This is a genomic window from Hyphococcus sp., from assembly GCF_965228385.1.
Lineage (GTDB): Bacteria > Pseudomonadota > Alphaproteobacteria > Caulobacterales > Parvularculaceae > Hyphococcus.
In genome coordinates, this window is sequence record NZ_OZ245810.1 from 1,823,896 (window position 1) to 1,880,000 (window position 56,105).

At 51.9% G+C, this 56,105-nt stretch carries 49 protein-coding genes and 2 rRNA genes (2 of these 51 only partly in view); 11 read left to right on the plus strand and 40 right to left on the minus strand.

What is annotated here, in order from left to right; genetic code table 11:
- The 3 genes in view from ACQK2Q_RS08545 to ACQK2Q_RS08555 are tightly spaced (at most 37 nt apart) and all read right to left on the minus strand, a layout consistent with a single transcriptional unit that may run on beyond the window.
- Positions 1-2,236, minus strand: partial view of a TonB-dependent receptor gene (locus ACQK2Q_RS08545; protein WP_425409324.1) — the 5' portion only. 23 nt of this gene lie to the left of the window's left edge; only the first 2,236 of its 2,259 coding nucleotides appear in the window; its start codon is at positions 2,234-2,236; its stop codon lies off the left edge, out of view.
- 37 nt (positions 2,237-2,273) lie between these two features.
- Positions 2,274-2,912 carry a 3-oxoacid CoA-transferase subunit B gene (locus ACQK2Q_RS08550; RefSeq protein ID WP_425409325.1) on the minus strand — a complete coding sequence of 213 codons (639 nt, stop codon included), beginning with the start codon at positions 2,910-2,912 and terminating at the stop codon, positions 2,274-2,276.
- On the minus strand, positions 2,912-3,616 hold the full coding sequence (locus ACQK2Q_RS08555) for a CoA transferase subunit A (RefSeq protein WP_425409326.1): 705 nt from the start codon (positions 3,614-3,616) through the stop codon (positions 2,912-2,914). The genes ACQK2Q_RS08550 and ACQK2Q_RS08555 overlap by 1 nt, the downstream gene beginning before the upstream one ends.
- Before the next feature lie 222 nt (positions 3,617-3,838).
- Between ACQK2Q_RS08555 and ACQK2Q_RS08560 the strand changes: the two genes are divergently transcribed.
- Positions 3,839-4,618, plus strand: coding sequence for an enoyl-CoA hydratase-related protein (locus ACQK2Q_RS08560; RefSeq protein WP_425409327.1), 780 nt, complete (start codon positions 3,839-3,841; stop codon positions 4,616-4,618).
- Between the two features lie 69 nt (positions 4,619-4,687).
- Here ACQK2Q_RS08560 and ACQK2Q_RS08565 read toward each other — a convergent pair whose 3' ends face one another.
- The 10 genes from ACQK2Q_RS08565 to ACQK2Q_RS08610 form a co-directional block, all read right to left on the minus strand.
- Positions 4,688-5,629, minus strand: coding sequence for a 3-keto-5-aminohexanoate cleavage protein (locus tag ACQK2Q_RS08565; RefSeq protein ID WP_425409328.1), 942 nt, complete (start codon positions 5,627-5,629; stop codon positions 4,688-4,690).
- A gap of 280 nt (positions 5,630-5,909) precedes the next feature.
- A complete protein-coding gene (gene surE / locus ACQK2Q_RS08570) occupies positions 5,910-6,677 on the minus strand; it encodes a 5'/3'-nucleotidase SurE (protein WP_425409329.1) in 768 nt (255 codons plus the stop codon).
- Positions 6,678-6,734: 57 nt separating this feature from the next.
- Complete coding sequence (locus ACQK2Q_RS08575) at positions 6,735-8,285, minus strand: pyruvate carboxylase (protein ID WP_425409330.1); 1,551 nt, start codon at positions 8,283-8,285, stop codon at positions 6,735-6,737.
- Positions 8,203-9,570 (minus strand): acetyl-CoA carboxylase biotin carboxylase subunit, encoded by a 1,368-nt coding sequence (locus ACQK2Q_RS08580; RefSeq protein ID WP_425409331.1) that lies wholly within the window; start codon positions 9,568-9,570, stop codon positions 8,203-8,205. Before ACQK2Q_RS08580 ends, ACQK2Q_RS08575 begins: the two co-directional genes overlap by 83 nt.
- 2 nt (positions 9,571-9,572) lie before the next feature.
- The gene (locus ACQK2Q_RS08585) at positions 9,573-10,082 is read right to left on the minus strand and encodes a biotin/lipoyl-containing protein (protein ID WP_425409332.1); all 510 of its coding nucleotides are present in this window, start codon (positions 10,080-10,082) and stop codon (positions 9,573-9,575) included.
- A gap of 48 nt (positions 10,083-10,130) precedes the next feature.
- Positions 10,131-11,879 carry a pyruvate, phosphate dikinase gene (locus ACQK2Q_RS08590; RefSeq protein ID WP_425409333.1) on the minus strand — a complete coding sequence of 583 codons (1,749 nt, stop codon included), beginning with the start codon at positions 11,877-11,879 and terminating at the stop codon, positions 10,131-10,133.
- 24 nt (positions 11,880-11,903) lie between these two features.
- Complete coding sequence (locus tag ACQK2Q_RS08595) at positions 11,904-12,509, minus strand: hypothetical protein (RefSeq protein WP_425409334.1); 606 nt, start codon at positions 12,507-12,509, stop codon at positions 11,904-11,906.
- Between the two features lie 19 nt (positions 12,510-12,528).
- Complete coding sequence (locus tag ACQK2Q_RS08600; RefSeq protein WP_425409335.1) at positions 12,529-14,175, minus strand: hypothetical protein; 1,647 nt, start codon at positions 14,173-14,175, stop codon at positions 12,529-12,531.
- The gene (locus tag ACQK2Q_RS08605) at positions 14,157-14,897 is read right to left on the minus strand and encodes a PEP-utilizing enzyme (RefSeq protein ID WP_425409336.1); all 741 of its coding nucleotides are present in this window, start codon (positions 14,895-14,897) and stop codon (positions 14,157-14,159) included. The genes ACQK2Q_RS08600 and ACQK2Q_RS08605 overlap by 19 nt, the downstream gene beginning before the upstream one ends.
- 687 nt (positions 14,898-15,584) lie before the next feature.
- Positions 15,585-16,598, minus strand: coding sequence for a helix-turn-helix domain-containing protein (locus tag ACQK2Q_RS08610; RefSeq protein WP_425409337.1), 1,014 nt, complete (start codon positions 16,596-16,598; stop codon positions 15,585-15,587).
- Between the two features lie 291 nt (positions 16,599-16,889).
- Here ACQK2Q_RS08610 and ACQK2Q_RS08615 point away from each other — a divergent pair, with 291 nt between their 5' ends.
- Positions 16,890-17,015 (plus strand): hypothetical protein, encoded by a 126-nt coding sequence (locus tag ACQK2Q_RS08615; RefSeq protein WP_425409338.1) that lies wholly within the window; start codon positions 16,890-16,892, stop codon positions 17,013-17,015.
- Between the two features lie 67 nt (positions 17,016-17,082).
- On the opposite strand, the gene ACQK2Q_RS08620 is transcribed toward ACQK2Q_RS08615, so the two are convergent.
- The 8 genes from ACQK2Q_RS08620 to ACQK2Q_RS08655 form a co-directional block, all read right to left on the minus strand.
- On the minus strand, positions 17,083-17,520 hold the full coding sequence (locus ACQK2Q_RS08620; RefSeq protein ID WP_425411136.1) for a hypothetical protein: 438 nt from the start codon (positions 17,518-17,520) through the stop codon (positions 17,083-17,085).
- A gap of 233 nt (positions 17,521-17,753) precedes the next feature.
- Positions 17,754-17,981 (minus strand): hypothetical protein, encoded by a 228-nt coding sequence (locus ACQK2Q_RS08625; RefSeq protein ID WP_425409339.1) that lies wholly within the window; start codon positions 17,979-17,981, stop codon positions 17,754-17,756.
- A gap of 498 nt (positions 17,982-18,479) precedes the next feature.
- Complete coding sequence (locus ACQK2Q_RS08630) at positions 18,480-18,818, minus strand: PhzF family phenazine biosynthesis protein (RefSeq protein ID WP_425409340.1); 339 nt, start codon at positions 18,816-18,818, stop codon at positions 18,480-18,482.
- A gap of 155 nt (positions 18,819-18,973) precedes the next feature.
- A complete protein-coding gene (locus ACQK2Q_RS08635) occupies positions 18,974-19,297 on the minus strand; it encodes a PhzF family phenazine biosynthesis protein (RefSeq protein ID WP_425409341.1) in 324 nt (107 codons plus the stop codon).
- A 456-nt stretch (positions 19,298-19,753) separates the two neighbouring features.
- On the minus strand, positions 19,754-21,427 hold the full coding sequence (locus ACQK2Q_RS08640) for an AMP-binding protein (RefSeq protein ID WP_425409342.1): 1,674 nt from the start codon (positions 21,425-21,427) through the stop codon (positions 19,754-19,756).
- A 176-nt stretch (positions 21,428-21,603) separates the two neighbouring features.
- A complete protein-coding gene (locus tag ACQK2Q_RS08645) occupies positions 21,604-22,062 on the minus strand; it encodes a cupin domain-containing protein (protein ID WP_425409343.1) in 459 nt (152 codons plus the stop codon).
- Positions 22,063-22,089: 27 nt separating this feature from the next.
- A complete protein-coding gene (gloA, locus tag ACQK2Q_RS08650) occupies positions 22,090-22,611 on the minus strand; it encodes a lactoylglutathione lyase (RefSeq protein WP_425409344.1) in 522 nt (173 codons plus the stop codon).
- Between the two features lie 24 nt (positions 22,612-22,635).
- Positions 22,636-24,915, minus strand: a complete 2,280-nt coding sequence (locus ACQK2Q_RS08655; RefSeq protein ID WP_425409345.1) for a TonB-dependent receptor — start codon at positions 24,913-24,915, stop codon at positions 22,636-22,638.
- 294 nt (positions 24,916-25,209) lie between these two features.
- Between ACQK2Q_RS08655 and ACQK2Q_RS08660 the strand changes: the two genes are divergently transcribed.
- The 3 genes from ACQK2Q_RS08660 (at position 25,210) to dld (ending at position 28,896) form a co-directional block, all read left to right on the plus strand.
- Positions 25,210-26,166: a helix-turn-helix domain-containing protein gene (locus tag ACQK2Q_RS08660; protein WP_425409346.1), complete on the plus strand. Its 957-nt coding sequence runs from the start codon at positions 25,210-25,212 to the stop codon at positions 26,164-26,166.
- A 66-nt stretch (positions 26,167-26,232) separates the two neighbouring features.
- The gene (locus ACQK2Q_RS08665) at positions 26,233-26,973 is read left to right on the plus strand and encodes a cupin domain-containing protein (RefSeq protein WP_425409347.1); all 741 of its coding nucleotides are present in this window, start codon (positions 26,233-26,235) and stop codon (positions 26,971-26,973) included.
- A 222-nt stretch (positions 26,974-27,195) separates the two neighbouring features.
- The gene (gene dld, locus ACQK2Q_RS08670) at positions 27,196-28,896 is read left to right on the plus strand and encodes a D-lactate dehydrogenase (RefSeq protein WP_425409348.1); all 1,701 of its coding nucleotides are present in this window, start codon (positions 27,196-27,198) and stop codon (positions 28,894-28,896) included.
- 36 nt (positions 28,897-28,932) lie between these two features.
- Here the strand turns inward: dld and ACQK2Q_RS08675 are convergent, their stop codons facing one another.
- From ACQK2Q_RS08675 to ACQK2Q_RS08690, 4 genes are all read right to left on the minus strand, one after another.
- Positions 28,933-29,439: a 2,4'-dihydroxyacetophenone dioxygenase family protein gene (locus ACQK2Q_RS08675; RefSeq protein WP_425409349.1), complete on the minus strand. Its 507-nt coding sequence runs from the start codon at positions 29,437-29,439 to the stop codon at positions 28,933-28,935.
- 109 nt (positions 29,440-29,548) lie between these two features.
- A complete protein-coding gene (locus tag ACQK2Q_RS08680) occupies positions 29,549-30,319 on the minus strand; it encodes an SDR family NAD(P)-dependent oxidoreductase (RefSeq protein ID WP_425409350.1) in 771 nt (256 codons plus the stop codon).
- A gap of 65 nt (positions 30,320-30,384) precedes the next feature.
- Positions 30,385-30,681 (minus strand): hypothetical protein, encoded by a 297-nt coding sequence (locus ACQK2Q_RS08685; RefSeq protein ID WP_425409351.1) that lies wholly within the window; start codon positions 30,679-30,681, stop codon positions 30,385-30,387.
- A 77-nt stretch (positions 30,682-30,758) separates the two neighbouring features.
- Positions 30,759-33,164 carry a TonB-dependent receptor gene (locus ACQK2Q_RS08690; protein WP_425409352.1) on the minus strand — a complete coding sequence of 802 codons (2,406 nt, stop codon included), beginning with the start codon at positions 33,162-33,164 and terminating at the stop codon, positions 30,759-30,761.
- 444 nt (positions 33,165-33,608) lie between these two features.
- On the opposite strand from ACQK2Q_RS08690, the gene ACQK2Q_RS08695 reads away from it, so the two are divergent.
- Genes ACQK2Q_RS08695 through ACQK2Q_RS08720 form a run of 6 tightly spaced genes read left to right on the plus strand, consistent with a single transcriptional unit; the run spans position 33,609 to position 39,704 of the window.
- A complete protein-coding gene (locus tag ACQK2Q_RS08695; RefSeq protein WP_425409353.1) occupies positions 33,609-35,213 on the plus strand; it encodes a carboxyl transferase domain-containing protein in 1,605 nt (534 codons plus the stop codon).
- Between the two features lie 12 nt (positions 35,214-35,225).
- The gene (locus tag ACQK2Q_RS08700) at positions 35,226-35,447 is read left to right on the plus strand and encodes a hypothetical protein (protein ID WP_425409354.1); all 222 of its coding nucleotides are present in this window, start codon (positions 35,226-35,228) and stop codon (positions 35,445-35,447) included.
- Positions 35,448-35,455: 8 nt separating this feature from the next.
- A complete protein-coding gene (locus ACQK2Q_RS08705) occupies positions 35,456-36,250 on the plus strand; it encodes an enoyl-CoA hydratase/isomerase family protein (protein WP_425409355.1) in 795 nt (264 codons plus the stop codon).
- Positions 36,247-36,780: a GNAT family N-acetyltransferase gene (locus ACQK2Q_RS08710; RefSeq protein ID WP_425409356.1), complete on the plus strand. Its 534-nt coding sequence runs from the start codon at positions 36,247-36,249 to the stop codon at positions 36,778-36,780. Before ACQK2Q_RS08705 ends, ACQK2Q_RS08710 begins: the two co-directional genes overlap by 4 nt.
- Before the next feature lie 6 nt (positions 36,781-36,786).
- Positions 36,787-38,805 (plus strand): acetyl/propionyl/methylcrotonyl-CoA carboxylase subunit alpha, encoded by a 2,019-nt coding sequence (locus ACQK2Q_RS08715; protein WP_425409357.1) that lies wholly within the window; start codon positions 36,787-36,789, stop codon positions 38,803-38,805.
- Positions 38,802-39,704, plus strand: a complete 903-nt coding sequence (locus ACQK2Q_RS08720; protein ID WP_425409358.1) for a hydroxymethylglutaryl-CoA lyase — start codon at positions 38,802-38,804, stop codon at positions 39,702-39,704. The genes ACQK2Q_RS08715 and ACQK2Q_RS08720 overlap by 4 nt, the downstream gene beginning before the upstream one ends.
- A gap of 238 nt (positions 39,705-39,942) precedes the next feature.
- Here the strand turns inward: ACQK2Q_RS08720 and ACQK2Q_RS08725 are convergent, their stop codons facing one another.
- From ACQK2Q_RS08725 to ACQK2Q_RS08795, 15 genes are all read right to left on the minus strand, one after another.
- Positions 39,943-40,935, minus strand: a complete 993-nt coding sequence (locus tag ACQK2Q_RS08725; RefSeq protein WP_425409359.1) for a zinc-dependent alcohol dehydrogenase family protein — start codon at positions 40,933-40,935, stop codon at positions 39,943-39,945.
- A 254-nt stretch (positions 40,936-41,189) separates the two neighbouring features.
- Complete coding sequence (locus ACQK2Q_RS08730; protein ID WP_425409360.1) at positions 41,190-42,377, minus strand: tyrosine-type recombinase/integrase; 1,188 nt, start codon at positions 42,375-42,377, stop codon at positions 41,190-41,192.
- Between the two features lie 395 nt (positions 42,378-42,772).
- Positions 42,773-43,210: a hypothetical protein gene (locus tag ACQK2Q_RS08735; RefSeq protein ID WP_425409361.1), complete on the minus strand. Its 438-nt coding sequence runs from the start codon at positions 43,208-43,210 to the stop codon at positions 42,773-42,775.
- Positions 43,211-43,466: 256 nt separating this feature from the next.
- Positions 43,467-43,793: a hypothetical protein gene (locus ACQK2Q_RS08740; RefSeq protein WP_425409362.1), complete on the minus strand. Its 327-nt coding sequence runs from the start codon at positions 43,791-43,793 to the stop codon at positions 43,467-43,469.
- Positions 43,794-44,025: 232 nt separating this feature from the next.
- A complete protein-coding gene (locus ACQK2Q_RS08745) occupies positions 44,026-44,340 on the minus strand; it encodes a hypothetical protein (RefSeq protein ID WP_425409363.1) in 315 nt (104 codons plus the stop codon).
- A 142-nt stretch (positions 44,341-44,482) separates the two neighbouring features.
- Positions 44,483-45,928 (minus strand): serine hydrolase domain-containing protein, encoded by a 1,446-nt coding sequence (locus ACQK2Q_RS08750; protein WP_425409364.1) that lies wholly within the window; start codon positions 45,926-45,928, stop codon positions 44,483-44,485.
- Between the two features lie 173 nt (positions 45,929-46,101).
- On the minus strand, positions 46,102-47,526 hold the full coding sequence (locus ACQK2Q_RS08755; RefSeq protein WP_425409365.1) for a DUF3526 domain-containing protein: 1,425 nt from the start codon (positions 47,524-47,526) through the stop codon (positions 46,102-46,104).
- Positions 47,523-48,941: a DUF3526 domain-containing protein gene (locus tag ACQK2Q_RS08760; protein ID WP_425409366.1), complete on the minus strand. Its 1,419-nt coding sequence runs from the start codon at positions 48,939-48,941 to the stop codon at positions 47,523-47,525. The genes ACQK2Q_RS08755 and ACQK2Q_RS08760 overlap by 4 nt, the downstream gene beginning before the upstream one ends.
- Positions 48,938-49,675 (minus strand): ABC transporter ATP-binding protein, encoded by a 738-nt coding sequence (locus tag ACQK2Q_RS08765; RefSeq protein WP_425409367.1) that lies wholly within the window; start codon positions 49,673-49,675, stop codon positions 48,938-48,940. Before ACQK2Q_RS08765 ends, ACQK2Q_RS08760 begins: the two co-directional genes overlap by 4 nt.
- A gap of 24 nt (positions 49,676-49,699) precedes the next feature.
- Positions 49,700-50,959, minus strand: coding sequence for an aminotransferase class V-fold PLP-dependent enzyme (locus ACQK2Q_RS08770; protein ID WP_425409368.1), 1,260 nt, complete (start codon positions 50,957-50,959; stop codon positions 49,700-49,702).
- Positions 50,960-51,101: 142 nt separating this feature from the next.
- Complete coding sequence (locus tag ACQK2Q_RS08775) at positions 51,102-53,297, minus strand: TonB-dependent receptor (protein WP_425409369.1); 2,196 nt, start codon at positions 53,295-53,297, stop codon at positions 51,102-51,104.
- A gap of 97 nt (positions 53,298-53,394) precedes the next feature.
- Positions 53,395-53,631, minus strand: a complete 237-nt coding sequence (locus ACQK2Q_RS08780; protein ID WP_425409370.1) for a hypothetical protein — start codon at positions 53,629-53,631, stop codon at positions 53,395-53,397.
- A gap of 353 nt (positions 53,632-53,984) precedes the next feature.
- Positions 53,985-54,698 (minus strand): class I SAM-dependent methyltransferase, encoded by a 714-nt coding sequence (locus tag ACQK2Q_RS08785; protein WP_425409371.1) that lies wholly within the window; start codon positions 54,696-54,698, stop codon positions 53,985-53,987.
- A gap of 166 nt (positions 54,699-54,864) precedes the next feature.
- Positions 54,865-54,979: ribosomal RNA gene (rrf, locus tag ACQK2Q_RS08790) — 5S ribosomal RNA — on the minus strand.
- A 125-nt stretch (positions 54,980-55,104) separates the two neighbouring features.
- Positions 55,105-56,105: ribosomal RNA gene (locus ACQK2Q_RS08795) — 23S ribosomal RNA — on the minus strand (it continues 1,801 nt past the right edge of the window).

Below are 56,105 nucleotides of genomic sequence, written 5' to 3' on the forward strand. Positions count from 1 at the left end.
TTTCCCAGCTGCGCGGCGGACCCACAAAGACATTATAGCCGATAAAGCCATAGCCCGAGACGGCGTAATCCTTGTTAAGGAGATTGCGGCCCCGAAGCGCAAGCTCCAGACCATTGTCAAAGACCAGCGCAGCCCCGGCGTCTGCGATCGTATAGGCACCCTGGCGGCGCTCCGCGAGGCCTTCGGCGTCGAGATAAAAAGCGCTTTGATATTTAGCGTTGGCTTGCAGGGCGAGGCTGGCGCCGCCGCCAAGTTCTCGAACATAGCGCGCAAAACCTGTCGCCGACACATCGGACGCGAAGGGCAAGGGATTGCCGTCAAACAACGCCGCATTGCCGCCTATATCCGTCGTCTGGCTGATTTCGGTTTCAAGCAATGTCACCGACCCGCCAAGAGTGAACGCCTCTGACGCCGCCCAGTCAAAACCGCCTTCAACGCCATAGGCCTTCGCCTTGTCGAGATTGGAGAGCGAATTGGACGTGATCGACCCGCCGCCCGGCAGGGCGAAATTGACAAAGAGGCGCGCCTGAGGCGCATCATAGTCCTGATAGAAGGCGGCGGCGCGCAAGGAGAGGCCTGGCGCCGGCTCGCCCTTATAGCCAAGCTCATAGGCGTTGACGGTCTCGGCGCGGAAAAGGCCTTCATCGCGAAAATGCGCGGCGTTGTTTTGCACCTCGCCATTGAAGCCGCCGCTTTTATATCCGTTGGAAAAGGATGCGTAGATCATCGCCGCATCGGAGAACCGATAGGAAAGCGCAGCATTGCCGCTCAAGCGATTTTCCTTGATGCGGTTTTCACCAATCGCCGGACCGAGCCCATCGCGATTGTTGAACGCGATGACGCCGTCATCGAAAATATGAACGCCCTGCCCTTCGCCCTTGATATTTTCATAGGTATAGCGGGCGCCAAGCGTCAGCGTCAGCGCATCAGTGAGAATGATATCGTTATAGGTGAAGATCGCAGCGATCTTGCGCGTCTGTTCGATATCGTTGACCAGCGTCGTCGCGACACCCGGCGAAGCGGGGGTTGGGCCAACCCGGCCCGGCGCGCCGACGTAACGACATGTTCCGAGACGCGTCGCAGGGTCAAGCTCACCGCACCAGATGAGATATTCCTGTTCGAAATCCTCGCCGGCCGCGGCGACGCCAATCAGGCTGTGACCAAGCGACCAGTCGCCCTGAAGGCGGATCTCTTCGCTCCACTGCAAGAACTCGCGGTCGTAATGAAGATTGGCGTTCAGGGCCGGATCACCGAAGGGCGCCGACGCGCCGTCGAAATCGAAGCCGTAATCCTGGCGGTAGCCCTCGAGCGCCGTCAGGGAGAACAATTCCCATTCACCGGCCGGAACAACCGCCTCCAGAGAAACGCCGTAAAACTCGTTGTCCGTGTCCTGCACGCCATCGGGCCCGACGGAGATTTCATGTTTGCCGACATCGAGATTGAGATTGCGCGGCGCCGGGTTGACGCCATTGTCTTCTTCGTAATGCGCGCGCAACAGAAAACGCGCGCCCTCCCCTTGCCATTGCAGGGAACCGCGCAACCCGAACTCATCGCGCTCGCCGCCGGCGCGCTTCGGCGCCGTCACATTCGGATCGGTTTGAACGTTATTGAGCGCGGCGTCCTGTTTCAGATAGCGCCCGGCGATGCGCCCGGAAAATCCTCCGCCAAGCGAGCCGCCAAGGGCGCCCGACGCGTCGAGGCGGTCGAACCGGCCATAGGACCAGCCGAGATAACCGGAGGTTTCTTCTGACGGCGCCGCGGAGATGAAATTGACGGCGCCGGATGACGCGTTGCGCCCATAAAGCGAGCCTTGCGGGCCTTTCAAGACTTCGATGCGGTCGAGATCGTAAACAAGCGGCCCTGTCTGCACATTCGTCGCCAGAAAGACGCCGTCCATGTAAACGGCCGCGGCGGTCGGCGTCAGCGCCTGATGGTCGACGGCGCCGATGCCGCGGATCTGAAACGCGATCTGATTGCCGTTCGCGACCGCCGCCTGCACGCCCGACAAAAGCTGCGTGATTTCTTCCGCGCTATTGAACCCGTTCGCCTTGTCGATCTGGGCGCCGCTGATGACGTCGACGCTCACCGCAATATCGTTAAGGTTTTGAACGCGCTTCGATGCCGTTACTGTAATAGTATCCGATTCTGCACTCATCGCAGACGATAAAATGAAAGTTACACCAGATACAAAAAAAGCACCGCCTCGAAATGCTTGCCGCATGAACTTGCTATACATTTTATTATTAATCCGTAAACGTTAGACTAGGACAGAGCTAAAGCCCGAGAGCGTAATTCGCTTCTGTATGAGATTTGACGTCATCAAGAGTCACCTCTTCGGCAAGCTCAACAAGTGTCAGCCCCTCGCCTCGCTCCACTGTAAACACGCCAAGATTGGTGATAATCATATCAACGACTTGCTTACCGGTGAGCGGCAGGCTGCATTCGTGCAGGAGTTTCGGCGCACCGCCCTTCGAGGCGTGGTCCATCACAACGACAACCCGCTTAACGCCAGCAACGAGGTCCATAGCGCCACCCATGCCTTTCACCATCTTGCCGGGGATCATCCAGTTGGCGAGATCACCCTTTTCAGAAACCTCCATCGCGCCGAGAATAGAAAGGTCAATATGCCCGCCGCGTATCATTGCAAAGGAATCGGCGGAAGAAAAATAGGAGGTACGCCGCAATTCTGTAATAGTCTGCTTGCCGGCGTTAACCAGATCCGCATCGACCTCATCGTCATACGGAAAAGGCCCCATGCCAAGCATACCGTTTTCAGACTGGAGAGTAACGTCAACGCCATCTGGAATATGATTGGCGACCAACGTCGGAATGCCAATACCAAGATTAACGTAAAAGCCGTCTTTCAACTCCTTCGCTGCGCGCCGCGCCATCTGATTACGATCCCAAGGCATTAGGCGCTTTCCTTTTTCCGCACAGTTCGTTGCTCAATGCGTTTTTCGTGCTTGCCTTGAATTAACCGCTGCACATAAATGCCTGGTGTATGAATATAGTCAGGATCGAGCCCGCCAACTTGCACAATTTCTTCGACTTCCGCGACCGTAACCTGCCCGGCGGTCGCCATCATGGGATTGAAATTTCGCGCCGTCTTGCGGAACACAAGATTGCCCTCTGCATCGCCTTTCCAAGCCTTGACGATCGAAAGGTCCGCGACGAGCGCCGTTTCCATAATATAGGTCTCACAGTTGAATACTTTTTGCTCTTTGCCTTCGGCGATTAACGTGCCGACCCCAGTCTTTGTATAAAAGCCCGGAATACCGGCTCCACCAGCCCGAATGCGCTCAGCCAGCGTGCCCTGAGGATTAAATTCGAGTTCTAGCTCACCTGACAAGTATTGGCGTTCAAATTCCTTGTTTTCGCCCACATAGGACGAGATCATTTTTTTTATCTGATGCGTATGCAACAGAAGGCCCAGACCAAAATCATCGACACCGGCGTTGTTGGATATTACCGTCAGCTCTTTTACGCCAGTATCACGCAACGCAATGATAAGGTTTTCCGGTATGCCGCAGAGACCGAAACCACCTGCCATGACCGTCATCCCGTCAAAAACAATCCCTTCAAGGGCGACATGAGCGTCATGACACTGCTTATTCATAGTCGTTTCCCAACGTGGCGAATTTTATAGTTTACTCGTGTGCGATGGTTAATACTTGTATGCGGACGACTCTCATATGGAATTCCGCGCCTCAGCCTGGTGGCGCCGTGTCCACCTCAGTGCTGTAATTCAGCAAAAATTTAGCCTATATTGTTCGTGATATTTCGTACCGAAATTCAACAGAGTACATTGGATGGTAGTTCGAAAAAGAAGGAAGAAATTGTGTCGGAATCAAAGATCGTTCTAAAAAGAATCAATGAGCACATCATGTTGGTGATGATTAATCGGCCAACAGTTTATAACGCTATCGATGTTGAAACGACACTCCAGCTAGAAAGCGCCGTCCAGCAGTTGGAAGATGATGAAAGCATATGGGTTTGCATTCTTACTGGCGCGGGTGACAAAGTCTTTTCATCAGGAGCTGATTTAAAAGAGGTTTCCAACGGCAAGCTCGAAAAACTTTTTACGAAGAAGGGAGCATTTGCCGGGTTTACCGGGTTCAAGCGAGCCAAACCATGGATCGCCGCGGTAAAAGGAAAAGCGTTAGCCGGTGGATTTGAGATAGCCCTGGCGTGCGATTTAATCGTTGCCGACGAAGACGGCGCCTTTGGTTTACCCGAAGTTCAACGAGGGTTAGTTGCGGGCGCTGGGGGACTGTACCGCTTAGTACGGTCTATCCCCAAAGCAATTGCTGCTGAAATGATTCTTACCGGCGCACCAATCAATTGCCGCCTTCTCCATCAGTACGGCCTAATCAACCACCTTTCGCCAAATAGGGATGTAATTGACCGCTCCATCACCTTGGCAAAGGCACTTTGCACTGGGGCGCCGCTCGCAGTACAGGCGTCTTTATCCATACTCCGTTTAGCGTTCGACCATGACGAAGTAACCTTGCATGAGCTAAGCGTCGAAGCTTTGAAACACCTGTCCGCAACAGATGACTACCTTGAAGGCCCTAAGGCCTTCATAGAAAAGCGTTCTCCGATATGGAAAGGCCGCTAAAAAAAAAGCCGCAAGTATCGCTTGCGGCAAGTTAGGGAGGAATCAATCTTTTTGCGGCAAAATTACGTGTCAAAATTTCACATGATCGGATCCCTTTAGCCTCAACATGACCCTTGCTTCGTCGGCAGTCGCAGCAGCCATTCCCAAACTTTCGATCACTGATTTGATAAGCGATACTTGATCCGCGTTGGACTCAGCCATTTGGCCTGGACCTTTCCAAAGGCTGTCCTCCAAACCAACGCGTACATTGCCGCCCATATTGATAGCTTGGCAAGCAATCGGCATTTGATTGCGGCCCGCACCTAAGACTGACCAAACATATTGGTCGCCAAATAGGCGGTCGGCCGTTCTTTTCAAGTGAATCACATCTTCTGGGTGCGAACCAATTCCGCCTAACAATCCAAATACGGTTTGAATAAATAATGGTGGCTCAATTAGACCCTGATCCAAAAAATATGCTAAGTTGTATAAATGAGAGGTGTCATAACATTCGCACTCGAACTTAGTTCCGTTCCCTCTGCAAGTCTCCAAAATATAAGCAATGTCTTTAAAGGTGTTGCGAAACACAATGTCCGAACTACTTTCTAAATATGGCCTTTCCCAATCATATTTGAATGTATGAAAGCGAGACAAAAGTGGAAACAAACCAAGATTCATCGATCCCATATTGAGAGAAGCAACTTCCGGGGCAAATTTGGCGGCCGGTTTAAGCCGTTCTTCTAGGGTCAATGTGACTGCGCCACCACTCGTCAAATTCAGAATTGCCGGTGTTGCCTGCTTAATTCGCGGTAAAAATTCTGCATAAACCGCAGGATCCTGTGTTGGCCGACCGTCGTGAGGGTTGCGCGCGTGCATGTGAAGAATCGAGGCGCCCGCCTCTGCCGCCGCCACGGCTTCTTTAGCGATATCGTCGGGCGTAATAGGCAAGTACGGAGACATCGACGGAGTATGAATACTGCCCGTAATGGCGCATGTAATTATGACTTTACGACGATATGGCGTTTTGCTCATCGGATTTTCACTGCTGTTCTTTTCTTTAGCCTATAAATCTCGCACAAGGAAAACTGGTTACGCTCTATGCTTGAGAAGGAAGCGATTCACTGGATAAGCGGTGCCGAAATGCATCAGCACCCAACACGTCATTGCTAGAAATAATCTACTCTAAGCACTTGGAATGTTACTTGCCTGCCAAGGACTCGGCGTTTGTCGAAGACGGACAGCGAAGATTCTTACGGTGCACTCTCGCCCTTTACGCTTACTGCCGCCCTTAGCTACAAAAGCATGGTCAACATCATGTTTCAAAGTGGTTCTTAAGTGTATCGCAATAAGCCGAGTGCGTCATATCAATATTAAGCGGCGTTATCGAAATCGCTTGTTCTTTAATCGCATGCAGATCCGTTCCGACCTCTGGCTCTCCTAGCTCGTAGGCCACTTTTATCCAATGATAAGGCACATTGCGACCATCCGCTCCAGATCTAGGGGTGAACGTTCCCGGTTTCCGGCGACCGAGGCGCGTAGAACGAAAGCCTGAAACATTGCCGCCATCAACGTCTGGAAAATTTACATTCGCGATAAGGCCTGGTTTCCAATCTAACTTCATGAGTTTAGTCAGAATATCCAAAGTGTGAATTCTGGCAGTATCTAAACGCGGCGTCTTTCCAAGGACTCTCACCTGACTTAGCGCGATTGACGGTAGGCCAAGAGCAGCGCTTTCAATTGCTGCGCCAGTCGTTCCGGAATAAAGGACATCTTCGCCAAGATTCTCGCCGTGATTGATTCCTGATAAGACAATCGTCGGCGGGCTATCCTTCATTAATTCCCAATAAGCAAGTATTACGCAATCAGCCGGCGTTCCTTTGACTGCGAATTTTTTCTCACCTAGTTGACGAGCTCGCAAGGGCACCGACAGAGAAATTGAGTGGGCTGCGCCTGATTTTTCCTCATCAGGCGCTACAATCCAAACATCATCGAAAATTTCCCGGACTATAGTCTCTAGCACCGCGATACCCTCAGAATGAATCCCATCGTCATTTACAAGCAGGACGCGATGATGAGCCATGAAACCTACCTCGAATTTTTGGAAAATCTGGCGACGGCTGCAGGTCCGCAAACCTTATCACAAACCTTGACGATAAAGCTCAACCTGCATCTTCCCTAGCTTCACCTGAACAGCTGGCGATTTAGTCATCTTCATGAGTTGCTGCACCTGATCGAGTTCTGGTGAAGACAATAATGGGTAACTGCGTTGAACTGGACCAGATGCACGCATCTTTTCTAGGTCCGCCTCAGGGACAAGCGCTCTCAAGATCAATTCGTCATCATCGTCAGTGCCATGCCGCTTTCGCAATTCTTCAATTGATGGATTCTCAGGCGGGTTTGCAACGACTTCTTTGGCGCGTTTCGAAGCCATAATTTTGTCGAGAACGTTAGGATCAATGGGTGCTACCATCTCTCCGTAGAACCCTGCTGCATAAGCAATAACTTCATCAGTGACCACGCTGTATCGTTCGCCGGAAACAATATTGAGAACCGCTTGTATGCCGACAATTTGACTGAACGGGGTTGCCATTCCCGGGTAACCTAACTCGCGTCGAACAATGGCCGTTTCTCTTAGGACGTCTTCAAGCCTCTCTTCCATTCCGTGTTGGGCAAGGTTTGCCTTAAACGTGCCGACCATTCCTCCAGGCACCTGGTGTTGAACGGCCAAAACATCATATTCGTTATTTTGATTAACTAAATACCCAGCCGCCCTTCCAACTTTTTCAAAATGCTTGGCGACTGGGTCTAGTAGCGAAACGTCAATATCGTGCGTATGTCCAAGCATTTCTAAATTGTGCACAAACATTTGAGTTGACGGCACAGCAGGCCCGTTTGCAAGCGGCCGCGTGGAAGTATGCAATACTGTGACACCTAGTTCTACGGCATCTAAATATGCTTTTCCGGATTGACCCAAGATGTTGTTCGCGTGCATCTCAATTGGCTTGCCACGCGCCACAGCTTTTAAAGCAGGTATCAGCGTGCTCAATCTTTCTTTTTCTAATACGCCAGCGGTGTCGTAAATTAAAATTGAATCGATATCTGGAGAAGCGGCAAGCTTTTCTACCTTATCAGCATAGTATTCGTCTGTATGAACAGGTGAAAGAGTAAACATTAACGCGCCAGCGCAGGTAGAATTGCAGTCTTTTGCAAGCTTGGCCAGTCTTAACATCTTATCCATGTTGAACAGGACATCATAGACCCAAAAGCTTCTGCATCCATGGACAGCCAACTGTCGCATCCAGGCGTCCATCAACGCATCTGGGGTAATGCCAAAGCTCACTGCGGCATTAGATCTCATTCCGGCTCGTTTAGGTGTCCTGGGCATCGCTTCCACAAGAAGGTCCATACCTTCCCATGGATTTTCCTGACAGTGGCGCACGAGAACTTCAAAAAGAGAGGAGGCGGTAAGATCGATAACACTATAGCCTGTCCTGTCGATAATAGGCGCAACAGGCAATGCCATTCCAGCTTTCATACGCATACCCCATAAGGCTTGTTGCCCATCCCTTATGGTCGTATCCAAGATGTCAACATGTGCCATCAGTTCATACTCCTTTTGATAAGTAAGCCGGGAGAAAGACTCGTTCGGCCCATCGGGTGTCAATTTTATTGTTTTGAAAGTCTTCATGTGCGATCATGGATCGCAGCAACGCAATGTTGGTATGGATCCCGCCTACGTGGAAGTTCTCCAATGATTGTGAGAGTAGGCTTACAGCTTCTTGTCTAGCACATCCATACACGATAAGTTTTGCGATCATACTGTCATAGTAAGGCGTCACAAGAACACCCTCTGAAACAGCAGTGTCCACCCTTACATTCTCACCGACTGGTGCCTCCCACTCCGTTATTCGCCCAGGCGAAGGCATGAAATTATTAAGGGGGTTCTCTGCGATTATCCGGACTTCGATAGCATGACCGGTAGGCCGAATTTCGTCTTGCTTTATTTTGTTTGTCTGACCGGAAGCCAGGTCCAGCTGAGCGCGCACCAGATTTACATTGCAGATTTTTTCCGATACAGGATGTTCTACCTGAATTCGCGCGTTTACTTCTATAAAGTAAAACTGTTCAGTATCTTCATCATAAAGGAATTCTACTGTCCCTGCGTTTCGGTAGTTGATTGGAGAGAGCAATTCTACGGCTGCACTATGCAACTTCTTTCGGTTTTCGGTCGATAGAACTGTCGCCGGCGCTTCTTCGACCATCTTCTGATAGCGCCTTTGAAGAGAACAATCCCGTTCCCCAAAGCAAATTATGTTTCCCTCTCCGTCACCAAGAACTTGCACTTCCACATGGCGAGCCTTCTTAATATATTTCTCCAGATACAGCGTCCCATCTCCAAACGCTTCTCTTGCCTCATGGGAAGCTTTATCAAATGACTCTTCTAGTTCCTTTTGGTTATTGGCGACGACCATTCCTCGCCCGCCGCCGCCCGCTGACGCTTTCGTAATGACCGGGTACCCGATTTCATTCGCCACCTGTATGGCTTCATCGGTAGAGTTAATCTTCTTACTGCCAGGAACCATTGGAACGCCCGAAGAGTTTGCCAGTTCCCGAGCGCCAAGTTTGTCTCCCACCAATCGAATTGTATCCGCCTTAGGGCCGATAAAAGTAATGCCATTATTTTCGCAAAGTTCAGCAAAGGACGCACGTTCAGATAAAAAGCCGTAACCAGGATGCAATCCGTCGCATCCGGACGAGAGCGCGAGGTGAACAATCAGCTTTTCGTTCAAATATGATGAACGTGCTGGTGCGGGGCCAATTACTACTGTCCGGTCTGCCTCTTTGGCAGCTTGACTCTCACTGTCTGCACTTGAAACGGCGAGAACGGTTTCGAGTCCTATCTCTCGCGCCGCACGAATGACTCGAAGCGCGATCTCACCTCGATTGGCCACTAGTATACGTTTCAAACTCATAGTTATTCTTGGACTTCAACAAGGAAGAGAATTTGATCATGTTCAATGAGTTCGGCGTCGGAAGCACAAACTTCCTTAATTACACCTTTCACACCGGCGGTTACCGGCGTGAAAAGCTTCATGACTTCAATCAAACACACTTCAGTCGTTTCTTCGACAGCCTGACCGACTTCGACATAGGGAGCAGCGCCGGGTTTTGGCGAACGATAAAAGGTTCCAAGATTCGGTGCGCGAACCGCTACACATCCATCAGGAATACTGGCATCACCTACGTTCGGCGCATCAACTTGTGTCTTTCGCGCTGACTGTTCATCCCCAGTTGAAAGCGGTATCGCTTCACCGCCAGTCGGGATAACTCTTTCGGCTCCTCCACTCGTATGACGTTGAAGTTTTGAAGGATCCTTCGCGATATGAAATTCAAAGTCCTCAAGTTGTAGATGAAGTTCGTCCCAATCGCTGTCGTCGAATACCTGAAGGATGGACTTTAGGTCGTCAAGATTTACATCAACCATTGTTCTTTCTTCCCAAATTCAATTGATTTGCGGTCTACAAAAGTCGTTTCACCGAGAGTTCAGTTGTATTTTTGCGGCGAGGAGCAAGGTCGGCAAAACAGGTTTTGCGCCGATGCATTTAATGCCAGCTTCAAGCACAGCTCTGATGCCTTGGGGTGATGTTACCGCACCGCCTTTAACGGCTTTTACCGACCCCAGCATTTCTATCATCGCGCCAATTTTCTCAGGGTCTTCTGCGCCGTCATATTTTGATAGATCGGTGACCTCATCCGCTGAAAGGTGATCGAGTGACACTACGTCAATTGGAGAGATTTTCGCGGCCCATTGCTTCAGAAGAGCGAGATTCTTATTTGATCCTTCATCGTTTTCGCACAGGCGCAGCAAACCATCGTAAATTTTGCCAGAGCTGCCATCGACCGTTACCTCCCGCCCGACAAGCGCCTTCAAAGTTTCAGAACCGCAACCGACTACACAGGGAATTCCAAGCGCTCGACATACGACCGCAGCATGCGAAGTGCTCCCCCCCTGTTCGGTAATGACGGCTTGTGCGGCAATCATACCATGAAGGTCGTGCGGGCTGGTTGTAGGCCGCGCCAAAATCACGGGCGTACCTGCTTTTGCGCTTTCTTCGGCCGCATCAGAGTCCATCACCACTAATCCGCCACCTGCGCCTGGGCAGGCCCCTTCACCGGCCAGTAGCTGTTTCGCCGTCAGCAACGCATCGTCGGTCGGCTTGGGCGCCATTATCAATTCAATTTGAGACGGCTCCAGCCGCGAAATCGCATCGGCCTCGCTAATGACTTTGTCAGTTACAAATTCGACCGCTGTTCTTACAGCTGCGAGAGGCGCCAGCTTTGCGTTCCGAGCCTGCAAGAGGAAAAGTTTGCCGTCTTCTACTGTGAATTCGATGTCTTGAACGTCCTTCTCGGCCTCTTCTAGAATTCCAGCAGCAGAAATTAATTGCTCATAAGCATCGGGAACATAGTCGCACATTTTAAACAGGGGCTCTGGCGTGTGTGATCCCGAGACAACATCCTCGCCCTGCGCATTAAGTAAAAACTCTCCAAACGGGGTGCGCTCGCCTGTAGAAGGATTGCGGCTGAACAAAACGCCTGTACCTGAGTTCTGCGATAGATTGCCAAACACCATGGCTTGAACGGTAACAGCGGTTCCTAGATGGTCAGAAATGTTTTGGTGAGCTCGGTATCGCTTCGCTCGCCGCGAATTCCATGAATCAAAAACAGCAGTTACAGCGCTTGAGAGTTGTTCGTATGGGCACTCTGGGACCTCTGCGCCCGTCTGCTTGCCAATATGTCTTCGCAATTCGTCCGGACTCACGTCTTTAGCGACTTCATTTACTGACGCTTTCATTACAATTGCGCCGTAGAGTTCCAAAAATCGCTTATGCGTGTCGGCCGCAAAAACTCGGTCACCGATTTCTTCAGCAAGAGCAACTTCTGCTTTTTCATTCATGCCCAGATTAAGAACTGTGTCCATCATGCCCGGCATCGAGATCGCAGCGCCAGAACGAACCGACACCAATAAGGGTTTCTTATCGGAACCAAAGTGACGTTCAGTTTGTTCTTCCAACCACTCTATTGACGCCTGAAGCTCGTCCTCTAACCCGGCCGGAAAGTTTCCGGTCCGCTCATATTCCTTGTGCGCGTCCGTTGTAACGACGAATGCGGATGGAATAGGCAGACCGAATGAGCTTATTCGCGCAATCGACCAGGCTTTGCCACCGACCAATTCTCGCGGCGGCAATTCTTCGCCATTAATTCTGATAATCCAGCTCATATCTTCCAAAAAACTGATTTCCGATTATTCCGTGCGCGTGCGCCCAAGAATACAAAGAAGGTCCTCGTGCAACTCAAACCAAACCGTGTGGTAACTATCTATTTTAACCTCGCTGATCCATTCAATTGCACCATCCTCAGCGCGCTCAAGCGCTGCCAGGAGAGCCTCTCGATAATATTTGAATCGTGGGATGAACGATTCAAAGCCGCCTAGTAATTTTTCTGCGTGCTCGTGCAGTTCTCCGATTTTGTCGATGATTTTGTTGTCATACTCTTTGTCGGAATGGTCATTAGGAATCTGCGTTCCTGCACGACTGATGACTTGCCAATCCGTGATGAGCGACTTGAGCGTTTCATTGATCGCTTCAAAATCATCGTAGAGTTTGACGAACCTTCGATTCTCTCGAAAGTCGTGAAAATAACGTCCGCTATTCGATGAATAGGAAACCCGCCCAAGAGGGGTCAACGAATAGTTACCTTCAAACTCAATGACCATGCCACCGGATTTAGCAGATATGAGTTCTTCTTCGACATGGCTTGAATCAAGCTTCAAAAGAGATGCAATGGTATCTGGTTTTGCGTGCTTCTTAATTCCAACGCCGTGCAAAACTAGATGCTGTTCTTGATCCATGATAATTTTCACCCAATCGTCAATTTAGCTCTGACAGATCGTCAATATCTTTGCGTGACAGGCCAGCCCCCCGTCCGGCAATCTTTCTCGAATACTGCTGCTCGATCCTGTAGAGTTCGTGAGCCAACGGTGTGCAGTAGTGATGCTTCACCCAAAAATCATCCAAATACCGGAATTTTTCCGTGCATAGCTGAGGCGTGAAGTCACGCACCTTCTGGTTGAATTCATCATTCGTGAAGACTCCCTTTGAGGTCCTGTAACGATCAACCTTGTCGGGCAGGTACGTAACCCCTTTCCCGAGATCATCCCCGACACTCAATGCAAAGTTTTCATCGGCAAGTACGTTAAGCGGGATCGGACTGTAACTTTGCTTGGCCAAGTCCGAATGCCGCATCATTGAGTATTCCTGCCTCTGGTGACACGGCAGAGACAGCGGCACGAACAAAGCCCCTAGGATTTCATTTCCATATTCGTCGTTCAAGATCGGACGAAAACGGTCCGCACGCACATCAATCTTCATCCAATCATCAACTTCGTAGCATCCCGCGACATGCGCGAAGTCCTTAATGATGCTATAATACGTTAATGCACCCGCATCTAGTAATTGATCACGCGAATATTCCGCGAGTCTATTCCATAGCTTAACAGTCGTTTCTTTGAAAATTTCTGTGTATCTATTGAATGTATCAACTAGCTCGTCTCGACTTCCCATTCCGATCGGTGTTTGTGTTTCGGTCAGCTCATCTGACGTATACAAACCGACCCCGCAAATGTTCTCAGCTTTATATTCAGGCTTTGATTCAAAACTTCCCCAGTCATCAACGATATAGAAGTTCGTATTCTTGACAGCTGTAGTCACCGTCAGGCGACCAAAAGGCACCTCGGAAGCTACTCCATCTAGCCAAGGAAGGTCCCCCTCTGCGAGATCAAAGAAATCCCTGACAAGCAATTCACGCCCGCGTCCCAAGTTATACGGCCCGTGATTCGTCATGCACACGCGGCTTTCACAGGCCACCAGCACTGCGTATTGAGAAACAGCCGACAAAAAGCGGTCAACTGCGACTTGCAAATCGTCGCCTTCATCGCAAGCGTAAAGATCCGAATGGTAGACTTGGATCCGTCTTTCAGGGAGCACTTGCGCGCGATGCCCCCCTTCCTTGTTCGTAATATGACCGCTCTCACGCCTCCACGCCAATTGATACCGTTTCCAAAAATCGATCACATAGGCCACGTCCTCAGCCGCGTCGCCTGGAGTTATCGCGCCCATACTTATGAGCATTTCTCTTCCCAGAAGATAAAAATTGATCATGCACCAATTCGTACCCATGGACTGAATTTTTGAATTAGCGTTCCTAATTCTGTCTGCGATTTCTTCAGGTGACTTGTGTCTTTCAATTTTCCGAAGAAGCGCCGGGTAGCGGTAAAATGCATTGAGGTAACCGAGCATGATATACGGAGAGACAGGAAAAAACTTTGACTCCTGTACCGTTCTTGTCACGCCAAGGAAGTAGGTTTCTTCGCCAGCGTTCTTGATTTGATTATTTGCCTCAAGAATGTCGGAGTAAGAGAGTTCGCCTGAATTCATATTCCACCCAAGTGCGTTAGCAGTTTGCGTCCGGTTATTCGGATTTGATTTTGGCAACAAACCTATTTCGTCAGTTTCCATATCGGCACCGACATTTCGATGCCGGAGGCATAGGCTTCGGCCGTTTTTGCCTCCCCGGAAACGCCAACTTCTACTTTGTCCCCGTTGTAAATACCGTCAATCTTCGCGGCCATTACACACGGCACACTGTATTCCCTTGTCAAAATTCCGAGATGCGATCGAACAGTCCCGCCTGCGCAGATGACCGCCTTGAACTTTTCCAGAATTGGCGCTGTCAAAGTTCCTCCGCTGTCATCGATGATCGCAATAGTTTCATCAGGTACGCCGTTACTTAACGCATTCATTACATCTTCAACGGACCTGTAGTATCGAGCATAACCAATTGCATTTTGCGAGTGCTTGACAACATTGTCGCCCTGCCCACAGCGTTGGCGCCCATCTTGGTCAGCCTCATCCAAAACGGCTTCTGGGTGGGAAAATGTGAACTCGTCCGATGTCTCCGCTATTCCCGCCATGCCTTGGTATGCATCTGGTCTTTCTTTTACTGATATTGTCGCCGATCCCCGGTACCTATACCCACTGTCTATCAGCATACGGTCAATGGCTTTAATGTCATTCTCGGTGACAGCTTTGTAGCTCTCGCCAAACACAAATTCTCTCCACGACACGCCGCTTTCCGAGAATCGCCTGCGAAATAAATCTTTAATTGCAGCATGCGTTGCCTCAAGAATAGGCGCAGGCTCTGCAAAAGCCTCATACTTGTCACTATCGCCGTAAAGCATGTTACCTACCGCTCCTCTTTGCGATCGCCGATGCGGGACTAGCTAAGGCGTCGACCTGCGTTTGCCTGTGCAGACAAACTTGCCGGCCAGATTTTTAATCCCATGACTATGTGGCGATTGTAGACGGCGCCTTTAGCGCAGACTTGGCTGGACGGGACCGCCAACTTGGCCACCAGCGTCAAATCGTTGATAAATTGCTGCAAATGGGAGTTTGCGTCATTTTGGGAACCATTGCCGCCGTTCCGAAGCAGGCTAATTTTGCCTCAGAAAAAGCAGTCAATTGATCAGCAAAGTCACTTCAAACCCTGAAGGATAAGCTGGAGGACAATGAGTTCAGCAAACGCCCCACGCAATATCGAGGAATGGTACTATACCTGTGACAAGTGCGCCATCTCGCTTGTGGCTCTCCGTGGTCCGGAACATTGCACCCTACTAAAACGACGGTCCCACGGGACGATTTCCTTTGAGGGTATTTCTGCGCCAATTTTTTTGCGCTCGAAGTGGTTACCTATCTCGAATTGGTTGCCGACAGCTATGATGTAAAGCGCCAGAGCTAAGTCAACCCTTATTCAATCTCAGGCATTTCCGTTCTGCAAACGCGAATCACGACGCCATCGCAATCAGCAATATTACATACCGACTGTTATCAGCGACAAGTCCGGCAAAGCTGACCTAAGAGGGCGCAGCTCACCGCACAACCGGATCTGGGGCGCCGGTTGAAGTTTTTCGATATTCACGTGGGGACACGCCGTAAACTCGCCTGAATGTTTTGCTAAAGGTGCTTGAATCGTTAAATCCCCACTTCAAAGCTATTTCAGTAATAGTCGTACTTTTGTGGGACGGGGACTCTAGTTCTTGTTTGCAACGCATAAGACGTTGCATTAGTATATATTTCGCTACAGTCATCTCAGATTTATGAAACAGCCTGTGCAAATGCCTGACCGAAACGGAGAAATGGTCAGCGATTGCGCTTATTGACAAGTCTAAATCATCCAGATTGCCGTCTATATAAAGACATATAGAGCTAAATAATTGGATTGAACTTTGGTCAGTTTCAAAATCACCGGCATTGTTCTCTAGCGCCGAAGACAACAAACGCAAAGTTGAATCGAGCACATATCGCGCTTGTTGTGATGTGAGCTTCCCGAATTCCGCATCTAACGATTGTAAATGGTCAGCAAACAGCCGATTGACGCCGGATTGCGTGCTAAATGGGACGCCGATGAACTCATTGATAGCTGGAAACACATGCTGAAGTCGCTCATGCGTTACTGCGAGGGTAATTTGGTGTAATGACTTGCCGGTAATGAACGTCATTGGACGTGTGTTGTCCCATACTACGATATCACCCGCATTGAGAAACACTTCGTCTCCGCCAATTATCAGACACTCAGACCCTTTCTCGATGAACAAAATATTGTATAGTGCTTCGTCATCAATTGCGATTTCGCGACTTCCTCGCACACCTTTAATATTACCTTGAGCGGAGGTTAGATTGACAAGCCGGAATTGCTCGAACCTACCTTCTCTAATAAACGCTGGAAATTGGTCAAAATCTTGCCGCTGTATGTCCCAGCGTGAGTGGGCTCGGTTGACAAAATCACACCAATGATCAAACTGCCTTTGAGGCCTCACGCTACCCGTGGACCACAGCCTTGTATCGCCCCAATTTTCTTCGATCGGAAGTTGGTTACTGTACATAGGCGACGCACTTCCCTCCCATAACTTATGCCCGGATTTTTTTTAGGGCTTATACGAACATATCAACTTTTCACAATCTTGTCACTTCGATGTCGAGGCCACAAACGCCGTTGCTGCACTGCAGCATGGTTAGTGCCTGCGTGGGCCATTATGGCTGAAGAATGCAGGGTCTGGGTTAGTATTCTAGTAGCTTACGGCAGCGGCAAGGCGGAAAGCCGATATAGAAATCCGCCTTGCGAGAATGAACCGACCGCAGATCATTGGAGGTGAGTGAACAAGAAGACTTTGCCCATGATCGTGCGTCTGCTCGGTCATGCCAATATGCAGACGACCGCGCGCTATGCTCACCTCGATGACGGTCATTTGCTCGAAGCGGTGCAGCAGCTCCGCGATAGGCTAGTGCGGTTGCTTCATTGACGGCTACTATTGAGTGGACAGCGGAAGGTCCTCAGGGGCGATCTCGTTGCGACAAAGCCAATGCTGCCTAAAACAGGTCGTTAAGGAACTCGCCAGTTCGATCGGACAATCCCACGATCTTGTTCGTAGCTTGCCGATAGAGCTTGAAATCTAACTCCCCTTCCGGCTCATCGCTGGCCATGCCCCGAATGCGACGAAGCTCGGCGCGTCCGAGCGCGCGCGTTGCCGTCCCGTTGCGTTCGATTGTGACGGACATTCGCGGGGTTTGTCGAATCGCTGCCGTTCGCGCAACGGGGCTCAATTGCGTCACGATACCACGACCGAACAATCCGACGCCGCCCTCGTTCTCGCTTGCGAATATGAATACGGGATCGCCTGCAGCAATACGCTTGCCGCCATACATCGTCTTCTGTCCAACAAAGGTATAACTCGTCGCTGCCAGATCGCGAACCTCTGCCTTGATCGCAAACCACTTAAGCCTTCCAAGCCATGGCTTTTCCTGAATCCGTTGTGCACAGCCGCAATTGGGTGGGTTGTTGACTGGCGGGTTTCGGGAATTGTGCGTCCCTGCAAGCCCTTTGCCTTTCGCGAGCTGACTGCAAGCTTCTTGGCCAACGTGCGGCTTATTGGTTTCTTCTCCGAAAACGTTACTCCGGTTTTGGTCGATTTGAGCTCCTCCGACTCAATCTCATCTAAATGGTCGGATATTGCGACTGGATCGACATACAGTCCACATTGCTAGCTGAAGGCAGCGTAGCCAGCGACGATATTGTTATCGATTTGAAAGCCAGGCATATCGTATTTAATGACTTCTTCGGCCTCCAGCAGCGCCTGCGATAGACTTGCTCTTAGCTCGGCTAGCATAGGCCGAAACTGCTTGGGTGCGGCAGCCATGTATGCGTTATGGCTTTCTTTCGTCATCTGGGCATCATGGCTTAAGGTGAATTCTGGCTCAAGGGAGAGCATTCAGAGCTTCCCAATGGCAGCATCGGGAAGCTGCCATTGGCGGTTGGAGCCGTCCGCTTGGAGGCTAAAAAGAATGCTCGGATTGTCCGCAACCGGGCCGGAAGCAGACCTTATCGGCTGTGCTTTAGAGTGACCTTCGGGAACATAGAGTGAAATTTAGGGGCGAATGGTGACAAGAACTTTCGGCGGAATTCGGCGCTCGGTTGTCGCGCTACGCCGCTTATCCCACTTGAAAAATAACAATTTTCTGCGGGGTTCTTGTAGGCAAATTTCCCGGTCACTGACGCGCAATTGAGAATGGGCTTGACCCAGCACTCCGTATCCCTTGCTGAACGCATTAAGGCCAATGGTTTCAAACCTATTGCTTACATTGCGTATCCTCACACGCTTTCGGCGCTCGCGGTCGACCGGCGATCTCTTTGAGGCGCCATTGCAGTGCAGATTAAAATCTGTTTCCTCGCGAATTTGAATTTCTATACTATAATAGCCGGGCAAGCGTCAAAAAACGATTATGCCTTCCAAATACTTTCTTGCACGTCCCGATAACATTACACGCCCATCCCGCATCTTGAGTTCAAGCGCACCAGATCGTGGTCCAATTTGACGAGCTTGTATTCGTGGTTTGCTGAGCCGCTCGATCCAGAATGGCGCTAAGACGCAATGAGCAGACCCAGTTACTGGGTCCTCGTCCACCCCAACAGCTGGAGCGAAAAAACGGGACACAATATCGCTTTCGTCTCCAATTGCGGTCGCAACTATGTTTACTCCCACTCTTTTCAGGGCGGGGAAATCCGGATTTGGCGACGCAATGTCTGCCTCGTACCCAAACACAATCATGAGAAAGCGCGGCCCATGCACTCGTTCGACATCAAAAAACTCTGCTGCGCCTGCAGAATGGCCAAGCGCGGATTAAATGCCTTCGTAATAGTCGATCTTTTCATACGCTAGCCGGGGAAATGACATCGCCAGCAAGCCATCTTTCGTAGAAACTTTTAGACATCCTCTCTTTGTAACAAAAAAACTGTTCCAGCGCTTACTGCTTCGCGATCGAAAAGCGTTGCCGCCGCTGCCAATGTTGCATGCCCACAAAGATCAACTTCAACTGCGGGTGTAAACCAACGCAGGCTCCAAAGATCTTTGACTGTTGGGTCTTTGACTAGAAATGCCGTTTCCGCATGCTTATTTGAACTCGCGATCCCCTGCATAACCGCGTCTTCCAGGAAATCTTCCGGCATGCAAACACCTGCTGGATTCCCCGTATAAGCGACATCACCATCCGGAAAACTCTGATGCTCAAAATAAGGGCACTCATTCATGTTCTTTTCTTTAATCCCATTTTTTGGTTGCAGCTTCTCAATTACATTCCATACGGACCTTAGCATCAAACGTCACACGAAGAAGAATCAAGGGACAGTAAGATGAACGTCGACAAATTGGCTTTACCGAAAAAATGTCAGCAAGAAGCGGGGTTTGTTCGCAGCGGTCCGGTTTTGGCGCAATATTTGCGGAGACACTTGATCATTCGATCTGCGAGCGGACGGCACTACACTCATACCCTAGTCACTTAACACGACGATCAGTTGGGTCGGCAGCAATCGCTGGGGTGGCGCATGTCATCACAATTGGCAACCTGCAATACCACAGCAGCAATGCATAAGCAGTATAGATGAATGAGGCGCGATCTACGTCACCTCCATCAGCTTGAGTACCGCATTGCTTTTTCGTTTCTGCTACACTGAAAGGCATCAAACCACGTCAGGCCGCGACAAAACTCATGCCGTTATGGCTTCGGAGAGTCCCAATTCAGTAATCATGATATTTCGCATTTCGAATTTCTGTACTTTCCCCGTAACGGTCATCGGAAATTCTTCGACAAATCGAATATAGCGTGGAATTTTGTGATGCATGATGCTGCCTTTGCAAAAGGCGCGTATCTGATCTTCTGTAACCGATTCATTTTGCTTTAGTGCAATCCATGCGCAGAGTTCCTCGCCATACTTCTCGTCCGGCACGCCAATAACGTACACATCCCTTATTGACGGATGCTGGTACAGGAACTCCTCTATTTCACGTGGATATAGGTTTTCACCACCACGGATCACCATATCCTTCTTCCGGCCGACAATATTGCAGAAGCCATCATCATCAATCGAAGCCAGGTCGCCGGTGCGCATCCAGCCGTCTGCGGTCAACACTTCTGCGGTGCGATCCTCGTCCGCCCAATACCCTTTCATAACGGAATATCCTCTGACACAAATTTCACCCGGAGAGCCTCTCGGAACTATTCGATCATTCTCATCCACAATTTTCACTTCCAGATGAGGGTGTATGCGTCCAACCGTCATGGCCCGGCGTTCCGCCTCATCCAATCTGTCCGACTGGAAACTTACGGGGGATGTTTCCGTCATGCCATATGCAATGGTTACTTCCGGCATGTGCATGTCGGACATTACCTTGCGCATGACCTCGATAGGGCATGGCGATCCCGCCATGATCCCTCCCCTCAAGGAAGACAATTCAGCATTGCTAAATTCGGGCAGAGAGAGCATGGCGATGAACATGGTCGGCACGCCATATAGATGCGTACATGCTTCATTCGAAACTGCACTTAAAGTCTCAGCAGGATCAAAAATCGCGGCGGGAAAAACCATTGCCGCACTATGCGTAATACACGCTAGACTGCCCATGACCATGCCGAAGCAATGATACAAGGGTACAGGAATGCACAACCGATCGCCGCGTGTCAGGCCAATTCCCTGTCCTGTAAAATAGGCGTTATTGATAATGTTGTGATGACTGAGCGTCGCACCCTTCGGAAAACCCGTTGTCCCGCTTGTAAATTGAATATTGATTGGGTCGTCAAAATCCAGCCCTGACGCAATCTGCTGCAATCGTTCCTGGTCGCAATTGTGTTGCTCCAGCTCGCGAAAGGGCACGCCCCCTTCGCTCTCATCGCCAATCGTAACGACAAGGCGAAGATCGGGGAATTCTTTGGAATCGAGCTTTCCTTTTGGCGAGGAAGAGAGTTCAGGCGCCAAATCGCGGACCATATCCAGATATTCGCTCGTTTTGAATCTGGCGGCTGCAATCAGTGCGGAACATTGCACTTTTTTCAATACATAGCGCAGTTCTTCCCGCCGATAGGCGGGATTTATGTTGACCTGAATAAGCCCGGCTTTGGCCGTGGCGAATTGGACTATTACCCATTCTACGCAATTCGGAGACCAAAGAGCGACGCGGTCACCTGGCACTAATCCAAAGCTGAGAAGCGCCGTTGCAACGGCATCGACTCGTTGACGCAGTTCACGAAAAGTGAGGCGAAGTTCCTGATGCCTTGCGACGACCGCCAATGCATCAGGTTGCGCATCACAAACGCGATCAAAGAGTTCTCCAATCGTTTCCCCGATCAGGGGCTGGCTGTTGGCTCCAAATACGTAAGATTTCACTGGCGCGCCTTCCTGCCTTCTCAAAACATCAGCAACCGTGGAAAATAAATTCTTTGACCCAAATTTCAGCCCTTCAATTACGTTTTTACGTGTGGAACGGCTCTCTGAACGAAGGCAAAAACACTCCAATTGCACCCACGCCGTACGTCCGGGGACCTCTGAACCGTAAATCCCTACTAAAGACTAGCTTCCCATGCCTCCTGCGCAACCTTCCAGGTAACGATCTTCAAAGTCTCGCCTCCTTCGCCCTTAACAAAGTGGAGAGGACCCAGAAAAGTCATGTAAAACTCACTATCTACTGGGAAATAGGTTTTCCCGTGAAACGCTTCGCACGCTTCATAGCCATAAGCTGGCGCCGTAACGGTTTCCCCGCCGCTCTCAACGCCGCCACGCAATTCCATCCTTCCCTTGGTCAAGTAATACTCTCCTGGCCCAATGTGGATGTGACTGTTAAATGACGAACCTTCAGGACAGTTGAAAATTGCCGCCCATGAGCCGACTTCCGGAGCGACGTTCAACAATTTCCAAGTAATGCCTCCCTTGCTCAGAAAATCAGGAAACGGAACCCAGGGTAAATTATTGAGTTCCACAGCGCGACCGGCGACAGGATCAAAATGGAGAGGAGATTTCGGCATATGTGACATCCTTTGTAAAACCATTGCCTAATTGTTGAATTGAGCGGCGATGGCTTCTGTCCCTTCGGCGGATAAGACTTCGATCCAATAACCGTCCGGGTCCTTGATAAAGGCGATTCCTTTCATCGATCCGTCATTGGGTCGCTTGACAAACTCCACTCCAAGGCGTTCGAATCGTTTGCACGCGGCATCGACCGACGGCACAGATATCCCGATATGACCGAAACCGCGAGGGTCATCGTTGCCATTGTGGTATTCAAAGGATTTGTCCTTCTCCGTACCCCAATTATGCGTTAGTTCAAGCAATCCTTTTTGTTTGAACGTGTAAATCGTTCGCGCTTTTGAATCTTCAGGTGGCTGCTCGTCGTTCTCTCTCACATAGCCTAGGAAATAGAGCGAAAACGACATGCTCTTAAAATCCAGCCTTTTCAGGAGCGTCATTCCCATAACATCCTGATAAAACGCCAGACTCCGCTGCGGATCCTTAACTCGCAACATTGTCTGGTTCAATATATAGCCCCGCGTACCGTTGGCGGCGTCTTCGACCATGCCTAATTTCTCGTTATTTGCTGATTAAAATTCAACAGAAACCGTTCCGATCACACGCCGTGGCTGTTCGAGCGTGCCAATAATGATTTGTCCGGGAGCGCCAGGGAGGGCGGCGCCTGCGAAATTCGGAAACTCCTGCACATCGATGTAATACCTCTCATCGGTCACATTTTCCACATTGAGGTCAACAGTTACGCGTCCGATGCGCACTCCGGCCGAGAGATCCAGAACGGTGAAGCTTGGGTTGGTGAATGCAGGAAATTCATCTCCAGGCGCATCGAAGAATTGCGAATTGGTGGACGATTCGCCTTTGTAACGCATCTGGGCGCGCCCAAAGATTTCAGCTCTGGAAGAAATCGGTCGACTATAATCGATGGCGGCAGTCGCACTCCATTTCGCCGTATTTGGCGGTTGTTGGCCGGATATATCTAGTGTGGTGACAGGTGAAATTGTACCGTCTTTCCACTCAGCATCGACGAAACCAACGCCGCCAGTGAACGTGAAATCGTCGGCGAAACGCCAAGTTATATCCGTTTCGAAGCCGACGTGACGCGAAGAACCGACATTCAGGATACCTTCTATCGGATTGCCGGACGGGTCGGTCGTCTGGAGTTCGAATTGCCGATCTTTATAGTCAATGTAGAATGCAGAAAATGTAAGGAGCAATGTATCTTCAAGTAGCCGCCCCTTATAGCCGGCTTCATACTGGTTGGCCTTTTCCCTATCATAGCCGAACAGTTCGTTTGCACCGGTGAAATTAGTCAGACTGTAGTCCGCCGGCTCAAAACCCTGTGAAAAGGTGCCGTAAAACAGGCTGCGCCCGTCTGCGGTTTGATAGGACAGCGAAGCACGACCAAGGACGAGCGTATCGTCATTGCGACCGGACAATCCTGTATCGAGATTAGCGCGCTCCGTCACGGTATTATCGACGCGCAGGCCGCCACTGATTTCAAAATTGCCGAAAGAATATTCGACATTCGCAAAAACGGCTTTTTGCTCCCGTTTTCGTCTTGATACCTCGAAGGGCACGACCGCCAAGATGTCTGCATCATCCAGGCCCGGCGGAGGAGCGCAAACGCCGGGATCAAGAAAACAATAACCGCCTCGAATATTAAGCACCGAATCAAGGTCCCGTGAGAGATCGAGAAGATAACCGCCAATCTGCCATTGGAATGGCGACGACGAAGACGAGCTTAACCGCAATTCCTGCGTAATCGCCTCGAATTGTTCTGGACGAAATAGGTCGAGAACGAATTCCGGGTGAATGTCTAAGTCGCTTTCACGAAGTGAATCGGTGTTCGTATAAGATGATATTGATGTAAGCGTCACTGTCGGCAAGTCGTAGCTAAGATTCAGCGTACCCGCGTAGGTTTCGCGGTTGTGGCGGGGGTTAAAGCTCACATCCACAAAGGTGGGATACTCAAAATCGCCATCGAGTTCGCGCCCCCAAATGTTGTTTGGTGCGTCAAGTTTGTTGTACCGGAAACTCCCCAGGGCGGAGAAGTTATCACCAATAGAACCACCCAATGCGACACGAACCCCGTGTTCGTCATACTTCCGAACATCAGGATCATTGTCGCCGGAAAGTCCGTTTCCGCGCGGCGAGTTAGGATTAATTATGTAGGAATCGTCTGTAACGTAAAATCCAAAAACACGAAACGCCCATTCGTCAGACAATGGCACATTCAGCTCGGCTTCGCCGTCGAAATAGTTGTTCTCGCCTGCCCGAAGCTTCGCTCTGCCGGAAAACGCTTCCGGGTCGGGCCGTTTACTGACAAACTTGATCGCTCCGCCGATATTGGACCCCCCATAAAGGATGCCTTGCGGTCCCTTCAAAACCTCAATCCGCTCAAGGTCGCCGAACCTGGATGAGGCGTCAGAAAACAATTGAACGTCATCAAGATAAAATCCAACGCCTTGGGTATTACCGAAGCCTCCAAGCCCGCGCATGGTTACGTTCGGAAAACCATCTAGCCGGGTGCTTAAAAACAGGTTTGGCACCAACAGCCCTATGTCGCTTAAACCGTTGATGTTCGATCTTTCGATTTCGTCCCGCGAAAACGTGGTTAATGACTCCGGAACCTCCAACTCGGATTCCTGTTTTTTTCGCGCCGTGACAGTAATGATATCGACCGCGCGCGATGACGGCGCCGCTGCTTCATCCGCTGCCTGATCTTGTGCATATGCAAAACCGGCGAAATATAACGTGAATACGCTTGCGCTTAACAGCAGCCTGGACGATTTCAAACCGCGTCCCACTTTCTCCGGTACGAACGCCGTTACCCTCTTCTTTTCAATTGACATGTTCCCTCCCGACACTATTGCGTCTTGCCGCCGCATTTTTCCCGGCGATTTTCATTTTCACCTGTCAATTTAAGTGAAACCGTGTCCTGCCACTTGCATGATCGCGTCATCCGTGTTGGCCGGGAGCGCAAGGAGACGTCCGCGCGGATGCTGCGACGCAACACAACCGCGGCGGTTCCTATTTCGAATGGCTTTTCGCGAGTTGGAATATCATGTATTCACTAAGCCAACCGCATTCCAAAACAATTGCGGAGAAAGAGCTATATCAACGTCTATAGTCTGGGAGGCCGTTTGATGATGACGATTGCCTGCGAGCGTTCGCAATGGTCGAATGAAGATCATAAGGGATCCGATCGATATGATGCGTGGGTTGATGCGCTCGAACACACCTACGGATATCATCAACTTGGAGTAAATACTGCGGATGATTTCAAAGCGCGAATTCAATCGCTGAAGGTCGGTAATTTCAGCGTTGTCGAATGTATTTGCGACCCTTGCAGGGGAGAGCGGCGGCGACCTCATATTGGCGTCGAAAATACCGAGATGCTCGGAATCCAACTGGTGTTGGCGGGAAAGGAACATTTTGAATTCAACGGAAAAGAATTTGAATTGTCAGCAGGCGATGTATTCTTCTGGGACAATGTCCACGAAGTGCGGTTCGATGTATTGGAGAAGCTTCACAAGGTTTCGGCGATTTTACCTCTGGCGCGCTTTCGCGAGTGGCTGCCATCGAATTGGAATTCTTTAGACAGGCATATTCCCGCGAGCTCGCCTAACGCCTTTCTTATGCGCTCGCATCTACTCGCGCTTCTTAGTGCAGACTATTCCAACGCCAAAATGAGCGAGAGTGCGCTCACAGAGGCGACAATTGCACTACTATTGGGAGCGGGCGTGCATTCTCTCGGCGCGGAAGATATCACGCTGCGCGATCAGCAATTGAGAATCGTTCAGGAATATATTGAGGCCAACCTGAAAAACCCTGACCTTTCACTAATGCAAATTGCCGAAGCAAATCGAATCTCAGTCCGCTACCTGCATTGGTTATTTCGTCAAAGCGGAGATACAGCACAGCAATATATTATCAAACGACGTCTTGAACGATGCCGCCAGGATTTCGGCAATCCCGCGATGGAAAATAAATCCATCACACAAATTGCCTTTAGCTGGGGATTCTCCGATTCCGCTCATTTCAGCAAGCGGTTCAAAGCGACTTACGATATGAGCCCGACAGAATACCGCAAGCTGACTTAAGTTTTGATTGTGAGTATAATCGGAGTGGGCCGCCTGCCCTTTTGAACTGCCAACATTACAGGGATAATGAACGACTGCCTCCCTGTGCGCGCCGCTGTGCGCTTTCCAATCGCAAGTGTCGAAACGTCATTGGACGCGGATTTCGTCACCGGCGCCCTTTGCGGCGCAACAAGCCTCACTGCACTCAAAAACATGCTGGATTGCATTGTCATCGTAGAAAAATTCTACGCCACCTCTAACTATCAGACAAAGCAGGATTTTATTCTGCAGATGGCTTTGTTAGATGAATTACAGAGAACCACCGGGGCAATCGATAAGGTAAGGAGCAACCGAATGCCGCTACCGCAGGAAATACAGCCCATCAATGACCAACTGGAAGACACCCATATCGACGTCGAAAGGATGGAGTGGCTTGAGACAGAGCCTGGCATGGCATGGATAAAAGTTCTCTGGACGGGACCGGAAAGCGGCGCTTGGGCCGCAATATTCCGGTGGAAGAAGGGATACGTCGCGGGACAGCATAAGCATTTAAGCGGCGCCCATGTTTATGTCATGTCGGGCAGATTGCAGGTTCGCGGAGGAACTCTCAATGCTGGCGACTATGTCTATGAACCCAACGGAATGCTGCATGGCGAAACTACAGCTTTGGAAGACACTGAATATCTGTTTATCTGCAATGGCCCGCTGATCTTCCATGATGAAAACAACTTTACATCCTATCTGGGATGGGAGGAACTGGAGAGGATGCGCCTCGGGGCAACCGGTGGCGAAGCGATTAGCGCCGGGTCGAAGCGCATATCCGCCTGACATTAAGGTGCAAGCTTTCTCTAACTGCCGAAATTGAGCGCTTTTCTTACGATCGTCGCGCCGTAACGATGAAAACTTGGTATTGATTGAGAAGAAGGCAATATCGCTGCTTTTTCACTCATTACTGTTGGCCTCTGGGGTATACGCCGTGTGTGAGAATGAAACTCGAACCAAGATTCAGAGCGGTCCAAATTCGAAGGTTTCCTAGTCTCTTACTTGTTCATGAAAAACGAAGACTTTCTCAGAAACCTTGAGAAGATTGTCGGAAAATCCAGTCTCTTGGTAGGCCGGCGAGCGACACGTCGCTATAGGATAGGCTATCGATATGGCGAAGGAAACGTGCTCGCCGTTGCAATGCCTCGCACGCTTGTCGAACTATGGCGAACCGCAGAACTATGCGCACGCGAGCGGCGAATCATTATCTTGCAAGCCGCGAATACGGGGCTGACCGGGGGATCGACGCCGTTTGGCGACTATGACCGTGACGTTGTGGTCATTAGCACCACGAAACTCAACCGGATAATCCCTATTCTTGACGGAAGACAAGTCGTCTGCTTTTCGGGGGCTCGGCTAAACGTTCTAGAGAAAAAGCTTGAACAGTTTAACCGGGAGCCGCATTCGGTCATCGGATCTTCGTGCATCGGGGCTTCCGTCGTTGGCGGCGTCTGTAATAATTCCGGCGGCGCCCTTGTCACGCGCGGTCCGGCCTATACAGAATGTTCTCTTTATGCTCGCGTCGAGCTTGACGGTCGCCTGGCGCTTGTCAACAATCTTGGTTTCAATGCAACAGGATCGCCGGAGCAAATTTTAGCGGCACTGGAGACCGACGAGATCGATTATGATCGTTTTTTTGAAGTCGACAGCGCCTGTTCGGCGCGAGACTACGTGGAGAAAGTCCGGGATACGAACTCCGCGACACCTGCGCGATATAATGCAGATCCCGAAAAACTATTCGATGCGTCCGGCTGTGCTGGCAAGGTAATTGTCTTTGCTGTAAGACTTGATACGTTCCCGAAGCCGGCGCGAACAAAAGTGTTTTTCATAGGAACGAACTCGACAGCCGCCCTCACTGCAATGCGTCGAAAAATACTTGAAGACTTCAAGCGGTTGCCGGATTCGGCTGAATATATGCACCGTACCGCGTTTAACATAGCCGAATGCTATGGAAGGGACATGTTTGCCGCAATAAGCCTCATCAGTTTTGACAAGCTTCCATTATTCTTTTCGGCGAAAAATTCAATCGATAGTTTCTTTTCCGAGATCGGCATGGCGCAATTCCACCTCACCGACCGTATTCTACAGCTAATCGGAAGTATATTGCCCAATCAAGTGCCGCAAGAAGTCGGCAAACTGCGGGACTTGTACGAACACTACCTCGTAATGAAAGTTTCGGATGAAGCCATTGACGAGTGCGAATCATATTTGGCTGACTGCGCCACATCTAGCGAACTGCAATACCTTGGTTGCTCGCCTTCCCAAGGTAAAAAAGTAATGCTTCATCGGTTTGTAACCGCCGGGGCAGCAATGAGGTACGCAGCTGTTCATTCCGATCGCACCAATGGCGTTACGGCGATTGATACAGCGTTGCCGCGCAATGCCTGGCAATGGGTGGAAGAATTACCGGAGGCGCTCAAAAACCAGACAGAAAAGATCTTATATTATGGGCATTTTCTATGCCACGTATTTCATCAAGACTATATACTTAAGAAAGGCGTAGACTCACATGCTTTCGAGCAAGAAGTTCTGAGGCTATTGGATGCTCGTGGGGCGAAATACCCGGCAGAGCACAATGTCGGGCATCTGTATAAAGCGGAAGAGACTTTGCGGTCGTTCTATCTTTCGCTAGATCCGTCAAACACGATGAATCCGGGGATCGGCTGCACTCCTAAATGTTTTGGATGGAATCGAGAGTCCGGTGTCTGATTCGAACAAACTGCGTCAAAGAAATTGCATAATTGCTTAGTATAGTAATCTCTTGTCAAATTCTATGCCATGTTTATCACAGTGATTCTTATACTGTTGCAAAAACCAAAAGACATTTTGTTTGCCGGTATAGTTATTGTTGTCATCGAAAAACTCCAGAATCCCCGTAACGTGAAAGATAGTAACCATACCTTCATCACTACACAGAGTATGTATCCCGCCAGGCGCTTCGTGAACTATATCCCCTGCTTTGGCCACCCAATCATATTCTTTATAATACCAGCTCCCTTCTAAGGTGTAAGCAGTTACTTCCCCGTGATGCTGATGGCGGCCAATAACACCACCCTGCTCTACTTTCAGGACAACATCATATCGACCGTTAATTACGTCCAATCGGATGGGTTTGAAATAAATACCGTTTTCAGCGTATTTAACCCAAGGTACGTCATCATGCGAAATATGGATATCCTTTGCACCGAACTTAACAGTCACAGTGGCAAGTTCTTCTTCTGTCGGTTCTTCATATTTAAGTTCAACAGCCACTTTTCACCTCCACTCTAAAAACAACTACTTGATCTGCGTTAGACACTCAAAACTAGATAACTAAGAAATTTTTTTTCTTACAATGATCAGAAGCAGAAAATTCCCATCTTTACACAACAGTCTGGGTCCATGTCGCCAGCATGCCTCCGTCAGCAAGGTATGTCGCTCCTGTACAGTAACTGGATTCATCGGATAACAGGAACAACATTAAACTAGCAATTTCAATTGGCGTGCCGTGGCGGCGAAGGGGAACTGTTTTGTTCCACTCTGCTTTGACTTCGTCTGCAGAGCCGCCGGCAGACGCTTGACTTAGATGAATGCCGCCCATCATTTTTGTGTCGATGATTCCGGGATGAACGGAATTCACCCTAATACTGTATTTAGCGCCCTCCAAAGCCGCGCCTTTCATCATCCCAACTACCGCATGTTTGCTTGCCGTGTAAGCGCTGGATTCCGCTATGGCGGCTAGTCCTTGTACCGACGATGTAAGTACGATGCTGCCACCTTTACTCTCTTTCAAATATTTGAAACTAGATCGAAGACCCAACCATGCTCCCCTTAAATTCACCGACATAACCTTATCGAAGAGTTCAGTCGAATATTCGGTTAAAGGCACCAACCCGCCGAAGACGCCAGCGTTAAGGACAATTCCGTCGATACTTCCGTATCGATCAAACGCATCTTGCATATATGCATCTACATGGTCTTCTCGCGTGACGTCCGCTTCGGCAAAACTGACTTTGCTCGAATCTAGTGATCCAAATTCCGCCTTGAGTTCTTCCGTACCAAGATCAACGGCATGTACTTTAGCGCCATTTTCTAGAAATAAACGAACGGCGGCGGAACCAATTCCGCCCGCCGCCCCAGTTACAATAATCACCTTATTCCGCAATCGTGACATCAGCGTCTACTTTCATTGACCGGAAAAGACAGTTGCTGATGTATTTACGTCCCAGGAAAACAGGCCGCGGCGACATCTTGGATTTCCTGAGAGATAGTCGGCCATGTTTCTACAGTGCGATCGTGTGCAAGATATTCATTTTCCAACTCATCATCGCCCGAGATAGCCGAAGCAAAGCAAGAACACCCATTATCTATGTTTTCGGCCCATGCGCCGCCTGCAGCTTCGGCTGACTCCCGGCACGCAGCTTCAACATCGCCTCCAGCAATTGCACCAGTAGATACCGTCATAAGAATTGCTGAACTCGTAGCTAAGTTTAATACCTTCTTCATTGGCTTCATCGAAATTTCTCCCATTGGTTTTGAAGCTACTCAAATCAACAGATTCCAAGCGTGAAAATCCGGCAAATTTTAAATATTTACCAGCGCACCCCAACTTGAACCCCGTAAAAGCGAGGGGGGAAGTAGTTTATTTGGCCGGTTTGGAATAAGCTGGCAAAATTGAATTTTTGCGTTGCATCGGTATCGTTGAATACGTTCTTTACGTATGCCGCAATATACCAGTGCTCAAGCGCAGCCGGCTCGAAAGTTACATTGTAATCAACGTTCCAATGCGATGGAAGTTGAGTGGCTGTGTCGTTCAACACATCAACAAATCGCTTGCCGAGGTAGCTATAGTTGACTTGGTTGGTTAGTATTCCCAAATCAAAGAAATTGCTTTCATATCTGATTAAGCCGCTTGATTGGAAGTGGGGCGCTTGGCCCAGTTCTCGATCTCGAGTGTCTACGACGCCGGCGCTTACCTTCGTCACATCCTTTACTTTTGTGTCCACGTAGCCGCCGCCGACATAAACATCTAATCCATCGGCCAAATTAGCAAAGATCTCGACTTCCCCACCGTAAGCTGTAGCGTCCTTGTTTAGGACTTGAACACCGAGCGACGCATTAGTGACAGAAAATGCCGTGGCTTGGTAATCCTTATAATCATAGTAGAAGCCGGCTGCGTTAATCTGCACTCTATTGTCAGGCGAAGACCATTTAATCCCAGCCTCATAAGCATTGTTTTGCTCTCTAGCAAACGGGATTTCATCCAAGGCCGTGGCTGAAAAATTCACCAGTCCATTGTTGAAACCGCCGGCTTTCATGCCTCGTTTATGAGACACGTAGAGAAGCGTATCTTCATTCGGCTTGAAATCAAGCGATACCTGATAAGCAATAAAACTGTCACTGTAATTGTCACTAATGCTCACAACGGGATCATTGACGGGATCGGCTGCGCCCAACACATTGTTGGCCAAGAATGACTGATACCCAGCAACATCCAGAGCTAAGATGCCAAATGTATTGCCCTGAAACGTATACAGACCTGTGTCAGGCGCATCATGAAGATAAAGACCTTCTGTCTCGGCGAAGTCTCGATCTTCGTGGTTCCACCTCAAACCGCCGTTCAAGGTTAGCTTGTCCGTAAGATCATAGGCTACATTTCCATAGAACGCGTATGAAGTAAGATCAGACGTGTTTGGTGTTATCTGAACGAGCCCGCCGGGGCCGTCGCCAGGCTGAATAGTGGCATTTCCCTGAAATGTGCCTGATCCGCTGATAATTGGCAGCACCCAATTGTTGGCGTAATTCAACGATAAATAGAAACCACCAACGGTAATATTTGCTCTTTCAAGATCAATTGCGATCCTACCTTCTTGCGTCCAATAATCTTGATCGACGGTGTTGTACGCATGACAAATCGTACGGGGCGTGCCGTCACAATCTTCTAGTGTATACTTGCTTTGCTTCAAATAGCCGGTGATTGACGTCAAAGTTACATTGTCAGTTACATCCAGATTAGCCGTCAGCAAATGATGATTTACAACATTTCGAAAATCATTAACGCCGTCAGCAATAACAGTTGTCGAATTAGCGCCACTGGCCACAGGGTTGTATCCAAATCCGTCTGCATCCGTAACAATTGTATCACCAGGAACTTGAATCATAGGCTGCGAACTATCGCCACCATTTCTGGCATGCACCCATCCATATTGGTATTTGTAGAGAATACTAAGGCTGCTTGTTGGGTCCCATCTTAGCTGGGGCCGAAGCGAAAGAAAATTCCCCGCGTGCGTATCATCGCCGCCAGGGCCAGGTCCGTCATAAAGATTTCTCGTGGTACCATCATATTGCTCCCGCTCCATTGAAAAACGAAAAGCAAGTCGCTCATCGACAACGGGAATGTTCAGCATTCCGTTAATTGAGTTACCCTGGTAGTTTCCGGCCCCGACCTCCAAATTTCCTTCAAAGTCGAAGCCTGGCTTGTTATTCCTCACAACAACAGCGCCAGCAGTAGAATTTCTTCCAAAAAGCGTACCTTGTGGGCCCCTCAGGATTTCCGCACCGGCTACATCATGCAATAGAAAATCAGTTGCCGAATTAGATAATACGTAAAAATCATCAACATAGACGGTTGTTGGCGACTCGCTTCCTTCATTAAAGTCAGCTTGCCCAATGCCCCTTACGTAAAACAAGCTGCTGTTACCGCGCGCGCCCCATTGCTTCTTGAATTCTACATTCGGGGCCAACTGCGCAATTTCACCAGCCGAGCGGACATCAAGTGCCTCTAACTGCTCACCACTGAATGCCGAAACTGAGAGGCCGACGTCCTGAACGTTTTCCTCCCGCCGGTTCGCCGTCACTACAATTTCGTCTGAAAAGATACCGCGCGGAGCACTCTGGTCTCCTTGTGTATTTTCGCCTTGCGACTCTTGTGCGACCGCAACCACCGGAATCGCACAAGTAGACAACAACGCAGATAGAATTCTTATTTTGTTGTTCATTTGATTAGCCTCCCACATCAAACACCGCGCAGTTGCGCGCGGAAAAGCTCTATTCAGTGCGCTCCCACTCGTTTTGAAACGCGCACAGCAAACTTCGATGACTATCTTTCAGCGGAGGAATATGGTCAGGCAAACGTAACTTATGCTCTTGCTCTTTACAAAAGCTCAGAACATCCTTCCTCCACCTATCGACAATTTCTTATTCTCGCACCACGCTATGCCTGTCACATGACTATGGTCTTGTCATTGAGTGACTTATTAGTTGGCCGAAAGTGACTATCACCTCGTGAGTTCGCGCTTAAGGGGCGGACCTTTGCTATCGCGACAAAAAATCTAGACCCGCACTATCGATTTGATTTGGTTGCTGGCACGTGTAACTTCATTTTTTCCGTGCCGGCACGCCTCAATAACCGGTACGCACGCACAAAGAAATTTGAACGCTTTATGCCCGTACTCCGTACCGCCATCGACTCCCGCTCAGAAGCTTTCGCCGCTAACGACAAAGCGATGCGCGCGCTGATCGATGAACTGCACGCTAATATCGACCGCATCGCCGAAGGCGGCGGAGAACGCTACGCAGAGCGCCACAAGAAACGAGGCAAGCTGCTGGCGCGCGAGCGCGTTGCGCGGCTGGTTGATCAGAGCTCGCCGTTTCTTGAGATCGGCCAGTTCGCCGCGTGGGAAATGTATTCCGGCGACGTGATGGCGGCGGGCGTCGTCGCAGGCATCGGCCGCATCGCCGGCGTCGAGTGCATGATCGTCGCCAATGATCCGACGGTCAAAGGCGGCACCTATCACCCGATGACGGTGAAGAAGCATCTGCGCGCGCAGGAGATCGCCCTCGAAAATCGCCTACCCTGCATCTATCTCGTCGAAAGCGGCGGCGCATTCCTGCCTATGCAGGATGAAGTCTTTCCGGATAAGGATGATTTCGGCCGCATCTTTTACAATCAGGCGCAGATGTCGTCGAAAGGCATTCCGCAGATCGCGGTCGTGCACGGGAGCTGCACCGCAGGCGGCGCCTATGTGCCGGCGATGTCGGACGAAGCGATCATCGTCAAGAAACAAGGAACGATTTTCCTCGGCGGGCCGCCGCTGGTCAAAGCCGCCACCGGTGAAGTCGTAACGGCGGAGGAACTCGGCGGCGGGGATGTTCATACGAGAGAGTCAGGCGTCGCCGATCATCTCGCCGAAGACGACGATCATGCGCTTGGGTTAGCGCGCCAGATCGTCTCGCGCCTCAACTGGGTAAAGTTGGGGTCGGTGACCATGGCCGAGCCCGAGCCCCCGCTATACGCCGCAGATGAACTTTACGGCGTCGTCGAAGCCGATGCGCGCAAGCCCTATGACGCGCGGGAGATCATCGCCCGTATCATCGACGGCTCGAAGTTTGACGAATTCAAGCCGCTTTACGGCTCGACACTGGTGACAGGTTTCGCGCGCCTGCACGGGTTCCCTGTCGGCATCCTCGCCAATAACGGCATCCTGTTTTCCGAAAGCGCAAAGAAAGGCGCGCATTTCATTGAGCTTTGCTGTCAGCGCAAGACGCCGCTCGTCTTTCTTCAGAACATCACCGGCTTCATGGTCGGCAAATCCGCGGAAGCAGGCGGCATCGCAAAAGACGGCGCCAAGCTCGTCACCGCCGTCGCGACCGCAGGCGTGCCTAAATTCACCGTCGTCGTCGGCGGCTCCTACGGCGCTGGCAATTACGGCATGTGCGGCAGGGCTTACGGGCCGCGCATGATGTTCATGTGGCCGAACGCGCGTATCTCTGTCATGGGCGGCGAACAGGCGGCGAGCGTTCTCGCCACCGTCAAACGCGACGGGCTTCGCGAAGGCGAAAGCTGGTCCAAAAAAGATGAGGAAGAATTCAGGGCGAAAATCCGCGCCGACTATGATGCGCAGGGCTCGCCTTATTACTCTTCCGCGCGGCTTTGGGACGACGGCATAATCGATCCGGCGCAGACGCGCGACGTGTTAGGCTTGTGCCTATCCGCATCGCTCAACGCACCGATCGAGGAGACACGCTTCGGCGTGTTCAGGATGTAAAGGGGGAACGGAATGGGATGGCGATTAAAAGCATTTAGTCGAGGAATGCTTATTAGCGTCCCAATCATAGCTGCTATCCTAGTATTTGGTGTAAATCGAAACAATATTAGCGATGTTTTTGAAGCGTATGACCCGCTGTATTGGATTGGATTTTTTTTCCTCGCTCTCTGGCTTGGTATTGCGAACATGCTTGCGATTGGTTTTTTGAGGCGCAGACGTGACAAGGAAGAATGAGGGTACGGATGACTGAACAGGTTCTCATCACCACCATCGACAGTCGCGGCGTCGCGCGCCTGACCATGAACCGGCCGGACCTGCGCAATGCGTTCAACGAACAGCTGATCGGTGAGATCTGCGAAGCGATCGGACGGTTTCATTCCGACCCTAATGTCCGCATCATTGTTTTAACCGGCGCAGGCAAAGCTTTTTCCGCAGGCGCCGATCTCAACATGATGAAAAAGGTCGCTGCTTTTTCCGCCGCAGAGAACAAGGACGATGCGCGCCGCCTCGCCCACATGCTGAATTCGATCTATTCCTCGCCAAAGCCGACCATTGCGCTCGTCAATGGCCCCGCCATGGGCGGCGGGCTTGGCCTCATCGCAGCCTGTGACATCGCAATCGGCGCTGATGACGCTTTCTTCGCTTTATCCGAAGTGCGCCTCGGCCTCATCCCAGCCGTGATTTCGCCGTTCGTTATCGACGCCATCGGCGCACGCCAGGCGCGCCGCTATTTCATCACTGGCGAACGGTTCGACGCAAAGACCGCGAAAGATATCGGCCTTCTCCACATCGTCGAGAACGCAAGCGGCCTCGACGCAGCGCTTGAAGGCGTGATTACAGATCTTTTGTCATGCGGCCCATCCGCCATGCATGAAGCTAAGGAATTGATCCGCGCCGTCGCAAACAGGCCGATCAACGAAAAAATTCTCGACGATACAGCCGGCCGCATCGCGCGCATGCGCGCCAGCGCCGAAGGCAAGGAAGGCGTGACGGCGTTTCTGGAAAAGCGCAAACCGGACTGGCCCGTGAAGAAATGAACAAGCTTGGCCATGTCATCCGCAAAGTCAGGAAAGAAGATCGCGAGGAAATCGCCGCAGTCCTGACGGCGGCTTTCGGACAAAAAGATGAGGCCGAACTCGTCAAACAACTGTGGACGCAAAACGCCGTCAAGTTTGAACGCCTTGCTGAAGTGGGCGGCGCGGTCATCGGCTATTGCGCGTTCAGCCCCATCACCTGCAAACCTTCACTGGACGGTTTGCTTCTCGGCCTTGGCCCCCTCGCCGTAGCCCCCGATCACCAACGCCAAGGCGTGGGCGCTGCGCTGGTCGAAGAAGGGTTGAAAGTCTGCAGAGAGAATAAGGCGCGGCTTATCGCGGTGCTGGGCGATCCCGACTATTACGCCCGTTTCGGGTTTGAACCGGCGGCGGAAAAGAAGATGACATGGGCCGGTTTCGATGCGGGAGACGCCTTCCGGATTATCATCGGCGACCCCGGCCTTTCTGACGAATCAGATGCGGAAGATATTCGCGTCATTCATTATCACCCTGCGTTCGACATCGTATCCTGAGGGGACATGTTCAAGAAAATACTCATAGCCAATCGCGGAGAAATCGCCATTCGCGTCGCTGTAACGGCGCGGCGCATGGGCGTCGCCACAGTTGCTGTTTATTCTGACGCCGATGCAAACGCGCCTCATGTAAGGGCCTGTGACGAAGCTATGCATATCGGCGCTTCGCCGGCGGCGGAAAGCTATCTTCGCGCTGAAAAAATCATCGACGCCTGCAAAAAGACGAGCGCGGAAGCCGTGCATCCCGGTTACGGTTTTCTTTCCGAGAATGCGGAGTTCGCCGAAGCGCTGGAAAAGGCTGGCATCGTTTTTATAGGACCAACCGCAAAAACAATACGCGCCATGGGATCGAAGTCCGCGGCGAAAGATTTGATGGAAGCCGCCAAGGTTCCGACAACGCCCGGTTACCAGGGCGAAGACCAGTCGGTCAAAACCTTCAAGAAGGAAGCCAAGCGCATCGGCTATCCCGTCTTGCTCAAAGCCACTGCCGGCGGCGGCGGCAAAGGCATGCGCATGGTCGAAAAGGAAGCGGACCTTGAAGACGCGCTGAAGTCGGCCCAGCGTGAGGCGAAGTCCGCCTTCGACGACGACCGTTTTCTGATCGAGAAATACATCGCCCGCGCCCGCCATGTAGAGGTCCAGATCTTCGGCGACGGCAAGGGCAATGTCGTCCATATGTTCGAGCGCGATTGTTCCGTTCAACGACGCCACCAGAAAGTAATCGAGGAAGCGCCGGCGCCCAGGATGCCGCCAAAGGTTCGCGAAAAACTTCTGCAGGCGGGTGTCGATGCAGGGAAAGCTGTCGATTATCGCGGCGCGGGCACAGTTGAATTTCTCTATGACCCCGGATCGGGGTCCGGGGCAGGCGGCGGCGTTTATTTCATGGAGATGAACACGCGCCTTCAGGTGGAACACCCTGTTTCTGAGATGATCACCGGGCTCGACTTCGTTGAATGGCAATTGCGCATCGCAGCCGGCGAAGGCCTGCCGCTGTCGCAGGATGACATCAAAGAAAACGGCCACGCTTTCGAGGCGCGGCTTTACGCCGAAAACCCGAAGCAGAATTTCGCGCCGTCCATCGGAACGTTGACGACATTGCGCTTGCCCGCCGAAACGGCGCGCATTGATTCCGGCGTCGAAGAGAACCAGGCGATCACGCCTTACTACGACCCGATGATCGCCAAGATCATCACCCATGGCGCCACACGCGAGGAAGCGCTCGGCGCGATGCGCGCCGCCCTTGAAGACACGCGCGTCGCCGGCCTTGAAACCAATGCGGCGTTCCTGCACGCGCTTGCCGCAGAACCCGATTTCATCAGCGGCGATGTCTCGACCCGTTTCATCGACGATTATCATGATGCGCTGTTCAAGGAAACGGCGCCGGATGCGCGGGTGTGGGCCGTCGCGGCGTTATGGAAGCGTGCGCAGGCTAGCTCAGACTCGTGGAGCGCATTTTCGGGTTTCCGACTCAACCGCCCCCGTCACGAAGTGATGTGGATCGAATATGACGGGCGCCCCGCCCTGCTGCGGCTCAACCGATCGGGTGACGGTTTTCTGGCGACATTGGAGCCCGATGCTTCCGCCGCCGCCCGCCGAGAGAGCCGCGAGCCCGCGCCAGCGATCCAGTTTGAGTTCTCCGGCGTTTGTAACAGCCAAGGAGAGATCCGCTGCACAGCCGGTAATGACGCATTCACTGCATTCGCCGCGCCCCATGGGGAGGCGTTGCGCGTCTGGATCGGTGCGGACCATTGGGATGTCTCTTTCCCCAATCCTCTCGCTGGGATTTCCGCCCATCATTCAAGCGAAGGCTCGCTCACGGCGCCGATGCCCGGCGTCGTCACCATGCTGTCCGCAAAGCCGGGTGATGCGGTTGAAGCAGGTAAGCCGCTGCTCGTCATGGAAGCGATGAAAATGGAGCACGCGATCAAGGCGCCCTTCAACGGGACCGTCAAAGCCTACAAGTTCAAGCCCGGTGACCAGGTGAAGGACGGAGATCTGCTGGTGGAGTTTGAGGAAAGCGCGTGAGCCAACACATCAACATCGTCGAGGTCGGGCCGCGCGACGGGCTGCAGAACGAAAAGCAGGTCATCGATGTCGCCACAAAGGTCGCGCTGATCGAGCGGCTGGCGGATGCGGGGCTGAAAACCGTCGAGGGCGGCGCGTTCGTGTCGCCGAAATGGGTGCCGCAAATGGCGGCGTCCGACGAGGTGATGGCGCAGATCAAACGCAAAGCCGGCGTTTCCTATCCTGTGCTGACGCCGAATATGAAAGGTTACGAAGGCGCGCGCGCCGCTGAGACCGATACCATTGCTGTTTTCGGCGCCGCATCCGAAAGTTTTTCCCAGAAAAACATCAACTGTTCTATCGAGGAAAGCCTTGAACGCTTCCGCCCCGTCGTCGAGGCGGCGAAAGCAGACGGCGTTCGCGCACGAGGTTATGTCTCCTGTGTGCTCGGCTGTCCTTACGAGGGAAAAGTCCCGCTCGACAATGTCGTGCGCGTCTCGAAGGCGCTTTACGACATGGGCTGTTATGAGATTTCTCTCGGCGACACGATCGGCGTCGGAACGCCGAAGGAAACGCAGGCGATGATCCGCGCTGTCGCGAGTGAAATTCCCGTCGATGCGCTCGCCGGTCATTTCCACGACACTTACGGCCAGGCGCTTGCGAATATCTGGGCGGCGATAGAAGAAGGCGTTACGACTTTCGACTCATCCGTTTCCGGCCTTGGGGGATGCCCTTATGCGAAAGGCGCAAGCGGCAACGTCGCCACTGAAGACGTTATCTATTCGCTGCACCAGTCCGGATTTGACACCAGCGCCGATCTCGATGCGTTGATCGAGACCAGCGTCTGGATTTCGGAACAACTCGGCCGTCTTCCAGACTCAAAATCAGCTTTCAGCTCTCAAAACGTTCGTCTCAACTGAAGACTATCACTTGGAGCTTTGTTTCTTCAATTCGAAGATGTACTTAAGAAAATGCCGAATTTCGAGATTGTCATAATAAAATAAAAAAGAGATCCTTTAGCGATCAATGTTATATATTTATTAGTACACAATATAAGTCCAATGCATATCCCTCTACAGTAACAAATGTCGACGCTATACAATCACAGAAATTGACCTGTACATATAAAGATTTGGAAAACAAGCGATGGAACTAATATCAACGCAATCCGGCTAAGGCTTGTTCAGATAAGTCTAGTATCGGTTTATTGCCCCCTGGGAGGCTAGATTCGTAGATCGCATTTCGCCAATCTCCGATGGGGAATATTCGAGCTTCCGGCATCGTCGCCTCAGCCAGCAAGGGCCAGATGCCGACGAAAGCATCAGACATCGTTCGCACAGCCTCTGATGGGAGATGATCACGTAAATGAAACCGCTGGTACTTCGCCAGAGGTCTTTGCCGTAGCACTATAGACTGACCTGACAACAATCCGTATCCGACGAACTGCGATCCAGCAGCCATTAATTTCAGAACCCTAGACCCCAACTGGCCACCGAGTGCATCAAATGTCACATTTGCCTGAGCTGCCACTTCTGAAATTTGTGAGAAATCCCACATTGATACCGGCTCGATTCCCAAGGCACGTATGTGTGGAATGCGAGTCTCAGAGCGATACAGGCCAACTACGCGCCTCGCGTTTTGCTGGATAGCCCAACGCCCGAGATAATTTGCACAGCTTGATCCCGCCCCGGTCAATAGGACGGTTTTGCCGCGAACGGGCCAGAGCCTAAGCATAGTTATTGCCGCAAGCGGATTTATATAAGCTCGCGCTGCGACGAGGTCAGGAATGGAATCAGGAACCTCGATGGCGTGGATAGCGGGGCAATCTACAAGCGTCTGCCATGTGCCCTCACCGCGAAGCGGAAGCACCCGCTTTCCCACCCATGAAAACAGTTCAGGAGATGCTTCAATCACGCGGCCAACTCCCTCGTAGCCTGCGATGGCAGGAAGCACGATACGATGGGCATAGGCTCCCGTGATTGGAATAAGATCCGACGGGTTTACAGGCGCAAGTGACATTGCGACTCGGAGGCTACCGCATGGCAAATCTGAAACTTCATTTTCCACAAGCTCTAGCGTGGACAAGGGTGAACCAAAGCTTTGGTAGACTAGAGAGCGCCGACTATGTGGAGAGATACTCAACATAGACATATCACATGTCTCTCACTTTAGTGTTGGACTCTGTTGTATAGGATCATTAAACATGTTGAGTAATAAAGTGATGGGATGGCTTTAAGAGAGAAAGATAGATTATAAACGAACACTTTATGGCAGTTCAGCGCACTCCGTTAAACAATCGATCTTCTTCATGTGTCATATTCATTAGTGAAGATGAGTTCATAAATACGATCACGCTTCCACAAATCCTCATTATTATGCACTTATGCACGCAAAAAGTTTCAGAATTACTCGCATCCTGACATTTTCCTCCTCATCAGTCTGAACAATTCTCCTGATACAAGCTCTTGGTCTTCCAAAAGCCGATCGAACAACGCTCTTTCATGAACATAGACGCCATCGATTCCCGGAACCGTTTGATCAAGAAGAAGCTTCCGATTGATGGAGTCGATTTTCAGCCTTTGAGCAACGGTTCGATGCGTGTGGCGAAGAATATGCCCTGTCTCGCTAGGCAACGTTCGTTCTTTCCAGACTTGCGTGGCAATGAGCTCTCCGGTCTTGTTGCTGCGCGACGGGAACAACCAACGGGCGCCCGGATACATCAAATTTGAGACTTCGAGAGCACTTTTCACAATACTGACCATGTGGTCTGACAAAGGCAGCGCGAAAGACCGATCGGCCTTCATTTTAGGAATGACGATCGCTTTTTCGCCCAATGATATCCAGTCACGCTCAATTGCAACAAGATAGCGTGGGCGCAGCCCCGAAAAGATTCCAAATTCATGCATCGCCCGCCGCAGAGGATTACGCAGCGCGTTAACCCGCGCCCACCAATGAGGTAGATCGTCGGGCATGATCACGCGATCAGAACCGCGTTCCTTGTTGAAGGTGACGGCCTTTACCGGGTTATCCGGCAACGCATCGGGATCATCGGCGACTTTTAAGGCGATATTGTAGGCTGCCCGAAATTCACGGAAGGTCATATTCGCGCAGACTTTCCCGTTCTGAACGGTGATCTTCTTATGTTTCTCGCGACACATGCTGCGCTTGATGTCAGAGATTAAAAGGCTTTTCCAATCCTTAAGGTGACGTTCTTTCCTGTCGAATATGCCTTTGATGTTTTCCTCTGAGCAGTCGCGGGCGCGCATGTCCGCTGCATACTCGTCATACATGTGATCCAGGGTCCAGGTTTCTGCGCTTGGCCCTCCTTCGCCCTGATTTGGATCCACCCCGTCCTGAATTGATGCGATAAGCCGCATTGCCTCTCGCCTCGCATCTTTAACGCTCAATTCCTCGACCGTGCCCAATGTGCGCCGGACAGTTTTGACGAGCCGGCGCCGCCCATGTTCGCCTGTCCATAGGTCCCGCTGCACCTTGAAGGATTTGCTGCGCTTATTCACGGCCACCATGAGCCCTTTTACCGCCGTATCCCGCACCGCGTAGGGTCTGTCGGCGGGTTCGAGCGACCGGATCAATGATTCCGTGAGACGTGTAGGTTTTAGGCCTGAGGATGAAGACATAATCTCTGTCTCAAAGCTTCCTATTTGCTGCAAACTGTTCTCGAACCTTCGACGAAGAGATTTTCAATCTCTGGTTCTGCGAACCGTGTAAAATCCAGTTTGCGAACCGTTTTCCGAACCGTGTGACGCGTGAAGGCGCAGGAACACGGTAGAAAACGCGCGTATTGATGTGCGTCGCAACTATTTGATATTAATGGTATAATTGGATTCCGTAGACGTCAAATGAGTTTGCGAGCAAGCCGATCCTAGGGATTCCTAATCTGGGGGCCGCAGGTTCGAATCCTGCCGGGGACGCCATTGAAGGTATCAAGTTCCGTCCTGCGAACCTCTTTTCAAGCGAGGTGCGACGGTCAGTCGTTTTCCGTTTTGTTCGTTTGCGGCGCCTTATCGCCAATCGCGCCTAAATTCTCGTCAACCGCCTTGGCCACTTTGGCAATAGCGTCCATCAAGTGATGATGCGCCTCTCGCATCTCTTCATGCTGGGATCGCGTGTGTGCGTGATGACCTGCAAGCTCTCCAAGACCGGTCCCGTCCAAAGCGGTTCCGTGTTCACGGATTCTTTCGCTGTGCCGGGCCAGCGCGGTTTCTTCCTCAAAGCGGGCTAACGCTTCTTCGAGAATGCGAAGCGCCGCTTCGTGTTCATTTTCCCACCGATTGACATCAGAGCGCCAGGCCTGATGCTCGGCCTTGAATGCGTTTACGAGCGCTTGCTCAGCATCCGAATTTTGAGCGTTTGCCGGAGCGATGAAAACCATCAGCGCAATGAGTGCGGAAACATAGCGTACCATAGACTTTTTCTTCTTTGCTGCTTGAACGTCTCACTGAAGAAAACGCATTTTGCATCGTTTCGTTCCCAACTTTGTCTCTCCTGCGCTCCGATCCCGGAAGTTCAGGAGGCTCGTGTCGCATGAATCGCGACAATTCGTTCTGCGCGAGACGCGCAACAAGCCGATCGCACGGTTATGCGCGGCGCGCGCCGTGAACGCCCTCCGAAATACGCCAACACGCACGACACGGCTGAAGACGCGGTATAATTTCGCGGCCTCAGGCGGTTTGCCGTTCGAGCGCCGAAAAAACTTTTACTTCATCCGTATAGTCAACATTGTTTTTACGCTCGCCGCAGACCTGGTGACATTCGCCAAAGACTTCGATTGTCAAATTATCCGCGGTGACCTCCAGCGGCGAAAACAGATCAGCGATACGCGCTTCATCAAGCATAACTTCTTTAGCCCGCATGCAATTCCGGCAAATCAGAAAGGCTCTTGCCCCGGATTCGCACCCGGGTGAAATAGCGGCGAACGCATTCAGACTTGCAATCTTCTTGACATAACCTTTCGTAATTAGTGCTTCCAGCGCTCTGTATATCGTCATTGGGGCGCGCAAGCCTTCATCCTGAAGCTCTTCGAGGAGGTCATATGCTTTTAAAGGCGCTTGTGATCTGCTTAGAGCTTCATAAACAAGCCGCTCATTTCTTTTAAGCGTTCTATATATCGGATCATCACGCAGATTTATGTACTTTTCACGCCCAACGGCTTTTGCCGGAGCCTCGGTGGGGAGTCCCATCACTCTCTCCTATTCATTCACGCCATTACGGCGCCATGTCCTATTCGGAATGAATGGTGAGAAGCGGTGGGCCGCGAGCAGAGTTGAGTACAAAATTTGATCCGCCAATTGCGCGCAAGTCATCAAACCACTGGACGCCTACTAAGGACGTTTCCGGCTCAATTTCTGGCGGCGCACCAGGAGAAAGCTTGGCGGTGTTTTGCAGCGCTACAGCGCAAACAACACACTCGGCTTCGATGTCGAGTTTATGGTGATCATGGGAGGCCGCATGAGCGGCGGCGGCGAGCATGATAGTCGCGGCGACAAAAGCAAGCAGCCAAAACGTTTGCTTCAATAGAGGCGTATTGCCAGACATTCGTCGTCGCCATGCAGTCATATGCGAATTTTATCATAAACAGCGCCGCATGGAAACGAAAAGCATTGACAATTCGAATCTTGTCGGCCGCTGAGGCTCATCTCCGGCAACCCGATCAAGCCCGCCGTGAGTTTAAGACGTGTCAGTCCATCCGTGTGAGGTAGTGAAATCGCGGATATTGCCAGAACCGCATGGCTCGCCCGTCTGACGGGGCTTCGAATTCCACAATTTCGGTCGGATCGCTTTCATTTTGAAACCGGCCGCCGCCAATTGGAATATAGGATTTCAGAGAACGCCAGGGACTATCAGTAAAAAGGTTCATGACAATCAATCGCGATCCGTCGCTGACAATTTTCACCCGTTCCGGCATTCCCCATCGGTCATAAACGCCGGCAAATTGATCAAGATCGGAATTGCTTTCGCGCTCCGCCGCCGAATGGCGTTCGGACAACGCTGCGCTCATGATCTGCAGGACCCCGAATGCAAGATCGTACGGACTGGCGTCATTGACATTGATCAGCGCCGTGACGCCCGCGCGACTCGCCAGATTTAGGGCCATAACGGACCGATAGCCAGAACAGTATCCGCCATGCCCGACAAAAGTCGTATTGTCACTTTCGTAGAAGCCGTAACCGAGACCGCGCCTCGCGCCCCGGCCATCCGGTTGCGCCCAGCCTACCCGCAATAGTTTACGCAGGCCGGCGGCGGTGATCAGATCATTGTCTTTTCCGTCAAGAACACGAAAATGCCAGCGCATAAATGCGTCCATATCGGAAATCGACGCAAGGATTCCCGCGGCAGGCGATAATCCATTTGTCTGATAGGGAGAAAATGTACGCCGCTTTTCGTCAAGGACAATAGTAAAGCCGTCAGAATAGTTCGAAGGCGTCTGCGGCAGGTTAAGATCCGGGATCGCGTCATTCATGCCGATGGATGTGAAAACGTTTTCATTCATGTACGCGCCCCAGCTTTTTCCGCTGACCTGTTGAATCGCTTCGGCGGCCAGAACAAAGCCGACATTTGAATATTCATAATGTTCATATGGGGCGTGTTTGAATTCTATTGTGGGAAGGCTGCTTAAAATCTCCGCTCGCGTCGGAAATTTTAATTCTACAAAGTAAGGGAACGGCGCTTCCGCCGGCGCGCCGCCGACATGAAGCAAGAGCGCCCGCAATTCAGGCGCTTCTGCCGCATCGGTCGGAAAATTTCCCACATAGTCTGTAATCTTGTCATCGAAGGAAAGTCCTCCACGCTCCTCCTCAGCCGCCAAGCTGATCGCCGTAAAGGGTTTCGCCAAAGAGCAAAGCCGAAACAGCGTATTTTCATCGACCTTTTCTCCGCGCTCATTCTTTTTTCCAAGACCTTGCTTGATATAAGTTTTGTCGTCCTGAACAAATGCAATAGCTGCGCCCGGAATATCATGACGGATAAGATATTGTTCAGCCCAGGCGGTCGCCAGCGCTATGTGCGCCTCCACGCGGCCATCAGTGTCTTCTCGGGCGACCGGCTCTTCCGCTTTTGCGAAACCGACTAAGACAGCAAGAAGCGTAATGATTAAGCCGGGAATGGTTGGGAGTTTGCTAATCATATCAATCGCCTCATTTACAGGAGCGCCGAGTTTCCATCACAGTCACATCAGCGAGCGTCGGCGCGGCTGTCGGCGCCGAACAAAATTGCGGCAAGCTGCACGAACAGAAGTCCATCGCCGCGCAAACCAGAAATTTCCATTCGCTCCTTATACGGAACACACATAGCGCGGGATCACAATAGTTTTTCGAGTGCAGCGCTCATCCGCCGTCTCGCGGCAAACAGCAGCGCTGCGGCGACGGCAAGAAGAAATCCGATCGGCGGCGCGATGGCGCGGAATTTCTGCAACAAGGTTCGGTCCTGGAAATCGAATGGCGGTATGGCGTCGAACTCCGCCAGGGAAATGCGTCTTTTCGCCACGACCGCCGGACCAATGCGTTCCGTCAGATCAGCAAGTGCGGCGCGCGCCTGACGCTGATAGGACATATTGCGTTCAACATCACCGCCAGCGATCGTTTTCAATGCGTTGTCCGCGATCATCGCTGGAGAGAGATACTGTAGTTTCTCAACCAAACCGCTGCGGCTGGCGCGAGAGTCGTTAAATGCGTCCAAAACCGGCGTCGTGCGCTTCGCCGCTTCTACATTCGCAAGGAAATTCGACTGGTAATAGCCAGGAACGCCGTCGTCGCTCACCGTCATTTCGGGATGATCGGCCAGGAACCCGGCGGTGAGTTCCGCCGTCTCACGGACCGCGCGAACTTCGCCCTTCCGCATTTCAGATAAAAATGCGAGCCGAGACGGCGGAGGATACGCCGCTTCCGCAAGCGCGCCGCCGATAGCCGGCGCTGCAAACACAAAAATCGCCCAGGCCGAGAACAGCGCAGCCGCGACGGTTTCGCTGCGCTTCAGGAAAGCGCTTGCGAAGGCGATAGCGGCAAACCAGAAAAGGCCATAGGCGAGCGCGGCGCCCAGCCATGCGAGGAAATCGCCGAGCCGGTCGGCGAGCGGCGTCGCTGCTGGCGGCGCCAGCGCGATCGCCCATGCCGCCACTGAAAACACGCACCAAACGAACAGGTTTCGCATAGCGAGCCGGCGCCAGGCGGAGGCGCCGACATGCCCGGCCTGCGCTGCGACGATCCGCGCCCGACCGCGTTCTCGATCCCCTGACAAAACATCAAATGACGCCGCGATCATGATAAGCGGCATCAAAACAACAACCAGAAAAGTGAGATCGAACCCGCCAGCGGACAATATGGTCGGGTTGGCGAATTCATACGCATTGAAGAGATCGGCAGGGTTGGACCAGCCTGTAATCAACGTCGTCGTCGGATGAAGGTCATTCGATCCGATCGCGAAATCGCCGAGCGGCGCAGGCGGCAATATTGCAGGCATGCGAATATCCATCGGTCTTGCAACATAAGGAGACGGCGCCTCGCCAGTCTCTTCAATCTGTTTGAGGCTTTCGCGCCATTCGTTTAGCGTCGTAGTTCTCTCCTCGTTGAAGACCGCTTGCGCTTCAGCGACGCGCTCGACATGAGATCGGCCGACAAAAGCTGCGACCAAAGCGATCGCTGCAATAAGAAGCGCGATGCCGAAACCGGGCACGGCAAAAAGAAAAATACGTCTTTCGAGCGAAAATGCTGTCGATATGGTTGTCATGCTGCAACCTTTCCTTGCGCGCGCCGCAACATGGCGGCCGCAAAACCAACGCCAAATAATGCATAGCCGGCAAGAACGACTACGCTGAATAGGTAATTGGTGGTAAGCGACGCAAAACGCGGCGCAACAAATTCAAAATCCGGAACATCGCTCCAAAGAGCCTCGCCTGCCGAATAACCGTATCCAGCATCGCCCGCGTTGAACATGTAATCGTCGTTAAGTTGTTTAACGATGATGCGCCGGTGCATCTCGGCGGCTTTTGCAAATGCGATTTGATGATGGCGGTCTGAACCGGACAGTCCTGCAGAAAGATTTTCAAGCGCTAGTACAGGAGAAAAAATTGAGAACGCGTGAAGGACTTTTTCCTGATTGCGGTGATTGTCGTTGATCCCTGCGTAGAACGCCTCGAACAACGGATGCGCGTGTTCTTCGCTTTTTTGCAACGTGTAGGCGCCATACTCAACAGGCAAGTCCTCAACACTATCAACATTATACTCCTCAAGAATAGCCTTCTCGATCTGTTCACGGTACTCGTCGTCTTGATAGAACGCGTTTGACGCAGCGCTTAAATCCCGCGACAGCTGCGCAGGGTTCGCTTCGGGATAGGCAATCGTCGCAACGCCGGCGGCCAGACGCGGCGCGAGAACAAGGCTAAGCGCCCACAGCCCGACCAGCGCCAGTAAAGCGGCGCGCTTTTCGCGGCATAACGCCGACACGCCGATTGCAATACCGGCAAGCGCTACGAAATAGACGGCGTACGCGGCGAATAATCCGATCATGCGCGCCAACGTATCGGGCAGCGCGGTATTGTCGCTCGCGGAGGCCGCGGCCCACAAGGAGAGAAGCAGCGCTGGAATGATGATGGCGGCGATCGCCGCCCCCGCGCTTGTCAGTTTTCCGAATAATAACGCCCGCGCAGTGACGCCCGATGCAGCCATCTGGCGCAGCGTGCCCTGCTCGCGTTCGCCGGCGACGGCGCCGAACAGGATAAGAAATAAAAACAGCGGCGTGATATACTGGAGCACCCAGGCGGGCGAGAGATCGGCGATCCGGCCTGCATCGCCCAAATCCTCAGCCCGGCGAAAGACGGCCGGGTTTTGCGAATGCGCCTCCATCCAAACCGCAAGGCCAGCGTAATCCGTGACGCCCGGATCGAATGCAACCAATGCAGACACCGGCTTGAATGCGTATCTTGAAAAATGCGCCGCAGAGTGGGGATTGCGCTCGCCTTGGTTATCCCAGACTTCCCGATCCGTCGACTCGGCGGCCATGCGCTCCCGTTCAAAAGTGGCGATCCGTTGAGCCGACAACGCCGCTGCGCTCGCTAAGAGTGCGATTACGGCGATGGACAGACTGATAAAAACGCCGCTGCGGAAAAACGTATTCAATTCCTTGTTGACGATAGCGCCGATCATGCCGCCGCCCCCGCTTTTTCACGATTGTCGGCGCCGTCATGCATATGGGCAAGATAAATGCGCTCAATCTCGCCCGCGTCCAGCGTCGATGCATCAAACGCATCGATCAGCTTGCCGGCTTTCATGATGCCAATGCGCGTACCGATCTCTTTGGCGCGAAAGACGTCATGGGTCGCCATCAATATGGCGCGCCCTTCATCGCGCAACGCGCGCAGAGAATGGCTCAGCGCATTAGCGGCGGATGGATCCAGACCGGACAGCGGTTCGTCAAGCAAGAGCGCCTTTGCATCTTTGGCCAGGGCGATGGCTATGCCGACTTTCTGGCGCATGCCCTTCGAGTAGGATGATGCGCGCCGGCGCGCAGCTTTCTCGTCGAGACCCGCTTCTTTCAAAATGGATGCGAGTTGCGCCCGCGATTTGCGAATGCCCGTCAAACGAAGAAAATAGTCAAGGTTCTCTATGCCTGAAAGCTGCGGATAAAGCGCAACCTGCTCAGGGATGTAGGCTAGATGTTTCTTTGAATCCAGCGGCGCTTGTTGAACACTAACCCCGTTAACATACGCCGCTCCCGACGAAGGCTCTAAAAACCCGAGAAAGAGGTTGATTGTTGTCGTCTTGCCTGCGCCATTGGCGCCGAGCAAGCAGACGACCTCGCCGGTTTCAACCTTCAGATCAAGCGCATCGAGCGCCGTCAGGCCGCCGAATTTTTTCGTGAGCTTTTTTGCTTCCAGCATAGTTTCCTCGTTTGTTCCCGGCGCCTACGACCGCGCCGCGATTTCTTTGATCGCATTGGAAAATGCACTCATATGATTGCTTGAATTGAAAACGTTCGGCGAAATGTAGACGCCGTCATTCGGGCCTGGCGAATTTCCGTATGTGTAGATGTCGAATTCCTCACGCAGCATGGTTGTAAGGTCCCGGCCTGACATGCCCTCCACTACAATTCGCGCCAGGCCTGTGCGTTTTCTTTCATCAGGTTCTGTGATGACGCGAACGCCGTTAATGCGATCGAGACTTTTCATAACGAGCGATAACAGGTAGCGAACGCGGGCGGCTTTACGTTCCGGACCAAGTTGCTCATAGAAATCGAGCGCCTGCCCAATCGCGGCGATTGTCGGCCCGCAGCGCGTGCCTATGTCCTCGAACTTACGAATGTCTCCTGCTTCACGCCTCGTGCCGTATATCGGCCACAGCGACTCGAGGCGATCACGGCGCACGTAAAGTGCGCCTGTTCCAAGCGGCGCATTCAACCATTTATGCAAGGATGTTGCGTAATAATCGCAACCAAGCTCTTTCATACTCACGGGAATATGGCCGAAACTTAAAGCGCCATCAGCAAGAAGCTGCGCACCGTTATTATGGGCGAGTTCCGAAAGCTCCCGTATCGGCAACACATAGCCCCACCCGTCCGCAAGATGACTGGCGACAACAAGTTTAGTCCTTGGCGTCATCGCGTCTTCGAAGAGCTGAACAATCTGTCTGGCCGTTGGCGCCAACGGCAGTTCAATCTGTCGAACGACAACGCCATGACGTTTCGCACGCTGCTCGAATATTTTCCCCGCGTAAAATTCATCGACGTCGCTCATGAGAACTTCATCGCCTTCATTCAGGGCGAAGCCCCATCCGACGACGTTCAGCCCTTCTGTCGTATTACGCGTGATCGCGACTTCTTCCGGCGCGCAATTCATAAGGCGCGCCAGGCGCTCGCGATGGTCATCGATACGCGCCTGAAAAACATAATTGTGTGGGCGAGGCGCGCTGGAAGACAACGCATCATACCGGCTGAGCGCCTCAACGACAGAAGTCGGATGCGGATTGTTGCCGCCGCCGTTGAGAATAATCCATCGTCCGTCAAGGCGGTAGGCGCGCGCAATCGATGACCAGTAAATCTCGTCTCTCGCGATATCGTCTGCGCTGCGCCCGCGCACGTTTTGCGCGGCAGCCGATGCGATGGAAACGGCGTTGACGCTGAGCGCGACCGCCGTCGCGCTTGTAAGGCTTTGGCGTCGGGTCAGCATAGAGCGTCTCTTGTACGCAAAGAAGCTGAACACCGCCCGAACAAATATTCAGGAAGGGATCCTAATATCGTCCGGGCGGTGATTATCAGCGCCAGGGAAGAAGGCGCGGCGCTGACAAAGAGTGATTGACAACCGGGCTGCATTAAAACGTTTTCCGCAAGGTCGCGCGGAATTGTCTTGGCGGCCCGGGCGTCACGTTGGTGGCCGCCTCGCGCAGACCACCGAAAAAATAGAAATATTCGTTATCGAACAAGTTGAGGACGGATAACGAGACTGAAAAATCATCGCGCCCCGGCAAACGCGCCGTTGCGCTCAGGTTCACAAGATCAAAAGCGCCTGACTCTTGAACATTATTCGCCTGCGTCACCTGATAGTCGCTGTAATATTCGTAAGTTGCGCGCGTGGACAGCCAATCCGTCAAATCCTGATTGAGCTCAACATAAACAATGTGATCTGCAACGCCGGTTGGATCGGTTCCCGACAGGTCTACGTCACCGCCGAAAGAAGAGATAATAAGTTCATCCCATTCCGGATCAAGATAGGTGTAGTTAACGGTCAGCTTCGTCTTGTCGGTCGGATATGCACGCAAAGACATTTCGAGACCACGGCTCGAAAATTTCTGTCCGGTAGTCGCAAGTGTCGACGGCCCCATCGGATCGGGGTTTGAAACAAAAATCCGCCGGTTTTTCTGCTGCAAATAAAAGAGCGCCGTTTCCCACTCAAAACGGCCTTCAAGGGCGGTTCCTTTCCAGCCTACTTCGAAGCTGTCTATGGTCGTCGGGCGTTCAACGCGCTCATATTGCGATGTATCCCATTGAAAGACCGGCCCAAAGTTCGAATTAAAACCCCGACCATAAGATGCATAGAGCAAGCCTGGACCATAGTCATAAGCAAGCGACGCTTTCGGCGCGAAGGCGCCCTCATCACCTTCTGCTACATCATTGGTCGGCAGTGTGCCAAGCACATCGAACTCAACCTTGCGGTCAAATGCATCGTATCGGGCGCCTACTGTTAGGGTGAGATTAGAGGACAGCGCGATTTCGTCCTGAACGAATGCGCTCCAGAATTTATTTGTCGTATCCGCTGCAGTGCGCAACTGGTCGTTGACGAAACACGGATGGTCCGAATTAAGAACTTCTCCGGTCGTATAATCGATCTCTACAAGATAGAAGGCGAAACCGCAGGCAAACGTAAAGCCAAACTGGCCGGTCCATCGGTCGGTTTCTTCCATCGTTGCACGCTCTGCCGACATTCCTGCGACAATGTTGTGCCGTCCGGTTTCCCAATTGATCAACGCTTCGCCGACAAAGACCGTTGAATCGGTTTGAGAGGCAAAACCGTTAATCGCCATAACGTTTCGCGATGGATCAAAACCGAATGCATCGTAAAAGTTGAGGCGCACATCACTATCGAACTGGCGCGCGTGTCCGGTGATCTGAATATCCAAATTATCGGCGAACTCATGGTTTAGGCGAAGGGCGCCGATAAAACCTTCAACATCGTTGTTTGTTGGCGGCAGCCCTAAAAAGGTTTCACTTCCTCCGACGACATCGACAATCGTTCCATCGCTGAGTGTTGGAATTGTGCTGGGGACTTCGGCGTCGCGATTGATATAGCTGAGATAACCGGTCAGCGCTGTTTGATCGGTTGGCGACCATACGCCTTTCAGAAACAGATTAACTGTTTCGCGTTCACTATTTTCACGCCAGCCATCGTATTTTTCGTATGAACCATCTGCTAGCACCGAAAGGTCCCCGAACACACCCTCGACACCGCCGGCGGCGCGGTAATAGTCATCGCTGCCGCCGGTGAATTCGAGACGCGCCCCATTTTTCGTCGGCGTGCGCGTCAAGTAGTTAACGGCGCCGGCGATGGCGCCGCGGCCATACAGAGCCGAAACTGGACCGCGCACGATCTCAACATTTTCAACGGACCCGTAAGGGACTTCGGTCAGAAGAACTTCTTCATCCGGGCCGACAAATGGAATGCCGTCAATCAGCGCCAGGAAAGTGTCGTTACCGTGATTTCCAGTAACGCCGCGTATCGTAACAAAAGGAAATTCATCCCCGTCGCCCTCGCCCCGCCGGAAGAAAACACCGGGCACGCCGCGAAATTCATCTGTGCCATATGTGAAACCAAGCTCACGCAGATTATCGAGGTTTTGAACGGTGACCGCCGCCGGCGTTTTCAGCAACGGTTTTTCCGTTCGCGTCGCCGTGACGACAATCGTGTCTTTCTCGTTTGTATCTTCTGTTTCTTGAGCCTGGGTAGGCATCGCCGCCATGACACTGGCAATGATCAGCGCATATCCTGCGCTTTGCGGTCCACACTTGTACATGAATTCTGTTCCATCGATAGCTGACTAACTTTTCAAACTGTATTGAGAGTTACGCGCGCCTTGGCGCACATTTCCCCGCAACAAACTCTTGAGCATGTCAGTTGTGCGGCGGTCCGCGGACGATGAAATTTGAGTGGAAGCGGATAACGGTGATTTGGGGAACCGGAGCGAACTCTTTTTGCAGTACTTTAACAACCGGCCCTATCGCGGCGGCTGGCGTCGGCGCATCAAAATCATCGTCTGAAAAGTTTACACAACAAATCGCACAAGAACTTGTAGATTGATGCGCGTTATGATCGGCTTCCGCATGCGCAACTGAAATAAGTTGCGCCAACACAAACGCCAAAATGGCGCATATATGCGCCATAGGTTTGTTCAGCATCTGACCTGAAGTTTTCGACATCCGGCCCCTCACGGGACCAAAAAAGGGCAGCCTTAAAATAGCGTCGCCCTGATTCCCGCGATTGTTATGAGAGCAAACCAAGTCTTGTTATACTATCACAAAACAGAACGGCTTGTCTCAGACCTAAGTCGTTCTGGCCCCGCTGACCGCGACAATAGCGTTTTTAGCACTCTGTGGTGGCGACAAATTTTGTTTGGCAACCCGCTGACGCAGAGTCCTTTTTCTCCGGTCTTGCCAGTTCCCGATTTCACCCTCTCCGGTACGCCATCATCATTGATGATTATCTAGGACGCAGGTTTTTCAAACCGGATCATGTAATTTTCTTCAAGACCCTCAACATCCGGTTCTTCAACAAATTCAAAACCGACAAACTCAATTTCAGATATAACGCCGGCTTTGCCGAAGCGCACATGGGATTTTTCAGAGGGTTTTTCTGCGCCGGGCTCAAGGTCATAATCAACAATGATCAATGAACCGCCGGGTTTGAGCGCGCGAAGAATCGACGTCATCACCGCCTCGCGATCGTCAAAATAATGATAGGTGTCGGCGATGAATACAAAATCCACGACGCGGTCCGGCAAGGTCACGTCAGTCTCGCGGCCATAGACCGCCGTTATGTTGTTGACCCCTGCATCTTCCGCGCGGCGGTTGATGAGATCCAGAAACAGCGGTTCTATATCTTCCGCGAATACGCGGCCCTCGGGACCCACGGCCTCCGCGAAAAGGAGCGAATAAAGTCCGGTGCCTGCGCCGATATCCGCGACCGTATCGCCCGCCGAAATGCCGATAGCGCCGACGACGTTTTCACGCGCCGAATAAAGCTCGCGGCTGCCGACTTCCAACCGCTCAAGCCAGAGATCGAGATTGATTTCTTCTTGCGCGTGCGGCTCATCTTCGGACGACGCGGGTTCGGTTGAACGATTTTCCGGCGCGCGCGAGCATCCGCTCGCCGCCAAGGCCAAAACCGCCAGCACCCATGTCAGCGCCGCGCCCCGCATACGCCCTCTCAAATATTCCCGAACGATTGATTCGCACGGGTAGCCTGTCATCTTAACCTACAGCCGCCAAGCCTCAAAGCGTTGAAAAACAGACACAAAAAAACCGCGCCCAAGCTCATTTCGGACGCGGTTGCGTAATGGGAAGGGTTTGAAATCATCTTGGCAGGCCCGGCGGCGACTTACTCTCCCACGCCTTGAGACGTAGTACCATCAGCGCTGGGGACTTTAACGACCGAGTTCGGTATGGGATCGGGTGGAGGCTCCCCGCTATAACCACCGGGCCGGCGAAAACGATTTCAAATGCGAGAATCAATGTGCAATCGGCGTCGAAACGGTTGCTAAACGAACCGTTCGCCGCGCATGAGTTATAAGTTCATGCCCATCATCCGAAGATGACAGCATGAGGACAATCAAGCCAATCGAGCAATTAGTACCGGTAAGCTTCACACATTGCTGCGCTTCCACACCCGGCCTATCAACGTGGTGGTCTTCCACGGCTCTCAAGGGAATATTTGTTTTGAGGCCGGCTTCCCGCTTAGATGCCTTCAGCGGTTATCCGTTCAACACATAGCTACCCAGCTGCGCCATTGGCATGACGACTGGTCCACCAGAGGTGTGTCCATCCCGGTCCTCTCGTACTAAGGACAGCTCCTCTCAATATTCCTACACCCACGGCAGATAGGGACCGAACTGTCTCACGACGTTCTAAACCCAGCTCACGTACCGCTTTAATTGGCGAACAGCCAAACCCTTGGGACCTGCTCCAGCCCCAGGATGCGATGAGCCGACATCGAGGTGCCAAACAATGCCGTCGATATGGACTCTTGGGCATCATCAGCCTGTTATCCCCGGCGTACCTTTTATCCGTTGAGCGATGGCCCTCACACGAAGAACCACCGGATCACTATGGCCGACTTTCGTCTCTGCTCGACTTGTCAGTCTCGCAGTCTAGCGGGCTTATGCCATTGCACTCGACGACCGATTTCCGACCGGTCTGAGCCCACCTATCGCGCGCCTCCGTTACCATTTAGGAGGCGACCGCCCCAGTCAAACTACCCGCCATACAGGGTCCCGGACCCGGGTTCACGGATCGCGGTTAGACATCAGCGACAACAAGGGCGGTATTTCACTAATGGCTCCACGGCTGCTGGCGCAACCGCTTCAAAGCCTCCCGCCTATCCTACACATGTTGACGCTAATGCCACTGTAAAGCTGTAGTAAAGGTGCACGGGGTCTTTCCGTCTAACCGCGGGTACTCCGCATCTTCACGGAGAATTCAGTTTCGCTGAGTCTGCATTGGAGACAGTGTGGAATTCGTTACGCCATTCGTGCAGGTCGGAACTTACCCGACAAGGAATTTCGCTACCTTAGGACCGTTATAGTTACGGCCGCCGTTTACCGGGGCTT

Bases quoted from the DNA above. Each gene is read 5' to 3' on its own strand.
- ACQK2Q_RS08605 (WP_425409336.1), bottom strand. From the start codon at position 14,897: ATGCTTTACGGCGATAGTGACAAGTATGAGGCTTTTGCAGAGCCTGCG.
- ACQK2Q_RS08765 (WP_425409367.1), bottom strand. From the start codon at position 49,675: ATGCTGGAAGCAAAAAAGCTCACGAAAAAATTCGGCGGCCTGACGGCG.
- ACQK2Q_RS08775 (WP_425409369.1), bottom strand. From the start codon at position 53,297: ATGTACAAGTGTGGACCGCAAAGCGCAGGATATGCGCTGATCATTGCC.
- ACQK2Q_RS08700 (WP_425409354.1), top strand. From the start codon at position 35,226: ATGGGATGGCGATTAAAAGCATTTAGTCGAGGAATGCTTATTAGCGTC.
- ACQK2Q_RS08585 (WP_425409332.1), bottom strand. From the start codon at position 10,082: ATGGTTGATGTAAATCTTGACGACCTAAAGTCCATCCTTCAGGTATTC.
- ACQK2Q_RS08595 (WP_425409334.1), bottom strand. From the start codon at position 12,509: ATGGATCAAGAACAGCATCTAGTTTTGCACGGCGTTGGAATTAAGAAG.
- ACQK2Q_RS08705 (WP_425409355.1), top strand. From the start codon at position 35,456: ATGACTGAACAGGTTCTCATCACCACCATCGACAGTCGCGGCGTCGCG.
- ACQK2Q_RS08565 (WP_425409328.1), bottom strand. From the start codon at position 5,629: ATGAGCAAAACGCCATATCGTCGTAAAGTCATAATTACATGCGCCATT.
- ACQK2Q_RS08740 (WP_425409362.1), bottom strand. From the start codon at position 43,793: ATGACGATATACAGAGCGCTGGAAGCACTAATTACGAAAGGTTATGTC.
- ACQK2Q_RS08710 (WP_425409356.1), top strand. From the start codon at position 36,247: ATGAACAAGCTTGGCCATGTCATCCGCAAAGTCAGGAAAGAAGATCGC.
- surE (WP_425409329.1), bottom strand. From the start codon at position 6,677: ATGGCTCATCATCGCGTCCTGCTTGTAAATGACGATGGGATTCATTCT.
- ACQK2Q_RS08660 (WP_425409346.1), top strand. From the start codon at position 25,210: ATGATGACGATTGCCTGCGAGCGTTCGCAATGGTCGAATGAAGATCAT.
- ACQK2Q_RS08745 (WP_425409363.1), bottom strand. From the start codon at position 44,340: ATGTCTGGCAATACGCCTCTATTGAAGCAAACGTTTTGGCTGCTTGCT.
- ACQK2Q_RS08575 (WP_425409330.1), bottom strand. From the start codon at position 8,285: ATGAAGACTTTCAAAACAATAAAATTGACACCCGATGGGCCGAACGAG.
- ACQK2Q_RS08645 (WP_425409343.1), bottom strand. From the start codon at position 22,062: ATGCCGAAATCTCCTCTCCATTTTGATCCTGTCGCCGGTCGCGCTGTG.
- ACQK2Q_RS08590 (WP_425409333.1), bottom strand. From the start codon at position 11,879: ATGAGCTGGATTATCAGAATTAATGGCGAAGAATTGCCGCCGCGAGAA.
- ACQK2Q_RS08600 (WP_425409335.1), bottom strand. From the start codon at position 14,175: ATGGAAACTGACGAAATAGGTTTGTTGCCAAAATCAAATCCGAATAAC.
- ACQK2Q_RS08725 (WP_425409359.1), bottom strand. From the start codon at position 40,935: ATGTCTATGTTGAGTATCTCTCCACATAGTCGGCGCTCTCTAGTCTAC.
- dld (WP_425409348.1), top strand. From the start codon at position 27,196: ATGAAAAACGAAGACTTTCTCAGAAACCTTGAGAAGATTGTCGGAAAA.
- ACQK2Q_RS08665 (WP_425409347.1), top strand. From the start codon at position 26,233: ATGAACGACTGCCTCCCTGTGCGCGCCGCTGTGCGCTTTCCAATCGCA.
- ACQK2Q_RS08635 (WP_425409341.1), bottom strand. From the start codon at position 19,297: ATGAATGAGTGCCCTTATTTTGAGCATCAGAGTTTTCCGGATGGTGAT.
- ACQK2Q_RS08760 (WP_425409366.1), bottom strand. From the start codon at position 48,941: ATGATCGGCGCTATCGTCAACAAGGAATTGAATACGTTTTTCCGCAGC.
- ACQK2Q_RS08785 (WP_425409371.1), bottom strand. From the start codon at position 54,698: ATGCGGGGCGCGGCGCTGACATGGGTGCTGGCGGTTTTGGCCTTGGCG.
- ACQK2Q_RS08685 (WP_425409351.1), bottom strand. From the start codon at position 30,681: ATGAAGCCAATGAAGAAGGTATTAAACTTAGCTACGAGTTCAGCAATT.
- ACQK2Q_RS08755 (WP_425409365.1), bottom strand. From the start codon at position 47,526: ATGACAACCATATCGACAGCATTTTCGCTCGAAAGACGTATTTTTCTT.
- gloA (WP_425409344.1), bottom strand. From the start codon at position 22,611: ATGGTCGAAGACGCCGCCAACGGTACGCGGGGCTATATATTGAACCAG.
- ACQK2Q_RS08555 (WP_425409326.1), bottom strand. From the start codon at position 3,616: ATGAATAAGCAGTGTCATGACGCTCATGTCGCCCTTGAAGGGATTGTT.
- ACQK2Q_RS08750 (WP_425409364.1), bottom strand. From the start codon at position 45,928: ATGATTAGCAAACTCCCAACCATTCCCGGCTTAATCATTACGCTTCTT.
- ACQK2Q_RS08610 (WP_425409337.1), bottom strand. From the start codon at position 16,598: ATGTACAGTAACCAACTTCCGATCGAAGAAAATTGGGGCGATACAAGG.
- ACQK2Q_RS08615 (WP_425409338.1), top strand. From the start codon at position 16,890: ATGATCGTGCGTCTGCTCGGTCATGCCAATATGCAGACGACCGCGCGC.
- ACQK2Q_RS08715 (WP_425409357.1), top strand. From the start codon at position 36,787: ATGTTCAAGAAAATACTCATAGCCAATCGCGGAGAAATCGCCATTCGC.
- ACQK2Q_RS08770 (WP_425409368.1), bottom strand. From the start codon at position 50,959: ATGCTGACCCGACGCCAAAGCCTTACAAGCGCGACGGCGGTCGCGCTC.
- ACQK2Q_RS08625 (WP_425409339.1), bottom strand. From the start codon at position 17,981: ATGCTCTCCCTTGAGCCAGAATTCACCTTAAGCCATGATGCCCAGATG.
- ACQK2Q_RS08690 (WP_425409352.1), bottom strand. From the start codon at position 33,164: ATGAACAACAAAATAAGAATTCTATCTGCGTTGTTGTCTACTTGTGCG.
- ACQK2Q_RS08695 (WP_425409353.1), top strand. From the start codon at position 33,609: ATGCCCGTACTCCGTACCGCCATCGACTCCCGCTCAGAAGCTTTCGCC.
- ACQK2Q_RS08655 (WP_425409345.1), bottom strand. From the start codon at position 24,915: ATGTCAATTGAAAAGAAGAGGGTAACGGCGTTCGTACCGGAGAAAGTG.
- ACQK2Q_RS08550 (WP_425409325.1), bottom strand. From the start codon at position 2,912: ATGCCTTGGGATCGTAATCAGATGGCGCGGCGCGCAGCGAAGGAGTTG.
- ACQK2Q_RS08735 (WP_425409361.1), bottom strand. From the start codon at position 43,210: ATGGTACGCTATGTTTCCGCACTCATTGCGCTGATGGTTTTCATCGCT.
- ACQK2Q_RS08630 (WP_425409340.1), bottom strand. From the start codon at position 18,818: ATGATTGTGTTTGGGTACGAGGCAGACATTGCGTCGCCAAATCCGGAT.
- ACQK2Q_RS08580 (WP_425409331.1), bottom strand. From the start codon at position 9,570: ATGAGTTTGAAACGTATACTAGTGGCCAATCGAGGTGAGATCGCGCTT.